57 protein-coding genes (1 of these 57 cut by a window edge) are annotated in these 56,467 nt (G+C 62.9%); 17 read left to right on the top strand and 40 right to left on the bottom strand.

Annotation, left to right across the window (positions count from 1 at the left end; translation table 11 throughout):
- Positions 1-932, bottom strand: the start of a protein-coding gene (locus HOC_RS08110; protein WP_035537370.1) for an alpha/beta hydrolase family protein. Its footprint begins 1,093 nt before the window's first position; only the first 932 of its 2,025 coding nucleotides appear in the window; the start codon lies at positions 930-932; the stop codon falls past the left edge of the window.
- A 519-nt stretch (positions 933-1,451) separates the two neighbouring features.
- On the opposite strand from HOC_RS08110, the gene HOC_RS08105 reads away from it, so the two are divergent.
- Together HOC_RS08105 and HOC_RS08100 are read left to right on the top strand one after the other, a co-directional pair.
- Positions 1,452-4,403 (top strand): TonB-dependent receptor domain-containing protein, encoded by a 2,952-nt coding sequence (locus HOC_RS08105; protein ID WP_051624648.1) that lies wholly within the window; start codon positions 1,452-1,454, stop codon positions 4,401-4,403.
- Between the two features lie 106 nt (positions 4,404-4,509).
- Positions 4,510-5,280 carry a hypothetical protein gene (locus tag HOC_RS08100; protein ID WP_206741550.1) on the top strand — a complete coding sequence of 257 codons (771 nt, stop codon included), beginning with the start codon at positions 4,510-4,512 and terminating at the stop codon, positions 5,278-5,280.
- A gap of 9 nt (positions 5,281-5,289) precedes the next feature.
- Here HOC_RS08100 and glpK read toward each other — a convergent pair whose 3' ends face one another.
- The 6 genes from glpK to HOC_RS08070 all read right to left on the bottom strand — a co-directional run bounded on the left by glpK (position 5,290) and on the right by HOC_RS08070 (position 10,928).
- Positions 5,290-6,777 (bottom strand): glycerol kinase GlpK, encoded by a 1,488-nt coding sequence (gene glpK / locus HOC_RS08095; RefSeq protein WP_035537365.1) that lies wholly within the window; start codon positions 6,775-6,777, stop codon positions 5,290-5,292.
- 61 nt (positions 6,778-6,838) lie between these two features.
- The gene (locus HOC_RS08090; RefSeq protein WP_035537363.1) at positions 6,839-8,197 is read right to left on the bottom strand and encodes an amidase family protein; all 1,359 of its coding nucleotides are present in this window, start codon (positions 8,195-8,197) and stop codon (positions 6,839-6,841) included.
- A 54-nt stretch (positions 8,198-8,251) separates the two neighbouring features.
- On the bottom strand, positions 8,252-8,719 hold the full coding sequence (locus tag HOC_RS08085) for a hypothetical protein (RefSeq protein WP_035537362.1): 468 nt from the start codon (positions 8,717-8,719) through the stop codon (positions 8,252-8,254).
- Complete coding sequence (locus HOC_RS08080) at positions 8,707-9,126, bottom strand: D-Ala-D-Ala carboxypeptidase family metallohydrolase (RefSeq protein ID WP_035537497.1); 420 nt, start codon at positions 9,124-9,126, stop codon at positions 8,707-8,709. Before HOC_RS08080 ends, HOC_RS08085 begins: the two co-directional genes overlap by 13 nt.
- Before the next feature lie 102 nt (positions 9,127-9,228).
- Positions 9,229-10,227 carry an NAD(P)H-dependent flavin oxidoreductase gene (locus HOC_RS08075; protein ID WP_035537360.1) on the bottom strand — a complete coding sequence of 333 codons (999 nt, stop codon included), beginning with the start codon at positions 10,225-10,227 and terminating at the stop codon, positions 9,229-9,231.
- Positions 10,228-10,319: 92 nt separating this feature from the next.
- Positions 10,320-10,928 (bottom strand): TetR/AcrR family transcriptional regulator, encoded by a 609-nt coding sequence (locus HOC_RS08070; protein ID WP_035537358.1) that lies wholly within the window; start codon positions 10,926-10,928, stop codon positions 10,320-10,322.
- Between the two features lie 50 nt (positions 10,929-10,978).
- Here HOC_RS08070 and HOC_RS08065 point away from each other — a divergent pair, with 50 nt between their 5' ends.
- Positions 10,979-12,421 (top strand): 8'-apo-carotenoid 13,14-cleaving dioxygenase, encoded by a 1,443-nt coding sequence (locus HOC_RS08065; protein WP_035537356.1) that lies wholly within the window; start codon positions 10,979-10,981, stop codon positions 12,419-12,421.
- Here HOC_RS08065 and HOC_RS08060 read toward each other — a convergent pair.
- The gene (locus tag HOC_RS08060) at positions 12,418-13,710 is read right to left on the bottom strand and encodes an APC family permease (RefSeq protein ID WP_035537353.1); all 1,293 of its coding nucleotides are present in this window, start codon (positions 13,708-13,710) and stop codon (positions 12,418-12,420) included. The two genes, HOC_RS08065 and HOC_RS08060, sit on opposite strands and share 4 nt — an antisense overlap.
- 263 nt (positions 13,711-13,973) lie before the next feature.
- Between HOC_RS08060 and HOC_RS08055 the strand changes: the two genes are divergently transcribed.
- Positions 13,974-15,197, top strand: coding sequence for a GGDEF domain-containing protein (locus HOC_RS08055; protein ID WP_035537350.1), 1,224 nt, complete (start codon positions 13,974-13,976; stop codon positions 15,195-15,197).
- 26 nt (positions 15,198-15,223) lie between these two features.
- Here HOC_RS08055 and HOC_RS08050 read toward each other — a convergent pair whose 3' ends face one another.
- From HOC_RS08050 to HOC_RS08040, 3 genes are all read right to left on the bottom strand, one after another.
- On the bottom strand, positions 15,224-16,039 hold the full coding sequence (locus HOC_RS08050; protein ID WP_035537348.1) for an SDR family NAD(P)-dependent oxidoreductase: 816 nt from the start codon (positions 16,037-16,039) through the stop codon (positions 15,224-15,226).
- Positions 16,036-16,599 carry a carboxymuconolactone decarboxylase family protein gene (locus HOC_RS08045; RefSeq protein ID WP_035537347.1) on the bottom strand — a complete coding sequence of 188 codons (564 nt, stop codon included), beginning with the start codon at positions 16,597-16,599 and terminating at the stop codon, positions 16,036-16,038. Before HOC_RS08045 ends, HOC_RS08050 begins: the two co-directional genes overlap by 4 nt.
- A gap of 70 nt (positions 16,600-16,669) precedes the next feature.
- Positions 16,670-17,863 carry a low temperature requirement protein A gene (locus tag HOC_RS08040; protein ID WP_035537344.1) on the bottom strand — a complete coding sequence of 398 codons (1,194 nt, stop codon included), beginning with the start codon at positions 17,861-17,863 and terminating at the stop codon, positions 16,670-16,672.
- A 193-nt stretch (positions 17,864-18,056) separates the two neighbouring features.
- On the opposite strand from HOC_RS08040, the gene HOC_RS08035 reads away from it, so the two are divergent.
- The 8 genes from HOC_RS08035 (at position 18,057) to HOC_RS08000 (ending at position 26,425) form a co-directional block, all read left to right on the top strand.
- A complete protein-coding gene (locus HOC_RS08035) occupies positions 18,057-19,928 on the top strand; it encodes a methylmalonyl-CoA mutase family protein (RefSeq protein WP_035537342.1) in 1,872 nt (623 codons plus the stop codon).
- Entirely contained in the window at positions 19,925-20,356 is a 432-nt protein-coding gene (locus HOC_RS08030) for a hypothetical protein (RefSeq protein ID WP_156950420.1), read from the top strand. Before HOC_RS08035 ends, HOC_RS08030 begins: the two co-directional genes overlap by 4 nt.
- On the top strand, positions 20,353-22,509 hold the full coding sequence (gene scpA, locus HOC_RS08025; RefSeq protein ID WP_035537338.1) for a methylmalonyl-CoA mutase: 2,157 nt from the start codon (positions 20,353-20,355) through the stop codon (positions 22,507-22,509). Before HOC_RS08030 ends, scpA begins: the two co-directional genes overlap by 4 nt.
- A gap of 5 nt (positions 22,510-22,514) precedes the next feature.
- Complete coding sequence (locus tag HOC_RS08020; protein WP_035537336.1) at positions 22,515-22,835, top strand: YbjQ family protein; 321 nt, start codon at positions 22,515-22,517, stop codon at positions 22,833-22,835.
- Between the two features lie 80 nt (positions 22,836-22,915).
- Positions 22,916-23,962 (top strand): sensor histidine kinase, encoded by a 1,047-nt coding sequence (locus tag HOC_RS08015; RefSeq protein WP_035537333.1) that lies wholly within the window; start codon positions 22,916-22,918, stop codon positions 23,960-23,962.
- Between the two features lie 60 nt (positions 23,963-24,022).
- Positions 24,023-25,471, top strand: coding sequence for an amidase (locus HOC_RS08010; protein ID WP_035537331.1), 1,449 nt, complete (start codon positions 24,023-24,025; stop codon positions 25,469-25,471).
- Between the two features lie 82 nt (positions 25,472-25,553).
- A complete protein-coding gene (locus tag HOC_RS08005) occupies positions 25,554-26,033 on the top strand; it encodes a YbjN domain-containing protein (protein WP_035537328.1) in 480 nt (159 codons plus the stop codon).
- On the top strand, positions 26,033-26,425 hold the full coding sequence (locus tag HOC_RS08000; RefSeq protein WP_035537326.1) for a GFA family protein: 393 nt from the start codon (positions 26,033-26,035) through the stop codon (positions 26,423-26,425). The genes HOC_RS08005 and HOC_RS08000 overlap by 1 nt, the downstream gene beginning before the upstream one ends.
- Before the next feature lie 10 nt (positions 26,426-26,435).
- On the opposite strand, the gene HOC_RS07995 is transcribed toward HOC_RS08000, so the two are convergent.
- From HOC_RS07995 to HOC_RS07955, 9 genes are all read right to left on the bottom strand, one after another.
- The gene (locus HOC_RS07995; RefSeq protein WP_035537323.1) at positions 26,436-26,960 is read right to left on the bottom strand and encodes a periplasmic heavy metal sensor; all 525 of its coding nucleotides are present in this window, start codon (positions 26,958-26,960) and stop codon (positions 26,436-26,438) included.
- Entirely contained in the window at positions 26,957-27,397 is a 441-nt protein-coding gene (locus HOC_RS21135; RefSeq protein WP_051624646.1) for a hypothetical protein, read from the bottom strand. Before HOC_RS21135 ends, HOC_RS07995 begins: the two co-directional genes overlap by 4 nt.
- The gene (locus HOC_RS07985) at positions 27,394-27,936 is read right to left on the bottom strand and encodes an RNA polymerase sigma factor (RefSeq protein ID WP_051624645.1); all 543 of its coding nucleotides are present in this window, start codon (positions 27,934-27,936) and stop codon (positions 27,394-27,396) included. Before HOC_RS07985 ends, HOC_RS21135 begins: the two co-directional genes overlap by 4 nt.
- 164 nt (positions 27,937-28,100) lie before the next feature.
- Positions 28,101-28,610 carry an EF-hand domain-containing protein gene (locus HOC_RS07980; RefSeq protein WP_051624644.1) on the bottom strand — a complete coding sequence of 170 codons (510 nt, stop codon included), beginning with the start codon at positions 28,608-28,610 and terminating at the stop codon, positions 28,101-28,103.
- Between the two features lie 56 nt (positions 28,611-28,666).
- Positions 28,667-31,354, bottom strand: a complete 2,688-nt coding sequence (locus HOC_RS07975) for a bifunctional [glutamine synthetase] adenylyltransferase/[glutamine synthetase]-adenylyl-L-tyrosine phosphorylase (protein ID WP_035537321.1) — start codon at positions 31,352-31,354, stop codon at positions 28,667-28,669.
- Positions 31,355-31,357: 3 nt separating this feature from the next.
- The gene (locus HOC_RS07970; protein ID WP_035537319.1) at positions 31,358-32,758 is read right to left on the bottom strand and encodes a HAMP domain-containing sensor histidine kinase; all 1,401 of its coding nucleotides are present in this window, start codon (positions 32,756-32,758) and stop codon (positions 31,358-31,360) included.
- 33 nt (positions 32,759-32,791) lie between these two features.
- Positions 32,792-33,463, bottom strand: coding sequence for a response regulator transcription factor (locus HOC_RS07965; protein WP_035537317.1), 672 nt, complete (start codon positions 33,461-33,463; stop codon positions 32,792-32,794).
- A 50-nt stretch (positions 33,464-33,513) separates the two neighbouring features.
- Entirely contained in the window at positions 33,514-35,049 is a 1,536-nt protein-coding gene (locus tag HOC_RS07960) for a Do family serine endopeptidase (protein WP_035537316.1), read from the bottom strand.
- Between the two features lie 88 nt (positions 35,050-35,137).
- A complete protein-coding gene (locus tag HOC_RS07955) occupies positions 35,138-36,373 on the bottom strand; it encodes a bifunctional alpha/beta hydrolase/OsmC family protein (RefSeq protein WP_035537315.1) in 1,236 nt (411 codons plus the stop codon).
- A 129-nt stretch (positions 36,374-36,502) separates the two neighbouring features.
- On the opposite strand from HOC_RS07955, the gene HOC_RS07950 reads away from it, so the two are divergent.
- A complete protein-coding gene (locus HOC_RS07950) occupies positions 36,503-37,096 on the top strand; it encodes a prepilin peptidase (RefSeq protein WP_162174819.1) in 594 nt (197 codons plus the stop codon).
- Here the strand turns inward: HOC_RS07950 and HOC_RS07945 are convergent.
- A complete protein-coding gene (locus tag HOC_RS07945; RefSeq protein WP_035537314.1) occupies positions 37,093-37,500 on the bottom strand; it encodes a cytochrome c-type biogenesis protein in 408 nt (135 codons plus the stop codon). The genes HOC_RS07950 and HOC_RS07945 overlap by 4 nt on opposite strands.
- Before the next feature lie 67 nt (positions 37,501-37,567).
- Here HOC_RS07945 and HOC_RS07940 point away from each other — a divergent pair, with 67 nt between their 5' ends.
- Positions 37,568-37,915, top strand: coding sequence for a GIY-YIG nuclease family protein (locus tag HOC_RS07940; protein ID WP_084146212.1), 348 nt, complete (start codon positions 37,568-37,570; stop codon positions 37,913-37,915).
- A gap of 37 nt (positions 37,916-37,952) precedes the next feature.
- On the opposite strand, the gene HOC_RS07935 is transcribed toward HOC_RS07940, so the two are convergent.
- The 7 genes from HOC_RS07935 to HOC_RS07905 all read right to left on the bottom strand — a co-directional run bounded on the left by HOC_RS07935 (position 37,953) and on the right by HOC_RS07905 (position 44,270).
- Positions 37,953-39,848: a heme lyase CcmF/NrfE family subunit gene (locus HOC_RS07935; protein ID WP_035537313.1), complete on the bottom strand. Its 1,896-nt coding sequence runs from the start codon at positions 39,846-39,848 to the stop codon at positions 37,953-37,955.
- Positions 39,849-40,289, bottom strand: coding sequence for a cytochrome c maturation protein CcmE (locus tag HOC_RS07930; RefSeq protein ID WP_035537486.1), 441 nt, complete (start codon positions 40,287-40,289; stop codon positions 39,849-39,851).
- A 173-nt stretch (positions 40,290-40,462) separates the two neighbouring features.
- The gene (locus HOC_RS07925) at positions 40,463-41,056 is read right to left on the bottom strand and encodes a tetratricopeptide repeat protein (RefSeq protein ID WP_035537312.1); all 594 of its coding nucleotides are present in this window, start codon (positions 41,054-41,056) and stop codon (positions 40,463-40,465) included.
- Complete coding sequence (locus tag HOC_RS07920) at positions 41,053-42,480, bottom strand: ATP-binding protein (RefSeq protein ID WP_035537311.1); 1,428 nt, start codon at positions 42,478-42,480, stop codon at positions 41,053-41,055. The genes HOC_RS07925 and HOC_RS07920 overlap by 4 nt, the downstream gene beginning before the upstream one ends.
- A 25-nt stretch (positions 42,481-42,505) precedes the next feature.
- The gene (locus HOC_RS07915; protein WP_034738975.1) at positions 42,506-43,189 is read right to left on the bottom strand and encodes a response regulator transcription factor; all 684 of its coding nucleotides are present in this window, start codon (positions 43,187-43,189) and stop codon (positions 42,506-42,508) included.
- A gap of 34 nt (positions 43,190-43,223) precedes the next feature.
- Positions 43,224-43,538: a PepSY domain-containing protein gene (locus HOC_RS07910; protein WP_035537309.1), complete on the bottom strand. Its 315-nt coding sequence runs from the start codon at positions 43,536-43,538 to the stop codon at positions 43,224-43,226.
- A 135-nt stretch (positions 43,539-43,673) separates the two neighbouring features.
- Positions 43,674-44,270 (bottom strand): hypothetical protein, encoded by a 597-nt coding sequence (locus HOC_RS07905; protein ID WP_156950419.1) that lies wholly within the window; start codon positions 44,268-44,270, stop codon positions 43,674-43,676.
- A gap of 252 nt (positions 44,271-44,522) precedes the next feature.
- Between HOC_RS07905 and HOC_RS07900 the strand changes: the two genes are divergently transcribed.
- Positions 44,523-46,871 (top strand): bifunctional diguanylate cyclase/phosphodiesterase, encoded by a 2,349-nt coding sequence (locus tag HOC_RS07900; RefSeq protein WP_162174818.1) that lies wholly within the window; start codon positions 44,523-44,525, stop codon positions 46,869-46,871.
- A gap of 11 nt (positions 46,872-46,882) precedes the next feature.
- Here HOC_RS07900 and HOC_RS07895 read toward each other — a convergent pair whose 3' ends face one another.
- From HOC_RS07895 to HOC_RS07845, 11 genes are read right to left on the bottom strand one after another with little or no spacing between them, the layout of a single operon-like run.
- Entirely contained in the window at positions 46,883-47,779 is an 897-nt protein-coding gene (locus HOC_RS07895) for a DnaJ C-terminal domain-containing protein (RefSeq protein ID WP_035537306.1), read from the bottom strand.
- A gap of 46 nt (positions 47,780-47,825) precedes the next feature.
- Positions 47,826-51,452 (bottom strand): baseplate multidomain protein megatron, encoded by a 3,627-nt coding sequence (locus HOC_RS07890; RefSeq protein ID WP_051624642.1) that lies wholly within the window; start codon positions 51,450-51,452, stop codon positions 47,826-47,828.
- Between the two features lie 4 nt (positions 51,453-51,456).
- A complete protein-coding gene (locus HOC_RS07885) occupies positions 51,457-51,885 on the bottom strand; it encodes an NlpC/P60 family protein (protein WP_035537305.1) in 429 nt (142 codons plus the stop codon).
- Entirely contained in the window at positions 51,882-52,529 is a 648-nt protein-coding gene (locus tag HOC_RS07880; protein ID WP_035537304.1) for a DUF2163 domain-containing protein, read from the bottom strand. Before HOC_RS07880 ends, HOC_RS07885 begins: the two co-directional genes overlap by 4 nt.
- Complete coding sequence (locus HOC_RS07875; protein WP_035537480.1) at positions 52,529-53,140, bottom strand: phage distal tail protein, Rcc01695 family; 612 nt, start codon at positions 53,138-53,140, stop codon at positions 52,529-52,531. The genes HOC_RS07880 and HOC_RS07875 overlap by 1 nt, the downstream gene beginning before the upstream one ends.
- 2 nt (positions 53,141-53,142) lie before the next feature.
- Positions 53,143-53,520, bottom strand: a complete 378-nt coding sequence (locus HOC_RS07870) for a phage tail tape measure C-terminal domain-containing protein (protein ID WP_035537303.1) — start codon at positions 53,518-53,520, stop codon at positions 53,143-53,145.
- The gene (locus HOC_RS22945; protein ID WP_422120042.1) at positions 53,507-53,719 is read right to left on the bottom strand and encodes a phage tail assembly chaperone; all 213 of its coding nucleotides are present in this window, start codon (positions 53,717-53,719) and stop codon (positions 53,507-53,509) included. The genes HOC_RS07870 and HOC_RS22945 overlap by 14 nt, the downstream gene beginning before the upstream one ends.
- A gap of 17 nt (positions 53,720-53,736) precedes the next feature.
- On the bottom strand, positions 53,737-54,024 hold the full coding sequence (locus HOC_RS07860; protein WP_035537301.1) for a GTA-gp10 family protein: 288 nt from the start codon (positions 54,022-54,024) through the stop codon (positions 53,737-53,739).
- Positions 54,021-54,434, bottom strand: coding sequence for a phage major tail protein, TP901-1 family (locus tag HOC_RS07855; RefSeq protein ID WP_035537300.1), 414 nt, complete (start codon positions 54,432-54,434; stop codon positions 54,021-54,023). The genes HOC_RS07860 and HOC_RS07855 overlap by 4 nt, the downstream gene beginning before the upstream one ends.
- Positions 54,434-54,802 (bottom strand): DUF3168 domain-containing protein, encoded by a 369-nt coding sequence (locus tag HOC_RS07850; RefSeq protein ID WP_035537299.1) that lies wholly within the window; start codon positions 54,800-54,802, stop codon positions 54,434-54,436. Before HOC_RS07850 ends, HOC_RS07855 begins: the two co-directional genes overlap by 1 nt.
- Positions 54,803-54,837: 35 nt before the next feature.
- Complete coding sequence (locus HOC_RS07845; protein WP_035537298.1) at positions 54,838-55,386, bottom strand: head-tail connector protein; 549 nt, start codon at positions 55,384-55,386, stop codon at positions 54,838-54,840.
- 101 nt (positions 55,387-55,487) lie between these two features.
- On the opposite strand from HOC_RS07845, the gene HOC_RS07840 reads away from it, so the two are divergent.
- Both HOC_RS07840 and HOC_RS07835 read left to right on the top strand, forming a co-directional pair.
- On the top strand, positions 55,488-55,931 hold the full coding sequence (locus HOC_RS07840) for a hypothetical protein (protein WP_035537297.1): 444 nt from the start codon (positions 55,488-55,490) through the stop codon (positions 55,929-55,931).
- Positions 55,932-55,993: 62 nt separating this feature from the next.
- Complete coding sequence (locus tag HOC_RS07835) at positions 55,994-56,191, top strand: hypothetical protein (RefSeq protein ID WP_035537295.1); 198 nt, start codon at positions 55,994-55,996, stop codon at positions 56,189-56,191.
- Between the two features lie 6 nt (positions 56,192-56,197).
- Here HOC_RS07835 and HOC_RS07830 read toward each other — a convergent pair.
- The coding region (locus HOC_RS07830; protein ID WP_206741549.1) for a hypothetical protein at positions 56,198-56,467 on the bottom strand (270 nt) is incomplete at its 5' end.

Below are 56,467 nucleotides of genomic sequence, written 5' to 3'. Positions count from 1 at the left end.
TCGTCGCTCAGCGTCTTTGTCTTCGGATCATAGGTGTAGATCTGCGCCTTGTCTGACATCTTGTTCGTCAGGATGTAGTAAAGGCCAGTCTGCCCATCCCAATGGATGACGTCCAGCTTGCGACGATCAACGAGGTCAATCCGCAGCGCATCCTGTTTCTCCAGGGTGCCGCCTTTTTCGACCTTCAGATACGTGTCCTGGTAGAAAGTATCGGAAGTTTCGTCGAAATCGGCCTCTGACATCACCTCGCCATCCCAAGGATCGGCATAGCCAGCCGCGCGGGTGCCGGAGTTCTGGTAAACGACGTCAACCTTGTTGTCCTTGAGGTTCAGACGGGCAAGTTCTGTTTCGAAGGATTTCGCGCTGAGGCGTGAAATCAGCACTGTGTCCGGGTCCGCGGCCATGCGTGAAACGACCGACCCACGAGCTTCCATGCGCAGGCACGTTTCGGTGTTCTTGCTCATGCCGCGCATGCTGCCCATGTCGATGAATGGCTCTTCGAACTTCTTGAAAGTCTTGTCGGTGATGAGTGTTTTTACCACCCACGTGCGCGTGGAGCCGGTCGACTTGCCCTCGCTGCAGCCGCGCAGGGAGCCGGTGAAAGGTCTGCGCACAGCCGCCAGAACATAACCATTCTTCAGTGCCTGCAGGTACATGAACTCGCTGTCATTGCCGTCGGGTCCGGCGATGACCGGCGCCTTTGACAGGTCTTCGAGATCCCATGCCGCAACCACGGCGCGATCCTGATCATTGCCCGTGCTCGGCCCGAGCAAGGCGAACATTGTCTTGCCGTCCGTCGTAACGGTGACGTTCTCAATGGCCGGAAGGCGGGCAAGGTCATCAATTGGAATGGGGTCCGCGCTGGCTGGGCCCATGACGGGCGCGGCAAGGCCACATGCGAGCAGAAGCGAAGTCAGGATCGGTTTCATCATGGTCTGTTGGTCTCCCTCATTCCGGTGTCACCCGGCAGCCGCGGGCATGTCAACTCACGGTGTTTACCTGAAGCAGACGCTTCTGCCAGAATGCGCCTTCGTGGCATAGTCTTGCCCAAATGGACTCTGCGATGCTCAAACTGTGCATAGCTTGTGCAATCCGCGCACGAATTATGGCAAATATGTCACTAATGTCACTCTTTTGACCAATTATGCATAATCGCCATTGATCTCTAGATTACGAGATCGCAACAATTCATGCAGGGGTAGTCGTCTTATTGCCGGAGTTGAGGCCGGGTCATTGACGGATGCTCTCCATGAAATGAGGGAAACGGAGAAGCCACTCATGAAACCTATGAATTACAGCGGTGCGCTATTGCGCACGGTTGCCATCACGGCGTTGTGCGCCGGACTTGGCAGCAATGTTTTCGCACAGGAAGCAGATGTAACGGAAGACGAGGCAGTTGCCGTCGTCGCGCCGGTTACTGAAGCTGCAGACGAAAAGAAGCTTGATGTCTCGTGCGCGTTACGGGTTCGCGCCTGTCGAGCGAGTACACGAGCGTCGCGCCTATCCAGATTCTAAGAACGGACGAGGCGGCGCTTGAGGGCATTTCAGATGTCGGCTCCCTGCTTCAGACTGCGACGGTTGCAGCTGGCTCTCCGCAAGTGACTGCGGCGTCGTCGTCCGCATTTGTACAAAACGGGGGCGTCGGTACTGAAACGGTTTCGCTGCGCGGACTTGGCGCCAATCGCACACTCGTCTTGATTAACGGTCGTCGTGCAGGACCTGCCGGTACGCGTGGTGCTGTTTCGGCCTTTGACCTGAACGCCATACCGCTTTCCGCTGTGGAAAGCGTTGAAATCCTTAAAGACGGCGCTTCGTCTGTCTATGGTTCAGATGCCGTTGCGGGTGTTGTGAACATTATAACCAAAAAGGATGATGGTCTGGACTTGGACTTTTTTGTATCAGCTCCGGAAAATTCCGGCGGCGAACAGCTCCAAGGCAGCGCAACCTGGGGCAAAACATTTGAGCGCGGCCATGCGATGCTTTCCTTCGACTACTACAAGCAGGAAGAGCTCGCTCGCGGTGACCGGGACTATTACAAGTGCGGCGAAGACTATTACTTCAATAGCGATGGCTCGCGCGCAGACGTCATCGATCCACGCACAGGCAATGCACGCTGTAACGATCTGGCTTGGGGTCATATTTGGGTTTACGACTATAATTCCCCATCCCAAGTGACGTCCCCTTGGCAGGGGCGCCCCCAGCTTATTCAGTATGATTATGACGGGGACCTCGGCAACTATCTGCCAGGATTCCCGGTGAACAATACAGCTGGGCTTGTCGTACCGGGCGGTTTCTACGCTGTTGGTTATGATGAGCTTCTGCTTCCGGGAGCAACGCCAGACCCCGTTTTTGGCCCGTCGGCCCGCGACTCACTCGGCCTTGTAAACGCCGACAGCGTTTTCCAAGACGAAGAGTCGCTGAGCCCGGAAGTTGAGCGCATTACGCTCTACGGTACAGGGGAGTTTGAAGTCAGCTCGCACATGGACGTCTATGGCGAATTCCTAATGAACCGTCGCGAGACATACGTGAATGGCTATCGACAGTTCTGGACGTATGACTACGTCTACGACTATGGCGGCACTCCCATCAGTAACAGTCCGAGTGCGCTCGCCAATGGTTGGGGAAGCGTAGCAGGAAGCGGAGCATTTGTTGGACTCAGCCCGACGGCGATTACCGATCATAACGACACAAAGATTACCGTTGACTACATCAATACAGTCGCCGGCGTGCGCGGCAATTTCGATGCAGCGCTCTCGGACTGGAATTATAATGCCTACCTTCAATTCTCGCGGTCGGACGGAGACTATCAGCAAGACCTGATCTACGATGACGCGATAACACCCTACCAGTGGTTCAATGGCAACACATGTGCGGGCTCGGTAACGCCGGTTCGGGGAGTCAATTGTGTGGATGTGAACTGGTATGACCCGGAAACACTTCGTGGCAACGTGTCGGATCAAGACCGCGAGTTCATGTTTGGCAGTGAAACTGGCAACACCGTTTATGAGCAGACGCAATTTGAAATGTTCTTTGATGGGCCGCTCTTCGAACTGCCTGCCGGCACGGTCGGCGCCGGATTTGGTGCAAACCGCCTGCGCGAACGCATCAATGATATCCCAGGAGAAGTCACCCGAGATGGCAATGCTTGGGGATCATCCAGCGCTGGCATCACAAAGGGCGCCAAGAATACCAGCTCAATCTTTGGCGAACTTGCCATTCCGCTGATCAAGGACGCTCCGCTGATGGAGGCGCTCGACCTTTCACTGTCGGCACGTTGGACAAGCGAAGAGACCAATGTACGCGATCAACAGGCTGGCCAGGACAACACGACCTACAAGGCGGGCTTAGGCTGGCAGGTTGTGCCTTCCGTCAAATTGCGGGCTACATACGGGACGTCGTTCCGCGGTGCGGAACTTTTCGAGGCCGCACTCGCCGGGCAAACCGCATTTGCCGGCCAGAGATCTATTGATCCCTGCGTTAACTACGTCGACGCGTATGACAACGGAACGATATCTCAACGCCGCTTCGACAATTGCGCGGCCGACCTTCCTGCGGGGCTCGTTCCGACAGGCGGCGGCGGCTCTGCAACCGTTTCGTCAACAGGCAACCCATTCCTCGCGCCCGAAACGTCCGAGGCAATGAATATTGGGATCATCTGGGCGCCAACATGGATCAACTTCCGGGCAACGCTCGATTATTTCGAAATCGAGATCAAGGACGAGATTACCCGTCTTGGCGCGGCGAACATCCTGCTTGGTTGCTATGACTCGGAGAGCTTCGCAACCGAACCGCTGTGCGGCCAGTTCACCCGGGATCCCAACAACTACCTCATCGACACGGTCACTAACGACTTCATCAACGTGGCGACACAGACCAACACCGGCTTTGACTTCAACGCTGAGTACAGCCGTGATTTTTCGTTCGGCACACTGACGCTAAATACTCAGCACACATATCAAATAGATGATGAGATCGTTCTTTTTTCAACCAGTGAACCGCTAGACACCACAGGGGAAGCAGGTGAGCCGGAATGGGTTGGTAACCTCAACGTCACGCTGGACCGTGGTCCATGGTCCTACTTCTGGGGCATGGATTTCATTGGTGCGACGTCAAACTTGGATAGCTACATCGAAGACAATGGCGACGCATGGCCCAACTATCTCGGCCAGCCGGTCGGATTGAAACTTAAAACCGAGCAGGTAACGTATCACAGCGTGTCGGTCGGGCGTGAGTTACCCAACGGATTTGAAGTGCGCGTGGGCGTTCGCAACGTATTCGACGAACATCCACCAGCCCTTTCTGCAGTCTCCAGCGAGTATGACAGGGTAGGCACATCTGCCTTCTACTCACAGTACGATGCAATCGGCCGTCGCTTCTTCCTGAATGTAAGCAAGTCGTTCTAGTATCGGGCTGAATGTATACTTAAAAGCGGCTGGCAGCCTGCCAGCCGCTTTTTTACATAGTGGGCCGTCAAATTGTAGAGGGAGGCATCGAATGCCCCGAATATCAATGAATCAGGACAATCTAAACAGCCGAAATACCGAGTTCAGCCAGGCGCCGCTCACCAAGCCGGTATTCCTGAATTCAGTACCCAAGAGTGGCACTCACCTTATGCGCAATATCATACGGATGTTCGTACCGGTTGAGCAACAATACCATAATGATTTCATCCAGATACCCAACTTGCGGCAGCATACCAGGGCCCTGCACCCTGACACGCCGGCACTCAGCTGGGGGCACCTTTTATTCTCCGACGAATCATCGCTCGCAACGAGCTTATCCCACCATATCCTACTCGTTCGCGACCCCTACACTTGGGTCCTAGCCCGCGCTCGATTCTTCCTATCAGAGAATTTCGACGGCAATCTTGCCCATTTGCGAGTCCGTCAATACAGCGCCGGCGATCTCATGAATATGATGATCTTTGGAATTCACGGCAAAGCGCCCACAATGCATGACATCTACACCCACAACGCAGCGGCCTGGCTTGGAACTCACGTTAAGCTCTATCGCTACGAAGACATTGTGTCCCACCTCAAAGACCTCAACTCCCAAGAGTCGGAAGTCTACTTTGCAAGGCTTTTGCAAGATTGCGGTATTGCCGTGCCAGATGACTGGCGCGAACGCGTCATCATTGGCAGCGACAAGGCCCAGAGCAGCACATCGCGCGACAATCTTGATGTCGACGATTCCCGCCTGCCGGACGTTCTGCCTGACGCGCAGAAAAAACTGGTCGACTATGCCGTGCCCGGCCTGCGGGCGCTGCTTGGCTACGCCTGACCAGCGCTCCTAGGCCAGCGTTCTGCGCATCGCGTCGTTCCAGCCCTTGATCAGGGTGTTTCGCTCGGCGTCGGCCATTTTCGGCTCGAACCGGATGCCCTGTACGGGGCGCTCCTGCCATTCCTTGGGCGCCAGCCAGCCAAGCTGCATGGCCGCCAGTGCCGCTGCACCTAACGCCGTCATCTCGCGATAGTCGGGCCTCAGCACGGGCCGGTTGCAGATATCGGCCAGGAACTGCATCAGCCAGTCATTTGCGACCATGCCGCCATCGACGCGCAATTCGCGAATACCCGCGCCATCGGCCTCGAAGGCCTCCAGCAGATCCAGCGTCTGGTAGGCCGCCGACTCCAACCCGGCCCGAACAAGGTGCGCCGCCGTAGTCGCCCGTGTCAGGCCGCTGATGGTGCCGCGCACATCCGCGTTCCAGTGCGGCGCGCCGAGGCCGGTGAAGGCCGGCACGATGAACACGCCGCCATTGGTCTTGAGGCCCGATGCCACGCTCTCGCTCTCCTCCGCCGAATCAATCAGCCCAAGATCATCGCGCAGCCATTTGACCACTGTGCCCGCATTGAAGATCGAGCCCTCCAGCGCCATCGCCCCGCCGCCCGGCAGTTCGTATCCGACTGTGCCCAGCAGGCGGTTTTGTGAATCCGGCCGCTCGGCCCCCGTGTTCGCCACAAGGAAGGCGCCGGTGCCATAAGTGATCTTCGCCATGCCCGGCGCGAGGCACCCCTGCCCCACCAGCGCCGACTGCTGGTCGCCTGCCGCCGACAGGATCGGCAGCGCCGCGCCAAAGAGGCTTTCATTGCTCATCCCGAAATCGGCAGCATTGGGCTTCACCTCAGGCAAAATGCCCATCGGGACCTTGAAGAGCGCCGCCATCGCCTCGCTCCAGCCCCCGTCCCCGCCAAGCCCCAGGCTGTAAAGCAGCGTGCGCGAGGCATTCGTGACATCGCTGGCGTGCACCTGCCCGCCCGTCAGCTTCCAGATCAGGAAGCTCTCGACCGTCCCAAACGCCAGCTCGCCCGCCTCGGCTCGTTCCCGGGCGCCGTCCACACTATCGAGGATCCAGCCAATCTTGGTCGCGGAGAAATAAGGGTCCAGCAGCAGGCCCGTTTCGGCCTGCACGGCTGCCTCATGCCCCTCTGCCTTCATCGTTTCGCACACCCGAGCCGTGCGGCGGTCTTGCCAGACAATAGCCGGCGCAATCGGCTTGCCGGTCGCCCGGTCCCACACGAGCGTCGTCTCGCGCTGGTTGGTGATCCCGATGCCCGCAATCTGTCCGATGCCGCCGGCCGCCTCAATCGCCTCGCGACATACCGCCAGCGTGCGCTCCCATATCTCTTCGCCATCCTGCTGCACCCAGCCATCTTCCGGATAGGCCAACGTCAGGTCCTGTTGCGCGAGGGCGACCTGTGCAAAGCCGCGATCAAACACAATGGCCCGCGTGGAGGTTGTGCCCTCGTCGATAACGAGCAGCCTGTCCTGTGTCGCCATGTGTCAGATCTCCCGCCGTAATTGCTGTGACGGCGATAAGCGCGCCGCGATTCCCAATGGATTACACGGTGAGCCCGGCTTCTTCCAGCAGGCTTGCGAGGCCAAGAGTCGTGCGGTCCTCAAATGGCCCTCCAATCAGCTGCAAGCCGATTGGCAAACCTTGGACGCTCTTGGCTACTGGAACAGCCGTTGCTGGTAGTCCGGGGAAGGTCGCGAGGCCCGCCCAGGCGAGCTGCGCGCCATAGGGCTGCACCTGGCCATCCACCGATAGCGTGCGATTGCCCCAGTCCGGATCTATCTTGTAGGTGAAAGCGGGCGTGCTGAAGATCGGTGCGATCACGACATCATATGTCTCGAACAGCTCGCGCCAGGCACGTGTCACGCGCATCTGTTCGTCCACCACTTCCATCCAGGCATGCGCATTGATCGGCCGGGCCCCTGGCGTACCGCGCGAAAGCGTCGTGTTGAGCATCTTCACATAGGTCTGATGCATGGCCGTCACGTCCGGCAGCACGCTCGTATCATCAGACACGGAGGCACCCGCCTCGGCCAGCGCATCAGCCAGATTGGACACCGCCGCCCGCGTATCGCTGTCGGCAGGAACGCCAGGCAGGCCGTCCAGTATAAGCACGCGATACTTGCTCAAGGCCGAATGCCGCGCAGTCGGCAGGTCCAGCCGATAGCCCGCATCCGGCCCCGCCATGACGTCCAGCGCGACACTCAGGTCTTCCGCATGGCGCGCCATCGGCCCAACCACACCGAGGGGAACATCCACACCATCCGTTCCCGGAAACCCATGTCCCTTCAGCGGAATGATGCCATAGCTCGGCTTGTGCCCGAACACGCCGCACATGTGCGCTGGCACGCGGATGGATCCGCCGATGTCGGAGCCTACCTCAAGTGGCACCATCCCGGTCGCCAGCGCCGCCGCTGCGCCGCCAGACGACCCACCCGGAGAGCGCGTCTCGTCATAGGGGTTCACGGTGCGCCCATAGACGGGGTTCTCCGTTTGCCAGTCAGCGAGCGCGACCGGCGCATTGGTCTTGCCGAGGATCACCGCCCCCGCAGTCTTCAGGCGCTTCACAAGCAGCGCGTCGTCAGTCACCGGCAGATCCTTGAAAACCTCCATGCCCCACGTCGTGGGAAGGCCGGCGATATCGATCGATTCCTTGACCGTCATGGCGACGCCCAGCAGGGAGCGTGCATCATTTGGCTGACGCGTCTTGTCGATATGCTGCGCAGCGGCGCGGGCGCGATCAAAGTCGCGCACCACGACCGCATTGATCGACCCATCCGTGCGCTCTATCCGCGCGATGGCCGCCTCGCACACTTCCAGCGCAGATACATCTCCGCGCCGCACGGCAGCCGCCGTTTCGCAGGCGCTGGCCGACCCAAGGTCCAGCCTTTCCTTTGTGGCCATGACGTCTTCCTCCTTATTGCTTTAAGAAGGAAGCTACCACGCAACCGAAATGTATCAACGCGGATCGCGGCGCGGCCCCCGGTCACCAAACCACCAGAGCGTTGCGGCTGTCGCTGCGAACGTCGCCGTCTCGACAATCTCCCCGCGAGCCGCCGCGCCGCTGCCAAGAAAGACAAGCCCGGTGATCAGCCACAGCAGCAGTGTGAGGAAAGGCCGCGTCACACCCCGCACGGCTTGAACCCATTTATAGCTCGCCCCAATCGCAGCCTCCGCCGCTAGCGACGCCTCCAGTCCGCGCCAGCCGCCCGCCACATCAGCCAGCCGCAGGTCCGCCTCGCTCGCCTGCTGCTTTGCCCGCATCTGCGCGTCCAGCATGCGCGCCTCATGCTCCCACCGGGCCCGCTCCTGCGCCTGTTCCTGCCGCCGTTCGACCAGCCCGGCTGCGCGCCCGATGACGCTGCCGATAAGGCCGAAAAGGCCGCCGCCCGCCGCGCTGGCGGCAAGGCCTGCTATATCTGCCATGACCGTGCACTCCCCTTGTAATACCAGCGCGCAGGCACAGCCCGCCGGTCGAGATGGATGAAGGTTTTCGCGAGGCCGACGCCGGTAAAGCCCAGCCGCTCTGCCGCTATCAGCAGCGCAAACCGGTCGTGGCCCGCCAGCGCCAGATCGACCGCAATGGTCCGATGCATCGACTGCGCTGCCCCGCCAACCGCCGCATTCCAGCCCTCGCACCGATGCCCGGAGTTGACCACAAGCGGTCGCCCCGCCGCCGCGCGCAGCGCCTCCAGCGCATCAAGAAAATCCGGGGCATCCCAATAGGCCCCCGCGCAGAAGCGTCCGCCGCAACGGCAGGCCAGTTCACGCGGTGTGAAGTGCGGCCAGCGCCAGCCAGCTAAATCAAGATCGGGAAAATGGGCAATCAGCATGGACGCAATCATGCGCCCGGCGCCGTTGCGGTCGGAAAAGAAAAGCCCGCCTGCCGGTATTAGCGGACAAGCGGGCCATTCATTTGAGGGAAAGGGCGTGCCCTATTCGGCAGCGACCTTAGCCTTCGCCGTAAAGGCTTGGCGTTTCTGCAGTGCGTCGCGCGCGCCATTATACTCGCGCTCCAGCTGGCCGACATATTCCGCTGTCGACATCCGCGTCTTTACCGAGCCGATGCCTTGGCCACAGCCCCAGATATCTTTCCAGGCCTTGGCTTCCTGATTGCCACCGGAGCCGAAATTCATCGCCGACGGATCGGATTCCGGCAGGTTGTTGGCGTCGAGCCCCGCCTTCGCAATGGACGGCGCGAGATAGTTGCCGTGCACGCCGGTGAACAGGTTCGAGTAGACAATATCGCCCGCCTTGGAGTCGACGATCATGTCCTTGTAGCCTTCGACCGCATTGGCCTCGTGGCAGGCAATGAAGGCCGATCCGATATAGCCGAAATCAGCGCCCATGGCCTGCGCCGCCGCAACCGCATTGCCGGTCGCAATCGACCCGGAAAGCGCCAGTGGCCCGTCAAAGAACTCACGGATTTCCTGGATCAGCGCAAAGGCTGACAGCGTACCGGCATGACCGCCTGCGCCGCTGGCCACGGCGATCAGGCCGTCAGCGCCCTTCTCAAGCGCCTTGTGGGCGAACACGATATTGATGATGTCGTGCAGCACGATGCCGCCATAGGAATGGATCGCGTCATTCACTTCCTGCCGCGCACCCAGCGATGTGATCACCACAGGCACTTTCCATTTCACGCACATTTCCACGTCATGATCGAGGCGGTTGTTCGTCTTGTGCACGATCTGGTTCACGGCGTAGGGCGCCGATTTCCGGTCCGGGTTCTTCTCGTCCCATTCGGCCAGCTCGGTCGTGATCTTGTCGAGCCATTCATCCAGCACAGGGCCGGGGCGCGCATTGAGCGCCGGGAAGCTGCCGATCACGCCGGCCTTGCACTGGGCGATCACCAGGTCGGGATTGGAAATGATGAACAGGGGCGAGCCGATCACAGGTACGCGCAGATTTTGCAGAACAGGTGGCAGGGCCATTGGTTTTCCTCACAGGGTAAAAGGCTTTGGTTTTTAACTAGATGCCCCCCGCTGGGCGGCAAGCGGTAACGTCGGGACAGGCAACTTGCCCCCTATCTCAGCTTGAGGCTGTCGACACTGACAACCTCGTTGATCAAACTGTCGGCGTCCGGTCCTGCAATCTGTCCGCTGAGGATCAGCATGGCCAAGCCGTGCACCAGCGACCAGGCACGCAACAGCGCCGCACGCTTCTGTGCAGCCGTCGCCTTTGCCCCCGCCAGTCCCGCTATCGACTGGCGCAGCAGCCAGCCGGGCGACTCTTCCGGATTCACACAATCCGGGTCCGTCGCCGCTGGCAGCGATGTATAGATAAGGCGGAACAGCGCCGGGTTGCGCACGGCAAAGCGTACATAGGCGCGCCCCATTTCGGCAAAGGCTTCCTTGCCGTCCTTGCCCTTGGCGGCCGCCTTCTGCTCGCGCGCCAGCTTGGCCATGCCTTCGGCCGCCAGCGCCGCCAGAAGCGCATCCTTGTCCGGGAAGTGGCGATAGATCGACGTCGCGCTAACGCCGATCTCTCGCGCGATCTCGCGCAGGCTCAGCGTTTCCGCGCTGCCCTGCTCCAGCAGTTTCAGGCCGGTTTCGATCAGCGCCGAGCGCAGGTCACCATGATGGTAGCCACTTTTGTTCGAACGGATGTTGACAGTGTTATCATTTGCACTCATGTTGTCGCTGTAAACATTATTTGCATGTGTTTCAACCCCGGAGATTCCCAATGGCCAGTTCAGTCGAGACGATTATCCGCGATAACGTCACCAAAGGCATCATGAAAGTCGTGGCGTTCAATCGCACGCGCCCGCGTCTTGGCAATAAAGAGAACACGTTCCTGACAGGCATCCATGAGCCAGTTGATGCCGAGCTGACGCTGGAAGACCTGAAAGTGACAGGCGAAATACCGCCCGCGCTGGATGGCCGCTACATCCGCATCGGCCCCAATCCGGTTACCCCGCAAAACCCGGCCACATATCACTGGTTCTCCGGCGACGGCATGATCCACGGCGTGCGCCTGAAAGGCGGCAAGGCTCTGTGGTATCGCAATCGCTGGGTCCGCTCGAAAGCTGTCTCGGCTGCCCTCGGCGAACAGGATGCCCCTGGTCCGCGCCACGGGACGCAGGACAATGCCAACACGAATGTCATCGCCCATAATGGCAATACGTGGGCCCTGGTAGAAGCCGGCGCCTTCCCTGTGCGCCTTAATGACGAACTCGACACGCTCGCCCACGATCCGTTCGGCGGCACGCTCAAGAACGCCTTCTCGGCCCATCCGCATCTAGACCCAGCCACAGGCGAAATGCACGCCATCACCTATTACGCGATGGAACCCACCCAAATTCACCACACGGTCGTCGATCCCTCCGGCAAGGTCATCCGCGAAGAACCCATTGCCGTAGAACATGGCCCGTCCATTCACGACTGCGCCGTGACCAAGCAATACGTTGTCATCATGGACCTGCCGGTCACCTTCTCGATGAAGACGCTGCTCGACGGCCAGTCCTTCCCCTATCGCTGGAACCCGGCACACAAGGCACGCATCGGCCTGATGCCCCGCCTCGGAACAAATGACGACGTCATCTGGTGCGATATCGAGCCGTGCTACGTCTTCCACCCCTGCAATGCCTACGAAGCTGACGACGGCACCGTCATCATGGATGTCTCTGTCCACGACACGATGTTCGCCGACAGCAAGCAGGGCCCGGACTCCCAGAAGATCACATTCGAACGCTGGGTCATCGACCCGATCGCGCGCAATGTCACCCGCACGGTTCTGGACGAGTCCCCTCAGGAATTCCCCCGTCCCGACGAGCGCTTCACCGGCCAGAAATACCGCTATGCCTACACCATGGCCCTACCCGAGGATCGCGGATTCGAAGCCTTTGACCAGACCAAACTCTTCAAGCATGACCTCGACGCCGGCACCCGCGAGACCCATGATTTCGGCTCTGGTCGCGTGCCCGGCGAATTCGTCTTCGTGCCTCGATCAGATGATGCGCCCGAAGGCGACGGCTGGCTAATGGGCTACGTCATCGACACAAACACGGACACGACCGACCTCGCGATCCTAGACGCAATGAGCTTCACCGCACCGCCCGTCGCCCTCGTCCATGTTCCCCACCGTATCCCGCCCGGCTTCCACGGCAACTGGGCCCCGGCGACCTAGCTGTCTGCGCCGGACTTGAAGTGCTTGTAGAGATACTCGCAGGCAAAACACGTCGCCACCGTAACAGCCGCGATCAGCAGGTTCAGCTTGCTCGTCTGGAAATTGTGGACGAGCAGGGCTGCCAGCACCGCAAGGCACAGGAAAGCGCTTGTCGCCGCAACAATCCGCGAGCATCCGATCTCCGCCGCCTTGCGGAAGCCCACCATGTTCACCACCGCAAAGATCAGCAGGAAACCGATACTGCCTGTCGATGAAATGCTCTCCAGCTTCAACGTGTTGACCATTATGAGGGTCAGCACGGCCGTCACCAGAAGACCAATCGGCTGGTTCCAGAATTGCGCCGTGAACTCATGCGGCAGCTCGTCATCCTCGGCGATTTCATAGCTCACCCGGCTACCGCCATAAAGCGACGCATTGATCGCCGAGAAGGTCGAGATAAGCGCCGCAATCGTGATGATCGTGAAGCCCGCCTGCCCCAGCATCGGCTTCGCCGCCTCTGCCAACACATAATCCTGCGCGTCCGAAATCTGCTTGAACGGTAGAGAGCCCACGGTGATCACCGCAATCGCCAGATAAAGCGCGATCACGAAAATGACGGCGATATAATAAGCGCGCGGCACGTTCTTCTCGGGTGACTTGATGTCCGGCGCCGCATTGGCGATCAGCTCAAACCCCTCATAGGCCACAAAGATGATCATGCCGGCTGTCACCAGTGTCAGTGGCGATGGCCAATTGCCAAGGCTCAGCTGTGACAGGCTGGGATTGCCCACCAGCCCCACCGCACCGATGCCGACAAAGCCAAGCAGGATCACCAGCTTGATGATGACAGCATAGGACTCAATCGCGCTCACCACCTTGATGCTGTAATAGTTTATCCCCGTAGCCAGCAGGATAATCGCGCTGGCAAACAGGTGCTGGTCCAGGCTTTTGTCGCCCGTGATCTGGATCAGGTTGGGCGCGTAGGATCCGAAGGCGGAGGCATAAAGCGACAGCATGATCACATAGCTGACCCATAACAGGTTATTCACACCGCCGCTGAACACGCCACGCCCGAACCCCTCATTGATGAAACGCACTGTGCCGCCACGGTCGGGATAGGCCTTGGAGAGGTGCGCATAACTGTAGGACGTCATCAGCGCGATAAGGCCCGCAAACAGGAAGGCCACCGGCGTGCCCCCCTGCGCCAGGTCCGCCGCCAGCCCCAGCACGGCAAAGATGCCGCCTCCCACCATGCCGCCGACGCCGATCGACACGGCCTCACGAAGTCCGACCGTCTTCTCGTCAGCCATCGCCTGCTCCCCTACACTCTCGAAATGCGTCAGCGCGCTTCGTCGAGTATGAAACGCGCTGCCTCATGCGCCAAGCCCGCCGGGGCACACGCATTATCCTAAAGCAAGCACAAGACAAAATAGCGCGTAATCTGTTGTGGATATTAGGAAAATGACGCCGCGAATTGATCGTTTCGAAACCTTCATGGCGTATGCGCAGGCAAATGGTTTCATCGTGGGAGCGATGTGCACGGCCAAAAATGCGCATGGGGGGAAGACGATAAATGTCGACCGGAGTCTATTTTCAGCTGATGAACCCGCTCGTTTTCGGGCTGTTCTCGCTTGGCTTCCTCGGCATCCATCACATGCGCCCCAGCAAGAGCACGCTTGTCATCTCGATCTCCTATGTGGTGGGCGCGATCGCTTTCATCTCGGATCTCATCTTCCAGGACAGCACACTCTTGATAACGCGGGTTCCGATCGCGGGCCTGTATGCGATTACCACCTGCATGCTCGTCGCCGCGCTGTTTCTCCACTATCGCGGCAAGGCGCCGTGGACCGTTCTGGGCGGCCTCCTCGTCGTTCATCTTGCCATCTACAGCTACCTCATGGCGATTGAGGCCGACTGGATAAGGTCGTTCAGCGCGAACGCCGGATGCGGCATCCTGGCCTCGATTGGCCTGTTTGCTTTTCGCGGAAAGCTGGACCGGACTCTGGATCGCGTCACGTTCTCAATTCTCGCCCTGTGCTGCGCGCAATCCTTCATACGTCCCGCCATCATTGCGGTTCTGGCCAGCGGCCCCCTGACAAACGCCAATCATAGCGAAACCACATTCATCTTCGCGATGCACTTTGTCGTAGGCGCCTGCGCTGTGACGATGGGGATGTGCCTCATACTTGTTTTCAGCCAGGCGATCTTCAATGACCTCCGCAACAACTCGGTTACGGATGTCCTGACGGGCATCAACAATCGCCGCGGGTTTGACGAGGCAGGCAACCTCGTCCTGCAAAACAGCGCGGCGCAGCCCGTCAGCCTCATCCTGGCCGATCTCGATCACTTCAAATCAGTCAACGACAATTACGGCCACGCATTCGGCGACGGCGTGATCGCCTCCTTCGGCGCACTGATGGGCGACTATGCCCGCTTCGGCCGCGTGGCCGGGCGCTTGGGCGGCGAGGAATTCGGGCTTCTCCTGCCCGGTGTCCCCCTCTCCATGGCCGCCGAACTTGCCGAGTCGATCAGACGTCGCTTCGCCGCTGCCAACATACAACCGGGCGAGCCGCATGATGTGTTGACCGCCAGCTTCGGCGTTGCGCAATACAAAAAAGAGGAATCGCTATCGCAATTGATGACCCGGGCAGACCAGGCGCTCTACCGGTCAAAAGACTGCGGTCGCGACCGCGTGACCTGCGATACCGAGATCCCTGACACGGCCGCTGAGCCCACCCAAAACATGTACCCGGCGACAAGCGCAACCGTGCAGAAACTGCCCGTCAAATACGGCTGAGATAAACGCCGCACATCCGACCTGGCTTAGCCGACACGCACACTGCCACCCCCATCCACTGGCAATATCGCGCCCGTGATGAAGCGCGCTTCATCACTCACCAGGAATAACGCGGCATGCGCCGTATCCCATCCCGTGCCCATAAACTTCATCGGGACGCTCTTTGAGCGTTCTTCGCGCAATTCCTGCTCCGAAATGCCCCGCGCCGTCGCAATGCCACCAACCGCCATCGGCGTATCCATCAGGCCCGGCGTAATCGCATTGCAGCGCACACCGCGCGAAGCCCCACTCATGGCCACGCTCTGGGTCATCCGGTTCATCGCCGCCTTCGACACTTCATAAGCCATCTGGAAACCGCCTGCGATCGAGGCCAGCGAAGAAATGTTCACGATGGCGCCGCTCTGCTGCTCACGCAGGCTCGGCAACACCGCCTTGGTCACCAGCCACGCGCCTTTAAGGTTCACCCGCATGATCCGGTCAAACGCGTCCTCGGTCAGCTTGTGCGCCGGCCCGTCGCCATTGCCGCCAATGCCGACATTGTTGACGAGGATGTCCACGCGCCCGAACGCGTCGAGACACTCCTGCACGATACGGCTCGCGTCACCCATCTTGGTGATGTCGGCATGACACGCCTGCGCGACGCCGCCCTCTCCCTCAATCTCAGCCACGGTCTCGCCGGCCCGCGCCTCATCCCTGTCCACGCACAGCACGCTCGCCCCGGCACGCGCAAACAGCAGGGCGATAGCCCGGCCATTGCCGATATTCTCGCCCGGCGTCTGACCGGCGCCTGAGACAATCGCGACCTTGCCAGCCAGCCGGCCCGAGACGTCACCGAGGCTCATTTGGCCAAGTCCATGTCCAGCTCCAGGTCATCGTCCAGCTGCACCCCAAAGGAATTCAGCATCATCGACACCTGCGTGTATTGGCCAACGGTCATGACGAGGTCCATGCGTTGCTTCTCGGTCAACTCGGCCAGCTCGCCCCATGTCTGCTCGGAAATGAACGCATCGGTCGTCAGCTCGTCCACCGCGCGGATCATCGCGCTTTCCAGCGGCGTCCAGCTTGGCGCCAGCGGGCCGTCCTTGATGTGCTGGATTTCCAGATCGGTCAGGCCGCATTCCTTGCCGATGCGCACATGCTGCGCCCATTCATAGCCCGACTTCCAGTTAAAGCCCGTGCGCAGAATAATTATCTCACGTTCACGCGGGGCGATGCTGTTATGGTCCGATAGGATATAGCCGCCCCAGCGCATGAACGACTTGTAGGCCTTCGGCGCACGCGCCAGAGTCCGGAAGATATTGTAGACGGGCCGGCCATTGAAGTTCTTGGCCAGCGTGTCCTTCATGTCCGGGTCGAGTTCGGAATCCGCCAGCGGGGCTATCCGCGATTTGTTCAGTCTCATACGCTCTGTCTTTCCTCATTATGCCTGCTTTTTAAGGCACTAGAGACCAGCCGGCTGTAGGCGGCAAGAGCTACCCGGCGACAGACTTGCGAGAGTTGACCGCCATATGCTCCCACGCGCCGACGATCACCATCACCAAGGTGCCCACTATGCCCAGCGCGAGTGGCCCGGCCACCGGCATTGCAAAGGCAGCAGCGGCCAGCATGATGAGGCCCGCAATATGAGACCGCGCAAACTTGCCGAACACCGCCTTCTTGAAGAACAGGTTCCCGGCCAGGAAAAGCGCAGGGCCGCCCAGCAGTGCCAGCCCTTCCAGCGGTGCAGTCGCGCCATGGTGCCCCATCGGATGCAGCAGCAGAATCTCATCGGATACCGCCGTCAGAAGGATGCCCGCAATGATCGGGATATGGAGGTAAGTGTAGGCCAGCCTTCCCAGCTGGCCGGGGTCCTCCGCCTGCGCAATGCGATGAGCCGCCCGTTCCGCGCCGATATTGAAATAGACCCACCACATGGCCACCGTCCCCACAAAGGCCGTCACCAGACCTGCGATAGGGATCAGCGTGGGGGCCTGTTCGGCAAAGGTCGCCCCGGTCACCAGCAGCGACTCGCCCAGCGCAATGATCATCAACAGGCCGCAACGCTCGGCCATGTGCTCGCCACGAATGTCCCAGTCCCGCATGTTCGATGCGCCAAGGCCGGGTGTCCAGTAAAGGGCGTAAGGCCCGGCGATTTCAATTAGCAGCGCGATGCCCCACACGATCCAGCGCGCTTCGTGTTCGAGAAACGCCCCGGCGAACCAGAAGACGCCTGAAAACATCAACCAGATCGAAATACGCATGAAATTCCTGAAGTGCCCTTCATGCGTCCGCAGAGCCCAGGCCGTAAACAGCGACCGGCTGACCTGCATGAACACATAGGCCCCGGCAAACGCGAGCCCGCCTGCGCCGAATGCATGCGGAATGGCCAGCGCCAGCACCAGCCCGCCAAACATCTGGCTGAACAGCATCAGCCGCACGGAGGTCGCCGCCGGATTAAGCCAGTTCATCGCCCATGTCGTATAGACCCAGACCCACCAGACGGCGACCAGAAGGAAGGCCGTTTCCGCCAGCCCGATTCCCGTAAAGTGGTGCAGCAGGGAATGCGACAGCATCGTGATAGCGAAAACATAAACCAGGTCGAAGAATAGCTCGACGAAGCCGACCTTCCCGCTCTCATGCCCCTGCCCGGTCCGCAACATGGAAGGCTTCTCGTATGTCGTGCTCATGCGAATCCTCCGTTAGCCCGTCTCGCCCGCCTATCCTGACCGGATCAGGCGCCGCTTGGCAATAAGCGGCCGGGCGTGCCATGCCCCGACGGCAGCAGCCGTTTCAATGTCGCATATCGTATCCGGGGCCTTGCCTTACGTCCGCGTCAACTCCATTACCTAGCCAGAGAAGTGAATACAGGCATTGTACGACATGGCAGATGACATCCTCCCCCTCAGCAGCGCGTTCGCGGACGCAACCGAAGCCGAATGGCTGGCCGCCGTCGACAAGGCGCTCAAGGGCAAGGGGATCGATTCGATCACCCGCACCACCGCCGACGGCCTGAAAGTCCATCCGCTCTATCGCGAAAGCGATTTCCCCTCCGCGACCGACCCGCTCGGCACGCCCGGTGCGGCGCCCTACCTGCGCGGCGCCACCGCCGCGCCAGACGCATGGCTACCTTGGGACATCCGCCAGGCCTTTACCCATCCAGACCCCGCCACCACGAACGCTGAAATCCTGCGCGACCTTGAGCGCGGCGTCTCATCAATCGAACTGACGCTCGACCCAGCAGGCGAAAACGGCGTTCAGGTCCTCGGCCTCGCCGACCTGCAAACCGTGCTCGACGGCGTCGATGCCACGATTGCCACCATCGCGCTGGATCCAGTCGACGAACCCGGCTTCATCGCCGCGGGTCTCCTCTCCACATGGGCAGAAGGCGCCGCAGACCTCGCCGCGCTGAAATTCGCCTTCAATCTCGACCCCCTCGGCGCCCTCGCCCGCACCGGAACGCTGGCCGCGTCGCTGGATGACACGTTCGCCAGCCTCGCCGACACGCTCTCCCGCCTCAGCCCTTTCACAAGTGCCAGCCTGATCCGCATCGACGCCCGCATGGTGCACGAAGCGGGCGGCTCCGACGCGCAGGAACTCGGCGCCCTGATCGCCAGCGCCGTCGACACGCTGCGCCGCCTGCCAGAGGCTGACCTCGCAGCCCTCGCGCCACGCATCACCTTCTCGCTGGCCCTTGATGCCAATTACGGTCTCGGCGTTGCCAAGCTCCGCGCAGCCCGCCGCCTCTGGGCCCGCTGCCTCGAATTGCTGGACGTGACACCGGCGCCAATGCGCATCCAGGCCACCACATCCGCCCGCATGCTCGCGCGCTACGATGCCTGGACCAACATGCTCCGTTGCACCACCGCCGCCTTCGCGGGCGCAGTCGGCGGCGCAGACGTGGTCACCGTCCGCCCGTTCAACTCATCCCTCGGTACGCCGGAAGAACTCGGCCGCCGTATCGCCCGCAACACCCAGATCATCGCCATGGAAGAAAGCCAGCTCGGCCGCGTGGCGGATCCGACCGGCGGTGCCTGGTTCACCGAAACCTTCGCCGACGATCTCGCCAAGGCTGCTTGGGAAGAGTTCCAGAATATCGAACGCGAAGGCGGCTATGCCGATAGCCTCCTCTCCGGCGCCTTCCAATCCCGCGTCGCCGCCACACGCGATGCCCGCGCCAAGGACATCGCCAAGCGCAAGGTGCCGATAACGGGCGTCAGCGAGTTCCCGCTGCTCGACGAGATCGCAGCGCCCACAGCCGACGCCGCCACACCAAAGCCTGCGCCCAAGGCGCCCGCCGCCGTGCTCACATGCACGCCGCTCGCCCCCATCCAGCTCGCCGCACCCTTCGAGGCCCTGCGCGATGCTGCAGCCGCCGCGAAGAAGGCGCCCGCCATCTTTCTCGCCACGCTCGGCCCCGTCGCTGAACATTCAGGCCGGGCAGACTTCGCCCGCAACCTCTTCGCCGCTGGCGGCCTCGAATCCAAAGAGCCGCCTGTCGTGCCGAAATCGGTTCCCGAACTCGTCGCCGCCTTCAAGGCCTCAGGCTGCCAGATCGCGGTCCTCTGCGGCAGCGACACGCGCTACCCGGACGAGGCCGAAGCCGCCGCTGCCGCACTCAAGGCCGCTGGCGTCCGCCACCTCTGGCTCGCCGGCAAGTTCGAAGCACCCGGCATCGACTCCAACATCTTCATGGGCTGCGATGTGCTCCACACATTAACGCTCGCGCACGCAACTTTGGGAGTTCGTGGGTGAGCATTCTTACGTACATGGACTTCCCAAACCTGCCTCCCGCTCAAAAGAAAAAAATGGAGGAAATAGAGGATAGATTGAGAGAACCTGGAGGCCGATTGCCCTCTGTAGCTCGTCTCAGAGAACGGTTGCAATTACTGAAGGATTGCACTCCAGCGATTGAACGCAGGCAACGAGTCGATTTTCTGATCGCCCGTGCAACAGTGTTGATCGCAATTCCGGTTCTTCTAATCGTATATGGAAAGCCGTTTGGCTTCACCATGAATGAATCAACCAAAAACTTGCTCCTGATTTCTACAATGGTCCCAGTACTAACGTTCGGCACATGGAATTTTCTGAAGTATCGAAAACTTCCCCTGTCGACCGAATACGCACAACTTGAAATTCAGCTCATAGAGAGCATCCTTAATAGAAGGGATCATGCCGCATGAACCAGTTCCCCGACTTCACTAAAGCCGAACTCGGCGACCCACACGCCAAGAGCGCCGCGCCATCCCTCGGCGCGCCCTGGCACACGCCTGAAGGCATCGACGTCAAAACGGCCTTCACCGCCGACGACACAAAGGGCCTCGACTTCCTCGACGATTATCCCGGCCTCGCCCCGTTCGGCCGTGGTCCCTACCCGACCATGTACACGAACCAGCCCTGGACCGTGCGCCAGTATGCCGGTTTCTCCACCGCCGAAGACTCCAACGCCTTCTACCGCCGCAACCTCGCGGCGGGCCAGAAAGGCCTCTCGGTCGCCTTCGACCTCGCGACCCACCGCGGCTATGATTCCGATCACGTCCGCGTCTCCGGCGATGTCGGCATGGCGGGCGTCGCGATCGACTCCATTTACGACATGCGCACCCTCTTCTCGGGCATCCCGCTCGACAAGATGTCCGTCTCAATGACCATGAACGGCGCCGTGCTGCCGATCCTCGCGCTCTACATCGCTGCGGCCGAGGAACAGGGAGTCACGCCCGACAAGCTGGCCGGCACGATCCAGAACGACATCCTCAAGGAGTTCATGGTCCGCAACACCTACATTTATCCGCCCAAGCCCAGCATGCGGATCATTTCGGATATCTTCGCCTACACGTCGCAGAACATGCCGAAATACAATTCCATTTCGATCTCCGGCTACCACATGCAGGAAGCTGGCGCGACGGCCGACCTTGAGCTCGCCTATACGCTCGCCGACGGCATCGAATACATCCGCGCAGGCGTTGCCGCCGGGCTCGATGTCGACAAGTTCGCGCCGCGCCTCTCCTTCTTCTGGGCCATCGGCATGAACACGTTCATGGAAGTCGCCAAGATGCGCGCCGCGCGCCTCATCTGGGCCAAGCTCGTCGAGAAAGAATTCAAGCCGAAGAACGTCAAATCCCTCAGCCTGCGGACGCACAGCCAAACCTCCGGCTGGTCGCTCACGGCGCAGGATGTTTACAACAACGTCATCCGCACCTGTCTTGAGGCCATCGCGGCAACCGGCGGACAGACACAATCCCTGCACACGAACAGCTTCGACGAAGCCCTCGCCCTGCCGACAGACTTCTCGGCCCGCATCAGCCGCAACACGCAGCTCTTCCTGCAACAGGAAGCTGGCGCCTGCCAGACGATCGACATGTGGGGCGGCTCCTATTACGTCGAGCGCCTGACGCACGATCTCGCCGCCACGGCCCTCGCCCATATCGAGGAAGTCGAGAAAATGGGCGGCATGCGCAAGGCTATCGAGGAAGGCCTGCCCAAGCTCCGCATCGAGGAAGCCGCCGCCAATACGCAGGCCCGCATCGACAGCGGCACGCAGACCGTCGTCGGCGTCAACAAGTTCCATCTTGATGAAGACGAAGACGTGCCCGTGCTGAAGGTCGATAATGCCGCCGTGCGCCGCATGCAGCTCGACAAGCTTGCGCGCCTGAAGGCAGACCGTAACCAGGCCGAGGTCGACGCCAAGCTCGACGCCATCGCCAAGGCCGCCGCTGGCACCGAAGGCAACCTGCTCGCCCTCGCCGTGGACGCCGCCCGCGCCAAGGCCACTGTCGGAGAAATCTCCGAAGCCGTCGAGCGCAGCCAGGGCCGCCACAGCGCCGTCATCCGCTCGATCAAGGGCGTCTATGGCGGCGGCGTCAAAGGCAACCCGCGCGCCGAGGATGCCAAGTCGCTCGCAGCTGTCTTCGAGAAGAAACACGGCCGTCGCCCGAAAATCTACATCGCCAAGATGGGTCAGGACGGTCACGACCGTGGCCAGAAGGTCGTCGCATCGGCCCTCATGGACCTCGGCTGGGATGTCGAGATCGGCCCACTCTTCCAGACGCCGGAAGAAGCCGCCGCCGATGCCCGGAAAGCTGGTGTTGACATCGTCGCCGCCTCCTCGCTCGCCGCTGGCCACCTCTCGCTCGTGCCGGAACTGAAGCGCGCCCTCGGCAATGAAGGCGCGGCCACGGCGCGCATCATCGTCGGCGGCGTGATCCCGCCACAGGATTTCGACGCCCTCTACGCCGCCGGCGCCACCGCCATCTTCCCCCCCGGCTCCGTCATCGCCGACAGCGCAATCAAGATGCTGGAAGTTCTGGAAGATGATGGCGCAGACGTGGCGGCGGAGTAGCAGCCATGATCGTCTCCACCACTCCCACCATCCAGAACCGCACGATCACTGCCTATAAAGGCATAGTCTGCGGCGAAGTGATTATTGGTGCGCACATCGGAAAAGATATTCTGGCCAGCTTCACCAACATTGTTGGTGGTCGGTCAGATTCTTATGAGCGCACGATCCGGGAGACCCGCGACGGGGCGCTGGATGAAATGATGCGCGACGCTGAACGCCTCGGCGCCAATGCCATTGTAGGCGTCAAATTCGACTATCAGGTCATCGGGCAGTCCGGCTCCATGATGATGGTCGCCGTGTCCGGTACGGCAGTTACTCTGGATTAAGCAGCCCTCATAACAAATGTTATGTACAGCTCGCGCCAGTCTCGAATACAAGAAACGAGGCGGGTGAGGAGCAAGTGTCCATGCCGACACGCAGATCGAGACTGGGCGAACTCGATCTTGTTGATCGTCTTCCCGACGTAATACCTCCCATCCTCATACAAATCGGTTTTGGCCTTATCTGTGTGCTGGCAGCTATCGGTGCCCGCATGGTGGTCAACCTGTTTGCCACGTCAGCGGGGCCGTACTCGCTCATCTATCCGGCTATCCTGATCTCCACGCTATTTGGCCGTTGGCAATCCGGCCTCATCACCTTCGTCGGGGCCTTTGCCTATGCCTGGTATGCTGTCCTGCCCTATCATTATTCCTTTGAGTTTGCTGATCCCGCTGACGGCGCCCGTACCATCGTAAATGGCTCAGCTGCCCTGGTCATCGTTATCTTCGCCGAACTCTTCCGCGCCGCCGTCCGGCGCGCCGTGCTCGAGCGTAATGCCCAGATCCGGACACATGAACTGCTGCTGCGCGAACTGGACCACCGCACCAAGAACAACTTCGCCATGGTGGCCAGCCTGCTGGAAATGCAGCGCCGCCATCACCCCTCGGAAGATGTCCAGGAGGCACTGGCCATTGCCGGATCGCGTGTCCACAGCTTTGCGGCCATTCACAATGCCATTTATAGCGGCGGCGACTATGTCGAGGAAATCAACATGCGCGACTATCTGTCGGCATTGATCCGCCAGCTGTCCGGCGCTCTCTTTCTCAGCGATACGGTCTCCATCACACTTGACTGCGATCCGGCAGACCTTCCGCGAGATACCGCTGTCGCCATTGGTCTCGTCACCAATGAAGTCGTCACCAATGCGGCCAAGCATGCCTTCGCTGAAGGCGACACGGGAACGATCCACGTTACCTTCCGGGCCAGCGAACACCAGCCATGGTGCCTCACCATTACGGATGATGGGCGCGGCACGCCCGGGAACGCCAAGCCCGCCAGCCCCCGCAGCGGCCTCGGCTCACGCCTCATTGATGCCTTTGCCCGCAAGGCTGGCGGCGAACTGCGCACCGATTGGCCGGGCAAGGGCACCCGCGTCACCCTCACACTGTCTGACGAGGACTTCGGCGACACCTAGTCTCTTCCCTTTCGCGTCCTGACGCCCCAGACTGGCAAAAAAGCCGGAGGACGCAAGGCAATGGACGACTACGCAGATTATGACGCGCTGGGCCTTGCCCAACTGGTTCGCACAAAACAGGTCAAGCCATCGGAATTGCTGGACGCCGCCCTTTCCCGTGCAGAGGGCGCGCAAGAACAGCTCAACTGCTTCTCGGCCCTCTTCCCCGACATTGCCCGGCAACAGCTTGAACAGCCCCTCGGCGACGGCCCATTCGCCGGTGTACCCTTCGTTACCAAGGATCTCGCTGTGGACATCAAAGGCGCCCCCATCACGCAGGGCTCCGTCGCCTGGAAAGGGCATGTGGCCGCCGATGACAGCACGCTGGCCGCGCGCTACCGCAAGGCCGGCCTCGTCTTCTTCGGCGCCACAACCTCCCCCGAGTTCGGCCTGACAACGACCACGGAATCCACCCTCTACGGCCAGACACGCAACCCATGGGATACCACCCGCACGTCCGGCGGCTCCTCAGGCGGCGCCGCTGTGGCGGTCGCTTCGGGCGTGCTTCCCCTCGCACAGGCCAGCGATGGCGGCGGCTCAATCCGCATTCCGGCGGCCTGCTGCGGCCTCTTTGGCATGAAACCCTCGCGCGGTCGCATCCCCATGGGCCCCGGCCGTACGGAAGGCTGGAACGGTCTCTCAACGGTCCACGCCCTAAGCCGCAGCGTGCGCGACAACGCCGCCCTGATGGATGCTACGCACGGCCCTGAAGCGGGCAGCCGCTACTACGCGCCAACCCCCGCCCGCCCTTTCCTTTCGGAACTGGACCACGACCCCAAGCCGCTAAAGATCGCCCTATGGCGCACCGCGCCGAATGGCACCAAGCCCGATGCAGATGCAGAAGCCGGCCTCAAATACACCGCCGACCTGCTGGAAAGCCTTGGCCACACCGTCGTCGAAGCGGCCCCGCAAATGGACGGCGAAGCCCTCGGCAAGGCGGCCCTCTTCACGATTTCCGCCTATATCGCCGCCATGATAGACGACCGTGCCAAGGCGCTCGGCCGCCCCGTGCGCGAAGACGAGTTGGAGCCGATCACGTTCTCCATGGCGCAACTCGGCCGCACCGTGCCCATGATCGAACTCGCACACGCCAACAATGCTTTCCAGACCGCCGCGATTGCCTATGAGCGCTTCCTGGATGAGGGCGACTTCGACATGACGCTATCCGCAACGCTCTCCCGTGCCCCCGAAAAGCTCGGCGTCATGGCGCTCACGGCTGATCAGGACAAAATGGGCGCCGCTGTGGCCAGCTTCACGCCGCATTGCCCCGTCTTCAACCAGATGGGCGCGCCCGCCATGACCGTGCCCCTGCACTGGACCGCCCCAACGCCAAACGCGCCATCGGGCCTTCCTATCGGCATGATGTTCGGCGGGCGGTATGGCACGGAAGCACTGCTCTTCGCTCTGGCCGGGCAACTTGAGCGGGCAGCGCCCTGGGCACAGCGCAGACCGCCCGTCTGGGTTGGTTAGGCCACGGCGTATATTGCTCTGCGACCTGAAAATGTGAGACATTTAGCCAAGACCGGACTTTGATTCCTGAAAGGATACCCGCATGCTGAAGTCTCTCGCCCTTGCACTTGCCGCCGCCAGCATGGCTTTCACCGCGTCCGCCGACGCAGGCAATCCTGACGCCGTTGCAGTCATGCTGCGCAATACGGACAGTACTAATGTCGCAATCGAGTGGGTGGATGATACGATTGCCCGCATTGATGCCAGTCGCGATGGCTACAATTATTCCATCCGTATGATGGATTGTAACGCAGAAAAATACTGCGTTTCCAACATGATCTTTGCGACGTTCGACATGGCTGGCTCACCTGCACTTGCTGACTACATGAAGGTCAATGAGTACAATGACAGCTACCCGTTCGGCAGGGCTTTTCTGATCGGCCAGCCGGATGAAGACGGTTATGTCATCGGTGTCGACTATACGTTCATGACGTCCGATGAGAACATGCTCGGCAAGGAGGAAGTGGACCTGTTCTTCGTCATCCTGGATTCATTCGTGACGCATATGCAGGAAGAAGGCTGATGCCTTTGCGCAGGCATGCAGGTGGCTGCCATTGCGGCGCTGTCCGCTTCGAGGTCGACCTGCCTGATGCCTTCGAGGTCGAGGATTGCAATTGCTCGATCTGTGCCATGAGCGGCAACATACATGTCATTGTTCCCGCCACGCGTTTCCGTCTGCTAAGCGGTCAGGACATGCTGACGAAGTACACATTCAACACGGGCGGCGCCAAGCACCTTTTCTGCAGCAAGTGTGGCATCAAGAGCTTCTACATACCGCGTTCAAACCCGGACGGTTTTGCCGTGACATGGCGCTGCCTGGATGACTGGCAGTCACTGGACGTAACCATCAACAGGTTCGACGGGCAGAACTGGGAAGCCAATGCGGGCGCACTTGCGCACAAATCACAAGGCTGAAGCGTCCCTATCAATCCTCATCCGGCGGCGGGCCATGCGGGCCACCATCATCATCGCGCATACGCATCCTGCGACGGCCGCGATCATCACCCGGTTCGCGTGACAGCATTTCAGCCAGCGACTTGCGCTGCGCGAGAGTAAGGTCGCCCATCCTGTGAGCCAGCGACTCCTGGATTGTGGCGTGCACGGTCTCATCAGCAATGCGCAGGCTCGCAAACGCCTTGCGCACAGCTTCGGCATCATAGGGGTCAATCTGCAGCGCCTCGCCAAGTTGCTTGCGTACGACGCGCCGGTCTTCCACTTCCTTTTCGGCAGAGCGGAAAGACTCCATCATCATCTTGCGAACGACCATGCGGTCTTCCTGGCTCGCGCCTTCCAGCATGGGCGGACGCGGGCCGTCGCCGCCATCTGGGCCGCGCCCGTGCATAGGCGAGCGCAGCGCCATGCCGATCAGCAGGCCAACCAGCAACAGGTTGGTCATAACAGAAAGCGTCAGCCAGAAAGGGATCCGGCGGGTTGGACGGGTCTCGCTCATTGAGCGGCCTCCTGCGTGTAAGTCGTATCAAAGCCCAGCGCGGCATAGACGAGCGTATCGACGGGGTCTTCAGTGGTGCCTGTCGGGGCAGTTTGGGCCGTTCCGAGTCCAATCGCGAGCCCAATGGCGAGCGAAGCCAGCGCACCAATAGCGGGCCAGCGGGGCATGGCGGCAAACCAGCTCCGGCGCTCGGCCCGTGCACGCGGCGCACTGTCGATCAGGGCAGCCGTCAGCGCAGCCGAAGGCATCACCTCCGGCATGCCGCCCAGAAGCACATCCATGTCGCGCGCCGCTTTCAGCTCCGCTGCAAAGCGTTCAGGCGCCTCGGCAAGAAGGGCCTTGGCAGCGTCGCGCTCGCTTTCCGGATAGGCATTGGCATCCGCGCCCCAGGCTTCGATCAGTTCGATCAGCCGTGCATCGGTCATTGTCTGCGTCATGCCTCACTCCTCTCCATCAATACGGCCCGCAGCGCTCTTCGCGCGCGTGCCAGTAAGCTCTCCAGCGCTTCCACGCTGATTTCCATTATGTCCGCCGCTTCGGCCTGAGAATGGTCCTGCAGCGCACACAGCGTCAAGGCAGCGGCCTGGCGCTCCGGCAATGCGGCGATAGCGGCTTCCACCGCTTTCACACGCTCTGCCTGGTCGAGCGCATCGTCAGGCCGCAAGGCCATGTCCACCTGCTCCGGCGGTTCAGCCATGGTCGCTTCGCGGCGCTTGCGCAGCCGGTCATAGCAAAGGTTCAGTGCCACCCGGTGCAGCCAGGTCGAAAACTTCGCCCGTGGTTCCCAGTCCGGCAGGGCCTTCCAGGCCCGGATGAATGTTTCCTGCGTCACGTCTTCAGCCTCCCCCCGGTCGCCCAGCATGCGCGTGGCAAGCGCCAGCACAGCGGGGCTGTAGCGATTGACCAGCGCCGAAACCGCCTGCCGTTCGCCGGCAGCCGCACGCGTGATCTGGTCAAGGTCTGATGAGAACGCCACGAAACCGTGTCTATCCTGCGATGCGGCAAAGTGGAAACGCCTTCACCACAGGTAGGCAATGAAAAGCGGGTGGCCAGGCGAGCCGGACGCAAGTGAGTCTGCGATGCAAGGAAAGGAATTCGCATATCATGCCTCCGGCCCGCCTGGCTGTCCGTTAGCCCGGCCTATTCAGCGTCTGGCGTTTCAGGCGGTGCACCGTCTCCGCGATGACCCCATTTGCCGCGATGGTCTTTCATCTTGGCGCGGGCCGCTTCACGTTCTTCCTCCGTCACAGTGCCATCACCATCGGTGTCCATGCGTTCCATGCCGCGCATGGGCCGGGTCTCGAATTCAGCCTTGCTGATCTTGCCATTGCTGTCAGTATCGAGCTTGGCAAACATGGCTTGCTGGCGTTCGGCCTTGCGCTTGGCTTCCATGGCTTCATGGTGCGCATTCATTTCGGCCAGTGTCAGCGAGCCGTCCTTGTTAGCGTCGGCCTCGGCAAAGATCTTGGCCTGAAAGGCTTCAACTTCTGCTTTTGAGATGTCGCCATCGCCGTTGGCATCCACGGCTTTCATATGTTCGCCGCGCATGCCGCCATGACGGTCACCACCGCGTTCGGCCTGTGCGGCCAGCGGCATGGCAACAACCAGTGCGACTGATCCAAGAAGTGCTGCGAGTGTTATACGTTTCATGAGGTATTCCTCCGTTATCGTGATTAACCCATCACACGTTCAACGGAGGTCGGTCGCTAATCCGTCGCGACCAGGTGCAGTTTCCTTACAGCAATCTCATGAACCTTGGCTTTCAGGTCCGCGAGCCGCGCCTCCAGCGATGCGAAATCCTCGGCGCCAACAGCGCGGCACAGCCTGTCTTTCAGCCCGTCCGGAATCTCGTCCGCTTCCATGTCGCTGCCTATCGCAAGGCGCTGAACCTGTTGCAGTGCCTGCAGGTAAGCCAGGGCCTCCTCCAGCACGCCATAGTCCGCATCGGGCTTGGCGGCACTGTCAGGAATACCCTTCAGGGCGTCCTCAACGTTTGGCCAGATGCACTCCGGCCGGCCTGCCATCAGCATGGCTTCCTGTACGATGAACTCGATATCGATCAGGCCGCCCTGTTCGGTTTTCAGGTCCCAGAGGCCCTTGCCCGGCTTTTCCTTGTAGAGCCGTATCCGCATGTCGGACACATCCTGCGCAATCTGCCCGGAATCCTTCTCTGCCCGCGCCGCAATCGCCGCCTTGGCCATCGTCAGCACACTTGCGCCCAGCCCGGCATCGCCAGCCACGAAGCGTAGCCGCGTCAGCGCCATATGTTCCCAGGTCCAGGCCTCGTCATTCTGGTAGCGCTCGAAGGCCGACAGGCTCACGGCCACTGGCCCGCCCCGCCCTGATGGCCTGAGGCGCATGTCGACTTCATACAGCGCGCCTTCCGCCGTCGGTGCCGTCAGCGCCGTTATCAGGCGCTGCGTCACACGCGTGAACCAGCTTTGCGCCTCCAGCGAGGGAGCGTCATAGATCACGATGATGTCGAGGTCAGAACCCGCCGTCAGTTCGGAACCTCCCAGCTTGCCCATGGCAAACACGCCCCATGTGCCCGGCGCATCGCCGTAGCGGCGCACGGTCTCGACTTCAGCGGCAGAGGCCATCTGCCGGATCGTCTCATCGGCCAGACGCGACCAGTGAACCGCCGCATCGGAGGCATTGATAAGTCCGTGCAGCAGGCGGTGCCCGATCAGGAAACTCTGCTCGCGATGATACCGGCGCCAGTCATCCAAGGCGGCATCGAAATTCGTTGCCGCATCCGCGCGCGGGGGCACAGGCGCATCGCCGCTCACCAGTGCCTCCAGCAGATCCGGCCGGCGCGACAGGATTTCCGCAAGGCGCGGCGCCAGCGCCAGCGTCGCCACCAGATCGTCCAGCAGGTCCGGCTTGGCGAGCAGCATGGACAGTGTCTGCACCCCGGAGGAAAGCCCGCTGAAGAAGCGCGAGAACCAGCGGAACGCCTCGTCCGGTTCGCCTGTCTCGCCCATCGCAGTCAGCATGCGTGGCAGGATCGCCGTCAGCAATTCGCGCCCGCGTACCGTACGTGTCGCCGGCACATTGCCCCGGTGCCAGTTGCGGATCGTGCCGATCGCGCGGCTCGGGTCGGTAAAGCCCAGCCCATCCAGCGTCCGCACGGTTTCCGGGTCGTCATCCACACCCGTGAACACGAGGTTGCCGATGTCGCTGGCGTCGTCCTGCTGGCCTTCATGCGCGAAGAGGCCGTCATAGGCTTCCTGCACCAGCTGCCGCGACTCCAGGAGGTCCCGGTCGAAATCGGCAAGCGAGTCATAGCCGCACAGCGCCGCGACGCCTTCGCGTTCAGTTACATCAGCAGGGATTGTATGGGTCTGCTCGTCATGGCGCATCTGGATGCGGTGTTCGACATTGCGCAGCGCTTTGTAGGCGACTGACAGCGCCTCAGCCGTGCCGCCGGTCACAATGCCCGCATCCCGCAGCGCCGCCATGGCGCCCAGCGTGGAATTGTCCCGCAGGGCGGGATGACGCCCGCCGAGGATCAGCTGCTGCGTTTGAACGAAGAACTCGATCTCGCGAATGCCGCCCGGGCCCAGCTTGATATCCGGCGCCGGGTTCTCCAGCCCTTTGGCGCCGATCTTGGTATTGATCATGCGCTTGATCGCCTGGATGTCGTCAATCGCCCAATAGTCGAGATTGCGCCGCCAGACATAGTGGCTCATCCGCTGGATAAAGCGCGCCGCCGCCGCACTATCGCCCGCCGCCGCACGAGCCTTGATCCAGACCATCCGTTCCCAGTTCTGGCCGACGCTCTCGTAATAGACGTCCGCCATATGGGTCGATACGGCAAGCGGCGTCGAAGAGGGGTCTGGCCTCAGGCGCAGGTCCGTCCGGAAGACATATCCATCGGCCGTAATCTCATCGAGCAGCCTGACCACATCCCGCATCACGCGCTGGGCTGTCTCGCCCGGCGTGCGGTCCCCGCCGTCAAAGCTGTCCGGCTCGTAGAAGGCCGCGATGTCGATATCGCTGGAATAATTGAGTTCAAATGCGCCCATCTTGCCGAGCGCAAAAATGAAGATGCCCGTGTCGGTCAGGCCCCGGCTTCCCAGCGCCACACGCAAGGCGGCCCGAACCGACGCTGTCGCCAGCTCTGTCAGCGCCGCCGTCACCTGCATCACGTCGCGCTGGCCCGACAGGTCGTCGGCCGCCAGCGACAGGTGCACCGCCGCCTTGGCCTTGCGCAGCACGCGCATGGCGTCCTCAATGGGCGTATCCGCCGGCAGGCCGGTCACATCCGCCAGTGCATCCTCGAAACTGCGCGCCTCGGTCCGTTCCGACAGGCGCCGCAGATAGGGCGCATTCGCCAGCGCTGCGGCCAGCGCAGCCTCAGGCGTGGCGGCAAGAGGGCGTATCTTCAGCATGGATCAGGCCCTCGGCAGACGCAGGACCGCCTTCAGGCCGGGACGTTCCGGCGGGCCGCCCGCATCCTGCAGCATCAAGCGGCCGCCATGCATGTCAGCCACAGAATCGACCAGCGACAGGCCAAGGCCCGAGCCCGGCTGCGTGCGCGCGGAATCGAGCCGCTGGAACCGCTGGACCACGAGCGCCCGCGCCGCCTCTGGCACGCCCGGCCCCGAATCCACGACGGTCAGGTCTATTGTCCCGTCCGGCCCGCGCTGCACGGTGAATGAGATCGCCCCGCCGGCCGGCGTATATTTCACGGCATTATCGAGCATATTGGCCAGCGCCTGCCCGATCAGGTCGCGGTCGCCAAGGATCATCATGTGCCGCGCGATCTGGCTCTTGAAGGAAAGCTCGGCCTCTTCACAGGCTGGATCGAAAAGTTCCGCCAGCTCTTCGGCCAGTTCGCTGACATCCATGCGCACCCGTTCGCCCTCGGCGCCCGCTTCAAGGCGCGCCAGACGAAGGATGGCGTTGAACGTGGCCAGCACGCGGTCAACTTCCTCAACCGTCTCGCTGAGCGTCGCATTCGCAGCGTCCTGCGACAGCGGCTGCGACAGCGCGATCTCCAGCCGGTTGCGCAGGCGCGACAGCGGCGAGCGCAGGTCGTGTGCGATGGCATTGCCCGTGTTGCGGGTGGCATCCACCAGCTTCTCGATCTGGTCGAGCATGGCATTGATGCGCTGGCCCAGCCGGTCGAACTCATCGCCCGAGCCGCGCACCGGCACGCGTCGCCCCAGCTCGCCGCCCATCACCGCTTCCGCCGTCCGGGCCAGGTCATCCGCCCGGCTCGCCGCGCCGCGCGAACTCAGCACGCCGCCCAGCAGCGACAGGAACAGGCCAATCGGCGCCGCAATGAAGATGGCCCGCTGGATACGCCCCACGATGGCCGTCTGCTGCGCCGTGTCGAAGGCCACCAACAGCGCCCCGCCATTGTCGCGCAGGCGAACGAACTTGCCCGCCGCCGAGCGCACGATGACAGAGCCATCCGGCTCAGGCTGGTCAAAATCGAAATAGACGGTCTTGGAATCGGCTTCCGGTGGCGCGACGGGCATGCGCCCGAAATGCCCGGCAATCTTCCGGCCGGACGAGTCCTCCAGATAATAAAAATAGGTCGAGCCCGTGCGCGTCATGCGCTCCAGCACGGACTGGCTCAGCCGTTCCATGCCGCCCGTAAAATACGCGTTGCCCAGCTGCTCGAACTCAAGGTCGAGCCGCCGGTCGGATTCGTTGCGGATATAGTACACCGTCGAATAATAGAGATAGACCAGCAATGCGGCCGAGAACGCCGCAAACATGGCGCTGTAAAGCAGCGCCAGTTTGAACGTCGTCGTACGCAGGAAGGTCGGCAAGCCGAGTTTCATGACTCGCCTCGTGCCAGTCTGTGGGCGGGCCGTCTAGCCCTGCAAACGATAGCCAGCGCCGCGAACAGTGTGCAGCAGGGGCTCATCGAACTCCTTGTCGATCTTCGCGCGCAGGCGCGAGATGTGCACGTCGATCACGTTGGTCTGGGGGTCGAAATTATAGTCCCAGACCTTTTCGAGCAGCATCGTGCGGGTCACGACCTGTCCGGCATGGCGCATAAGGTATTCGAGCAGGCGGAATTCGCGCGGCTGAAGATCGATCTTTTTGCCGGCACGGGTCACCTTGCGGCTGAGCAGGTTCATCTCCAGGTCGCCGGCCTTCAGCGCGGTAACCTGTGGCTCACCCGCTTGACGACGGCCGAGGGCCTCGACACGCGCCGCCAGTTCGGACGGGGCAAAGGGCTTGGACAGATAGTCGTCCGCCCCGGCCTTCAGGCCTTGGACGCGGTTCTGCACATCACCCAGCGCCGAGAGGAAGAGGGCCGGCGTTGTGCCGCCGGCCTCCCGGTATTCCTTGAGCAGGGTCAGACCATCCTTGGCGGGCAGCATGCGATCCACAACCAGCGCATCGAAATCGGTCGACCGGGCCAATTCGAGACCGCGCTCACCATCAATCGCCTTGTCGACGCTATGGCCTGCTTCCAGCAGCACCTTTTCGATGAAGTTCGCCATCTCGGCATCATCTTCAATGACCAGTACGCGCATAGTGTCTCCCACGGCTGTATTCTCCACCAAGGTGTCCTGCATCATCTATCCTATCCTTTTGTCGTCAGGTCGAGGGTGCGATAGTTGGTAATCTGACCGATACGCACGGCGACAAGCACCTTGGTCCGACCGGATTTCTTCGCATCCGCGATCGCTTTCTGGAATGCGTCCACCGAAGTGGCCGGCGCATTATTGGCCTCAAGGATCACCATGCCGACCTGAAGGCCCGCTTCCTCGAACACGCCCTTGCGGCTCACATCCGTAATGACAAGGCCGTGCTCACCGCTCTTGAGGCCGAGCTTTTCACGGGTTTCCTCGTCCATCGGCTTGAAGGTGACACCGAGATCGCCGAGCTCCGTGCTATTGTCTTCAGCGGCCGGGGCTTTCGATCCCGAAGCAGGCACAACACGCGCAGTCAGGTCATCCGGGCGTTCGCCAACCGTCACGCTGACGGTCTTTTTCTTGCCACCGCGCAGGATCTCGAACTTGTTCGAGGTATTGGCGATCAGCTTGCCAACAAGACGCGTCGTGGTCGTGGCATCCTTCACCTTCTGGGTATTGACCGAGAGGATGATGTCGCCGCGCTCAAGACCGCCTTTTTCTGCCGGGCTGCCGATGGTGACGTCGGCAATGATTGCACCGGCATCATCCTTCAGCCCCTGGGCCTCGGCCATGTCTTCGGTCAGGTCCTGGATCGCAACACCGAGCCAGCCACGTGACACGCGTCCATCCTTGATGATCGCCTGGGTCACTTCATCGGCCAGCTCTGCCGGAATGGCAAAGCCGATACCGACCGAGCCACCGGTTGGCGAGAAGATTGCCGTGTTGACGCCGATCACGTTGCCATTGAGGTCAAAGGTCGGGCCGCCGGAGTTACCCCGGTTGATCGAGGCATCAATCTGCAGAAAGTCTGTGTAAGGACCGGCGCCAATATCACGACCGTCAGCCGACAGAATACCCGCCGTTGCCGTGCCGCCGAGGCCGAACGGGTTGCCGAGCGCCACAACCCAGTCGCCCTTGCGCATCGTGTGCGAGTTGCCGAAGCGAACGTAGGGGTAAACGCCCTTTTCCTTGATGCGCAGCACGGCCAGGTCGGTCTGCGGGTCGGTGCCGACAAGTTCGGCTTCCATCTCGCGCCCGTCCTTGAGCGTCACTTCGATCTCTTTGGCATTCTCAACCACATGGTTATTGGTCACCACATAGCCATCCTTGGAAATCAGGAAGCCCGACCCGAGCGAACGCGCTTCCTGGGTCTCGGGCTCCGGGTTTTCCTTTTCTTCCTTTTCGCGGTTCTCGAGGAACTCGTCAAAGCCGGGCATGCCGCGGAATTGTTCGAAGAACTGCTCCATATCGGCCAGCTTGCCCACTTCGCGCTCGCTCACCACGTTCACACTCACAACCGACGGCTCAACCCGTTCGATCAGGTCAGCGAAGCTGAGGGGCGCGCCCTGCGGCGCTTCGATGGCGATGGGCTGTGCGTCCGCGTGCGGGCTGAAGATCTTCGGCGACAGCGTGAACGTGCCAACGGCCGCCGCGCCGAAGACAGCCGCCACCAGGGCTTGTCTCGAAATGCCAAAATTCTTCATTAGTCTCTCCAAGTCACTGAAATTGTGTCGGTTAGCCGAACACTGCCTAGATAAACATGTCCGGGGCAATGTGGTCATTAAAAGACAGTTAGGTAGATTTCATTGGGTTTTCTACCGTTTGCACCCGGGCACCCGCCTCAAGTGTCTGGTGGACCGGGCATTTGTCAGCAATGTCCATCATCCGGGCACGCTGGTCCGCGTCCAGAGCTCCCTCAATTGTGATCGCGCGGTGGAACACATCGATCTTTCGTCCCTCCTCGCAATGCTCGCAATCGTCCGGATAGTCCCTCGTACGGGTGATCGACACGCTCACACGGTCCAGCGGCCAGCCCTTCCTCTCGGCATACATGCGCAGCGTCATGGATGTGCAAGCGCCCAGTCCGGCTGCCAGATATTCATAGGGGTCTGCCCCCTTGCCGCCGCCGCCGACGTCAACCGGCTCATCCGCAATCCCCACAAAATCGCCGATGACAATCGCGTTTTCGTATTTTCCGCGCCCCGTTTCCCGCACGAATACGTCGCGCGTGCCACCCGTTTCCTGCGCCGGCATCGCCACGCCAGCCTCGTAGATATAGGGCTCGGCCCACGCCGCGATCATTGTCCCGGCGCGTCTGGCGTCGGCCTGCGAAGTCAGCAAATGATCCGCCTTGTCGAGGCTGATGAAGGATTTCGGATGCCGCGCGGCCACGAACAGGCCCGTCGCATTCTCGATACCCACCGTTTCATCCAGCGGCGCATGCAGCACCAGAAGCGGCCGCTTCAGGGCGGCTGCCGCCCCGGTCACCTTCGCCCCGCGCACATCTTCCAGGAACTGGCGTTTCAGCCGAAACGGGCGTCCGTCCAGCTCAACCTCCGCCTCGCCTTCTGTCTCGATTTCCTCGACATAGGTGCGGATCGAATGGATCACATGCGCTGCATCCGATGGCGCGCCAATCGTCGCCACAGCCTTCACTTGCGGAATCTCATGCGTCGCCACCACCACTGCAGCCCCGCCCAGCGAATGCCCGATCAGCAATTGCGGCCCGCCATGCCGCTTCTCCAGCCAACCGGCTGCCGCGACCAGATCCTGCACATTGCTCGAGAAGTTCGTGTTCGAAAAATCGCCTTCCGAATGGCCGAGCCCGGTAAAATCGAATCGCAGCACGCCGATGCCCTGTTCCACCAGCGCAGCCGTAATCTCGCGCGCGGCATAAATGTCCTTCGAACAGGTGAAACAGTGCGCAAACAGCGCCCAGGCACGCGGCTCGAACACCGGCTCGTCCAGCCGCGCGGCCAGCATGCTTCCGTCATAACCCGGAAATTCGACGCGATATGATTGGCCCATGTCAGCTCCCTGAATGCTTACAGACACAAGAACTGGGGGAACCCGCCCCCCGGCGCAAGGCCACGGCGCCCGCGCCTGCCTAACGAAACACGCCGCTCAGGCTTGACTTGCACGGCCCGCATGCCGTTCGTGGCACTCAGACTCAATCGCGCGGAACTCTTCGAACTCAGCATGAAGCCCGTCCACGTTCTCGTCGCGATTACACTGCCGCTGATGGTCCTCAGCGCGTGGCTGTTTGCGCCGCCCGGCACCATTCTCCTGTCGCTCAGTTTCGGCGCCCTGCTGATCGCGCTCGCAGCCGTGGACATAGTCACGCTGCGCCTGCCCGACGCGCTGAATTTCACCGTCCTCATCTTTGGCGTCATCATGGTCGCCCTGACGCGGCCGGACCTGTGGCCCCATCACCTCATCGGCGCCGCCGTCGGCTATGGCGCGCTCGTTGCGCTCGAATTGGCCTACAAGCGCCTGCGCGGGCGCGACGGCCTCGGGCGCGGCGATGCGAAACTGCTCGGCGCCATCGGCATGTGGGTTGCCTGGCCGGGCCTTGCGCCTGTCCTGCTCGTTGCTTCCCTGACGGGACTGGTCGCGGCCCTCATTGCCGGCCTCGCAGGCAAGCGCCCCATGGCCTCCGACACGGCCATCGCCTTCGGGCCCTTCATTGCGCTGGCAGGATGGATCGTGTGGCTCGCCAGCCCGCATCTGGGGCTGCTGCAGCTCTATTAAACGTCTTCAGGCGCCACCGGCTCGACTTCGCTTACGCCCGCCTGCCGTCGCCGCGCGACGCCGACCGCAATCAGCCCGCCGACAATCAACAAGCCAAACGGCGCGCCCCACAGAAGCAGCCCGCTAAGACCCTTGCCCGTCGGACGGAACAGCACGAACTCGCCATAGCGGCTCTCAAACCAGTCGCGAACCTCGTCGTCGCTCGCGCCCTCGCCGACCATCGTGCGCACGCGGGCGCGCATGTCCTCGGCAATCGACGCGGACGATTGCGAAATCGGCTCATTCTCGCACGCCACACAGCGCAGCTCCCGCATCAGCGACTGCGCCCGCGCCTCCTCGGCCGGGTCGTCGAGGGCCGCATTGGCCGAGAAAAATATGAGCAGGCTGGCGAGAAGAAATTTCATGGGCCCTGCTTAGCAAAAATATCCATAAGTCCTAGACAGGGAATGTATGTTCACGTATTGTTCTTTTATGGCATTCTACGTTTACATGCTCGCCAGCCAGAGGAATGGTACGCTCTACATCGGCCAGACCGATGACCTGATACGGCGCGTTTGGCAGCATCGTAACAAAGTGCTGCGCGGCTTCACGTCAAAGTATGATTGCCACATGCTGGTCTGGTTTGCAGACTTTCCTGACAGGGATTCTGCCCGTTCGCGCGAGCGGCAGATGAAAGCCTGGAAGCGAAAATGGAAACTCGACCTGATCGAGGCCAACAACCCTCGCTGGGCGGACCTTTATGAGGACCTTGTATCCTACGTTCCCGTATCCCCAGCGAACGCTGGGGCCCAGTCCTGCAAGAGCGAACTCCGTTCCTGACGCACTGGGTGCCAGCGGGCGCTGGCAACACGGAAAGTTAAACTGCGGTCTTGATCCGTCCACGCGGCAGCAGGCTGAAAAACGCGCCCAGCCCCATCAACAGAACACCAAGATAAACGAGATCAATCAGCGGATTGAAATACACCCGGAACACCCAGCGCGTCTCGCCGTCCACGTCGCGCCGGTCACCCAGTGCCACATAAAGGTCGCCCGTCCCGGTCTTGTGGATCGCCGTCTCGGTCGTTGGCATGCGCGCGGCAGGATAGTAGCGCTTGGTCGGCGCCATCTCGGCCTTGGCGCTGCCACGCCGCGCCGTGATGTCCGCCTTGTCGGCATACCAGTTCGGCCCCTCGATCGCGCGCACATCCTCCAGCGTGATGTTCCACCCGGCAACCGTGCCCGAGCCACCCGCTGGCAGCGCCAGCGTCGCTTCATAGCGCTGCGTGGTTTCCACCACTGCGCCGATCACGAAAACGCCGAGCCCGATATGCGCCAGCGTCATGCCCCAAACCCGCAACGGCATCTTGAAGACGCGGCCCCAGGTCACCGCCCGGCGTCGCAACTCCCACACAGACCCGAACAGCAGCCACACGCCCAGCGCCAGCCCGAAAGCCGCGCCCAGCGGAATGTCCCAAAGGCCCACGCCCAGCGCCATGAACACAGCCACCAGCGCCACACCGCCCGCCGCCCATTTCCACAGCATGGACAGGTCCGCCTTGCCCCAGCTCCACACCTGAACCACCGGCAGGATCGCCAGCAACGCGGCCAGCATCGGCACGAAGGTCAGCCGGAAATAGGGTTCGCCAACTGAAATCGTACGGCCCGCCGCCTCGGCCATCAACGGGAAAAGTGTGCCCAGCAGAACGGTCAAAGCCGCCACCACGAGCACCACATTGTTCACCGCCAGCGCGCCCTCGCGGCTCAGCATCTGCCACGGCTTGCCACCCTCCAGCTTCGGCGCCCGCAACGCAAACAGGCCGAGCGCAAACGTGCCGTAAACCACCAGCCCGGTCAGCAGCACCATGCCCCGCTTCGGGTCCACCGCGAACGCATGCACGGACGTCAGCACACCAGAGCGCACAAGGAACGCCCCCATCACCGAGAACAGGAAGGCCAGCACAGCCAGCAGCGCGGTCCAGGCCGCAAAATTCCCGCGCTTCTCTGTCACGGCCACAGAATGCAGCAGCGCCGCACCGATCAGCCATGGCATCAGCGAGGCATTTTCGACCGGGTCCCAGAACCACCAGCCACCCCAGCCAAGCTCGTAATAGGCCCAGTAACTGCCAAGTGCGATGCCAAGCGTGAGGGGTATGAAGGCCGCCAACGCCCAGCGCCGCGCCTCCCTGGCCCACACGCGGTCAATCCGCGCCTCCATCAGGCCCGCCGCCGCCAGTGCGAACACGAACGAAAAGCCGACATAGCCGAGATAAAGCATGGGTGGATGGAAGGCGAGCGCCGGGTCCTGCAGGATCGGGTTCAGCCCCGCCCCCTGCAGCGGCGCCGGGTCCAGCCGTAAATAGGGTGAGGAGGCAAAAAGGAGGTAAGACAGCGCGCCCGTCGCAAGCCAGCCCTGCACGCCCAGCGTCCGCGCCTCGAACACGTCGCGCCCCGTGCGCATCCACAGCGCGCCCGCGCCGCCAAAGCCCAGCGTCACGAGGCACCAGAGCGCCATCGAGCCCTCATGGTTTCCCCACGCGCCCGCGACCTTGTAGAGCATCGGCTTCAGCGTGTGGGAATTGTTCGCCACCAGCGCCAGCGAGAAGTCCGACCGCGCAAAGGCCACCACAAGCGTCAGGAAAGACAGCGTCATCACGCCAAGCGCCACCAGCGCCGCGCGTCCGGCCAGCGCGCGTACGCCCATCAGGCCCAGCACGCCCTGCGCCAGCGAGGCGGCCAGCGCCAGGAACGCGGCAAGGTGGCCAAGCTCGATCATCTAGCTGGCGTTCTGGTCCGGGCCGGCACCCAGCGGGCGCAGCTCGCGCGGCTGGTAGTTCTCGTCATGCTTGGCCAGCACTTGCCGCGCGGTGAACTTGCCGCTCGCATCAAACGACCCGATCGCCACCACGCCCTGTCCCTCGCGGAACAGGTCCGGCGCAATGCCGGTAAAGCTCACGGTGATCGTGTCAGGGCTATTGTCGATAATGGTGAACACCATTTCGCTGCCATCGCCGGGATAGGTCAGCGAGCCGGGCTCGACCCAGCCGCCCACTTTCACGTCCTTGCCGGGCGTTGGCAGACCTTTTTCGGCCAGCACTTCGGGCGTGTAAAACAGGTTCGCATTCTGCCGCAGGGCAAAGAATGCGAGCGCCGCCGCCGCCAGCAACAGGGCAGCCGCCACGCCAAATGTCCACAATCTGCGGGTCCGGGCTCTCATGACGGCCATCTATACTGGGAACCGCCCGATTTGACAGTGCGGCAGATACAGCAAGCTTCGGCCACCCTCACCTCCCAGAGGGAGAGGTGTTAGTAGTGTAGAGCTGTAAACCCCTCTCCCTCTGGGAGAGGAGGTGCCCATTGCGCAGCAATGGGAGGTGAGGGCCCTACCCCCTACTGCTCCGCAGGCGCATCCCGGCCAATCGCATCCAGCATCGGCGCAAAGCGTTCCCGGCGCGGGTCGTCTTCCGGCAGGTTGGCAAACACGGCCCGCATCATCTCTGCCGCCTTGTCCTGATCGCCTGCCTGCGCTGCGCCCATGGCCGCCCACATGCCGGCCCGCACTTCGCTCGGGTCCAGCTCATAGGCCCGCGCATAAAGCCGCGCGGCATCTGTGGTCACGCCGCCGCCCTCCAGTTCCACCAGCACATCGGCGAGGCCGATCAGCGCCGGCACATAGGTGCCGTCGCGCCGCAGCGCAGACTGGAAGGCCCGCGCCGCATCATCCGGCCGGTTCTGCTGGCGCATGATCACGCCGATATAATATTGCGGCTCCGGCGCGTCCGGCTGGTCGATGGACGTCTGCTCCAGCCGCGCCAGCGTCTCGGCGGGCGTCAGCGTTTCCGGCGCCGTGCGGATCTTCTCCATGATCTCGGCCTGGCGTTCCTTCATCGGCAGGTCGCCCATGCCCGGCCGCCCGAACACGGCATAGCCCACAAGGCCCAGCACGAGGCAAACCCCAACGATAATCGCCTGCAAACGTGTCATGATTTCGGAAACCTCAACCTTGCCTGCAGGCCGCCCATCTGGCTCTCGCCCAGCTCAAGGCTGCCCTTGTGCAACTCCGCCAGCTCCGCAACGATGGACAGGCCTAGGCCCGTGCCCGGCGTTGTCTCGTCCAGCCGCACGCCGCGCTTCATGGCGCCTTCGCGTGCTTCGGGCGGCAGGCCGGGGCCGTCATCCTCGACATCAATGACCAATGCCTCGGCGCTGTCGGAAATGCGCACGCACACCTCCGCCTTCGCCCACTTGCAGGCATTGTCCATCAGGTTGCCGATCATTTCCTCGAAATCCTGTTTCTCGCCACGGAACACTGCGCCAGCGCCATCCTCGACGCTGACATTCACGCCCTTCGCATCGAAGAGCCGGTTCAGCAAGCGCGCCAGGGCCTCGACCACCTGCGTCACATCGGTGCGTGCGCCCAGCGTCTCGGCCCGCGCCGCCATCCGCGCCCGCTTCAGGTAATGCTCGACATTCGCGTGCATGGACTCGGTCTGGCGCCGCACGACATCATCCAGCTGCGTCTCGCCCTTCGCCTCATTGCGCAGCACGGCGAGCGGCGTTTTCAGCGCATGCGCCAGATTGCCCACATGCGTGCGCGCGCGCTCCACCACGACACGGTTATGCCCGATCAGCTTGTTCAGCTCCTCGGTCAGCGGGCGCACTTCGATGGGGTAGCCGTCGCGCAGCGTCTGGCGATTGCCTTCGCGGATGTCTGCAATGTCGCGCTCGATCCGCTTCAGCGGCTGCAGCGAAAACCGTATGCCCGCCACCATGGCCGCAAACACGCCGCCAAACAGCGCGATCATGGTGCCGAACAGCATGTTGCGAAAGCGCGTCGCGGCGGCATCATTCGGTGTCCGGTCAGCCGCCGCCACCAGGATCAGCGGCGTCTCGCGGTTCTCCACAAGAATCGCCTTGGCCGCAGAGCGCACCTTCTGGTCAGCTGGTCCGGCATAGTCGTCAAACTGCGTCGTCCCGGGGTCAGCCACCGCGCGGCGTATCTGGGTCTCGGTCACCGGCACCGGCTCGTCCCAAAGGCTCTTGGAGCGAAAGTCGCCTGAGATGGTCAGGTCCGGCGTCAGGCCGACAACGGCCCAGTACTGGCCGGAATACTGCGTCTGGAAACGCGCATCGCTGGTCAGGAACTGGCGCTCGGTATCGGTCACCCGGCCATCGGCCAGGAAGGCCTCCTCACGGGTCATCTCGCGCGTCAGTGTCACCAGCGTCTGGTCGAGGTCTTCTTCCAGCAGGGTCAGCGTCTGGGCGCGGTAGAGCGCCGACAGGGCCAGCGCGCCGCCGATCAGCACAACAAAGCCCCAGATCGCCGCCGCAATCATGATCCGCCGGGCGAGCGAAACGCTCGACCAGCGGTCAAGGAAACGGGGCTTGGGTGTGTCGGCTGCGTCCATTCAAACGGTCTGGCACGGCAGGCGCCTAGCCTGCAACGCGCGCCTCGTTTTCCGGCACGATCAGGCGATAGCCAAGGCCGCGCTCGGTCTGGATCCGGTCAACGCCGATCTTGCGGCGCAGGCGCCCGATGAACACTTCGATCGTGTTCGAATCGCGGTCGAAATCCTGATCGTAGATATGCTCGACCAGTTCCGTGCGCGGCACGACCCGGCCCTGATGATGCATCAGGTAGGACAGCACACGGTATTCATGCGCGGTCAGCTTGATCGGTTCGCCATTGACCATGGCTCGCGCGGCGCGCGTATCGACCATCAGCTTGCCGGCTTCCAGCGTCGCCGCCGAATGGCCCGCAGCCCGGCGCAGCAGCGCGCGCAGGCGTGCCAGCAATTCCTCGGTCACGAAGGGTTTCGACAGGTAATCATCGGCGCCGGCATCAAAGCCTGCCACCTTCTCGCTCCACTGGTCGCGAGCGGTCAGGATCAGCACGGGGAAGGATTTCCCGTCCGCGCGCCATTTCTTCAGGATGCTGACACCGTCCATTTTCGGCAGGCCCAGGTCCAGGATTACCGCATCATAGGGCTCTGTATCGCCAAGGAAGTGCCCATCCTCGCCATCCGCAGCCAGATCGACCGCATAGCCCGATTGCGACAGTACGTCTGCCAACTGGCGGCGCAGGTCGTTATCGTCTTCAACTACCAGGATACGCATGAAAAATACCTTCCGTAGAACGGGTTAACACGATTCAGCCGCCGCGACGATCCGTGATCGCGCCAGACTGGGCGTCAACGATAAAGCGCATTTTGCGCCCATCTTCGGTCATCCAGTCAATATGATATTCGGCGCCGCCACCCTGCTTGGACACAAGGTCTGCGCCCAGCTGGTAGCCGCCATATTGCTGCTTCAGCATGCCAAATATCCGGCTCAGCGGCACGGTCTTGCCATTGCGCACGGCATCGCGCGCCTGATTGGGCGAAAAGGAATCGCCCCAGCCCTGCGCGGTGGCAGGACTGGCCGTCAGGAGTGCAATGGCTGCAAGAGAGGCAAGAATCCGCTTCATGGGCCCAGCGTATAGGTCCAAAGCCCTGAATGTGAAGTGAACGTCTGAAATCAGTTTTGTTCAGGATTACGCCGCCTCCGGCCCGGAAATCGCCCCAGGCGCGACTCGCGCCGGCCGGGGCCTGGTGCCTTGAGGTCAATCAGCCTTGGTCTGTTTCTGCGCCTGCAGCGTCACCAGCCAGCCTGGCGTGCTGTTCCGCCCGCCGCCAAACCCGGCATAGTGCATCTCCACATAGAGCGGGTCGGCGATAAAATCTCCCACCTGCTCCTCGGGCTCGACCGGCTTGAAGACCGTTTTGCCATAGACCTCATACTGCGAATCCTCGGTGTCCGCCGCGAAGGTCCAGGCATTCCCCAGGCACGCCTTCACGGTGCCAACGGCACCCTCATAGGCCGCTTCGGCCAGCTTGCCGTCCGCATCCTTGTCCATTGTTCCTGCCTCGAACAGGTCGCAGGTATAGATATGGATATTCGTGTCGCCACCAAAGAAGCCGCGCATGACACTCACCCGGCAGGCACTATCGTCAAAGGTCGCGTTGGATTCCCAGGCATCCGGCAGCGGGCTGTCGCCCAGCATACGTTCTTCGCCCCGCAGGCTGGTAAATGGCTCGGCCTCGGCGCGTGCCGCAATGATGGTTGAAATCGCCGCGCAAGGGTCTTTCTCCCCGGCTGCCTCTCCTTGTCCGCACGCGGCCAGCGCCGCCAGCGGCAGCAACAACATGTATCGTTTCATCTTATCCCCACAGGTCTGCATCTCGGTCACACCCTAGAGCCAGACGGCCCTGCATTCATCCCCCCCGAGGGGGGTGCCGGACCGATCTGCGGCCTCTTATCCGTCAGTTTTCCCGAGAACTGCGATCTCACGCACTTAAAACACGCTGTAGTGGAACGAATACACGTGCCTGCGCATAGGTGATGCACGCGAAGAAAGCACGAAATGTCTATAGTTTTCAATTCATTAACAAAACACCACGATTTTATGCATATGGTGATTGCCGTGCTTGTGCTCGGCTTCAGCCTTGTCTGCGCCCTGTTGGTGTTTCAGCGCGGCATGATCGATCGCAGCGAAACCGGCAGTCGCCGCTGGATCATCGCCGCAGGCATCGTGACCGGTCTGGGTGTCTGGGCCACGCACTTCATCGCCCTGCTTGGTTACAAGCCGGGCTTCCCGGTCACGTTCGATGTCTTCGTGACCCTCATGTCAGCGCTGGTCGCCGTGATCGGACTCACGGTCGCAACGGCGGTTGCCAGCAATAGCGGCACCGCCGCTCGCAAGCTCAGTGCAGCGCTCCTCGGCTCAGGCACGGTCATCGTGATGCACTATTTCGGCATGACGGCGATGAAAGACAGTGTCGAGATCGCCTATGATCCGCGCCTCGTCCTTCTTTCCATCGTATTCTGCGTCGGCTTCTACACCCTCGCCTACAGCTTCCGCCTCAGCACACTTCCAGTCGTGCGCAATGTGGTGAGCTGGGCCTGCGCCATGCTCGCCATTCTTGGCCTTCACTTCATCGGCACCGCCGCCCTGACCATGACGCCGCTCGCCGCAATACCTGACACTGGCTGGCTGATGGGCGCTGGCGCCCTGAGCGTCGTCATCGCCACCAGCATCTGCCTCATCCTGATGTTTGCCGCGCTCGCCGCCGGCCTCGACTCGCTTGTCGTCCAGATGCGCAACATTGAATCGCGCAAGCTGTCGGCCCTGGCGGATTCCTCGCAGGAGGCGCTCTTCATGGTGTCCGCAAACGGCAAGGTCATCCAGGCGAACATGGCCGCCGAAACCATGCTCGGCATCCCGCGCGACGACATGCAGGGCACCAACATTTTCGACATCCTCCAGCTCAACGACCTCGACAATTACGCCGATGGCAAAGACAGGCTCCTCGCCGAGCATGTCATTCACATCTCCGGCGGCCATGACGTGACCGTGGAAATCACCACCCGCGCCATGCAGGACTCTGAAGCCGGCTTCACCGTTTTTGCCGTGCGCGACCTCACACGCCAGCTACGCCAGGAAGCCAAGGTCCGCGCTCTGGCCTATCGCGACACCCTGACCGGCCTTCCAAACCGCGCCGCCTTCAACATCGCACTCGAAGCCGCCATCCGCGATAAACCCTATGCCCGCGCCGACCTCACTGTCTTCATCATCGACGTCGATGAATTCAAGGAAGTGAATGACCAGTTCGGCCATTCCACCGGCGACAGCCTGCTGAAAATTGCCGGCCGCCGGATCTCCGGCTGCCTGTCGCCTGCCGACATGGTCGCTCGCCTCGGCGGCGACGAGTTCGCCATCATCCTTCGCGGCCGCTCCAGCATCCACCAGATAAAATGGACCGCCAACAAGATCCTCAAGGCCTTTGCGACACCCATCACGCTCGGCACGCGCAGCCTGTCGATGGGCGCCAGCATCGGCATCGCGCTTGCCGAACCCGAAGCCACCGGAACGGCGCGTGTGCTCAACGCTGCCGACCGCGCCCTTTATGCCGCCAAGGAAGCGGGCCGAGGCTGCTTCCGTGTCTATGATGCCGCCCTGCATGAAGTGCACGAGCAGAAGCGCGACCTCGAAACCGCCCTGCATGACGCCATCGAGGGCGATCAGTTCGTCCTCCACTTCCAGCCCAAAGTGTGCAGCCATACGCGTGCAATCGTGGGCCGCGAAGCGCTCATCCGCTGGAACCGCCCCGGGCGCGGCATGGTCTACCCCGACAATTTCATTCCGGTTGCGGAGCAAAGCCTCCTGATCAACGATATCGGCCGCTGGACAATCCGTGCCGCCTGCGAAGCTGCCATCAAATGGGACGCAAACGAGACCGTCGCGGTCAACCTGTCCGCCCGCCAGTTCCTCGATCCGGACCTTGTGGAAGACATACGCAACATCTTGCACGAGACGGGCCTTAATCCCTCACGTCTTGAACTCGAGATTACGGAGACGGCGCTCATACTCAACAAGCAGCTCGCCGCAACCATCCTGATGCAGCTGAAGGCGATTGGCATCAAGATCGCCCTTGATGATTTCGGCACGGGCTACTCGTCCATGAGCTATGTCCAGTCCTTCCCGTTCGACCGGCTCAAGATCGACCGCTCCTTCGTGGCGGCCATGAATGGCGACCGCAAGTCGCGCGCGATCGTTGAAGCGATCATCAGCCTTGCCCATTCGCTCGATATTCCGGTCGTTGCCGAGGGCGTCGAGACAGAGGAGCAGGCCAGCCTGCTGCGAAGCCTTCTGTGTGAGGAGATTCAGGGCTTCCTGATCGCCCGCCCGGAACCCTTCATCTTGTCGGAGCAGGCCGACCCGAAATCCGCCAGATCCCTCGCGTCGCTCTCAGCCGCCTGATCTGACAGGTCTCAGGCCTTGCCTTCGGCCCATTTCTTCAGGCCGGGGTCGGCGGGGTCATCCAGCATGATCTTCAGCTTGGCATAGAGGTTGCCCGGCGTGCTCGTCTGCACGCCCTTGCCGCGCAGGCGCAGCGTCGCATCCGTATTCGATCCCGCCGGCACTTTCAGCGTCACCGGGCCGGACGGCGTCTTCACTTCCACGCTGCCCCCCAGAACCGCCGTCTTCAGGCTGATCGGCACGCTCATGCGCAAATCCTTGCCGTCCCGTTGCCAGACAGTGCTCGGGCGCACTTCCACTTCCAGCAGCGCGTCGCCCGGTGCCCCACCATTCGGCGAAGGCTGGCCCTGGCTTTTGAGGCGCAGCGTCTGGCCGGAATCGATGCCAGCCGGGATGTTCACGTCCAGCGCCGTGCCGTCCGCCATGGTCATCCGGCGCCGCGCGCCTGCCACGGAATCCTCGAACGAAATCTCTACGCGGTAGCGGATATCGCGGCCCTTTTGCGGGCCCGGATTCCGCCTGCGTCCGCCGCCCCCGAACATGCCGCCGAGAATGTCCTCGAACGGGTCGCCCTGCGCGCCATCAAACGGATTGCCGCCGCCGCGCGTCTGCCAGCGCGCCCCGCCGCCGCCCGGAAAGCCGCCACCCCCGCCGCCGGGATAGCCCCCGCCAAAGCCTGCAGGGTTGCCATCGCCGTCAATCTCGCCGCGGTCGAACTTCGCCTTCTTCTCCTTGTCGCCCAGGATATCCCACGCCTGCGACACCCGCTTGAACTCCTCCATCTTGGCATTGTCATCGGGATGAAGGTCAGGGTGCAGGGCTTTCGCCTTGTTGCGATAGGCTTTTTTGATCTCGGCCTCGCTCGCTGTGCGGGGAACGCCGAGCACGCTATAGGGATCTAGGGCCAAGGGCGGTTATTCCTCTAAATAGGGTGAAATCACTGTCGCCCCAGAGTTAGGATGTTCCGGCGCCGATTGAAACCCATGGACCCACACGGCCATCAGCGCCAGCCTCCGCCACCCGTGCCGAAGCCACGCCCGGTGCCAGTGTTGCCGAGGGCACGGCCACCTCAAACCGTCCCCCAAAGCCGCTCCCTGTGTCCACCTCCACGGCAAACCGCCCCGCATTGGCCGCCTCTGGAAACGCCCAACTCGTCGCCACGTCCGCCCCGCGCCGCACCCAGTCCAGCGCGTCGCCGCGCCGCCGCAGGTGCGCCACGCGCCATGGCAGGCCGCCTTTGTCCTCGAACGCAAACGCCTGCGCCGCCTCATCCCCCGCTGCCCGCCAGTCCAGCGCCAGCCCGACTTCACCAGGGCTGACACGCGCTCGCAGCAGCGCACCGTCCACCAGCACAACCCGCGCGCCCTCATCGGCCGCCGCGCTTTCGCTCCCCTCCTGCCCCCGCAACAGGCGGCTCAGCACCCATGTGTCCACGCCCACCAGCTCAGCACCGGTAAACTGCACCAGTTCCCATCCCGCCGCCGTCTCCAGCAGCAGCGCATTGCCACCGCCCAGCACCTGCGCCTCCGGCAGGCTCGCAAAATCCCCGCCCGGCGCATACACGCGCAGCTTATTGGCGCGGTCCCACCGCCCGACCGGCCTCGCATCCACTGCCGCCACCAGCCGCCCGATCACCGCCGGCCGGCTCAGCACCACCCGCTCGCTCATCGCATCCGCCGTCAGCCCCGCCAGCACGCGCACCGTGCCCGGCCACGGGTCCGCCCACGCCGCCATCAGTGGCCCGGTCACATCCGTCTCCCCCGGCAGGCGCGGACCGTCGATCACCACAAGGTCCACCGCCCCAAAGTCTGGCGCAGGCGGCGCCACCGGCCCCGGCTCCAGCCCGCGCACAATGCCCGGCCCTTCCACATCTGCCACAAGGGCCAGCCCGCGCACGATCCCCGCATCGGTCACATCAATCACGCGCCAAACAACACCGCCATCCACACGCAATCCATCGCCCGGCTCCAGCGCCAGCCCGTTCAGCACCAGCCCCGCCTCCGCCGTCTCTGCACTCGCCGCCGCGTCCAGCAGGAAGCGCGCCACCGCCTCGGCCCGTCCCGCGCCCATGGCCAGCGGCAGGCTCACATCAACGCTGAGACGCGGATCGCCGCCCTCCACCCGCGCCTCCGTCACGCCCGGCTGGTAGTCATTTTCCAAATCCACATAGGTCAGCCTCAACCGCTCCGGGGCCTTGTCCACCAGCCTGCGCGTCCGCTGCAGGCCGCCCTCGATCAGGTCCGCCGTCGCCACATCCAGCACCGCGCCTTCGCCCTGCATGCGGAACACGAGCGCCCCGTCCCGCTCCACGCACTCAAACCCGAACGCCGCTTTCAGCGGCTCCAGCGCCGCGCGCACCGAATGCACGCCGTCGAGGCCATAGCCCTCCACCACGCCGTCCAGCTCGCGCACGTCCACATCGCTCACGCCGCCCCGCGCGCAGATATCCGCCACCACATCCGCCAGCGGCGCGAGCCCCGCCCGCCCGTTCAGCCAGTGCCCGCGCGCCCAGTTCCCGCCATCGCCCCAAACGCCATCGCGCACAGGCCAGGCCGGAAACGGCCGCCCCTCCCACGCCCACACGAATGTCGCCTCCACCAGCGGGTCGTCTTCGAAATGCGCGAGCGTCACCGCCAGCGCCCGTTTCTGGAACACATCGTCCCGCGCCCCGGTCGAATACGGCGGCAGCGCGCTCTCGCTGCTTTTCGGATCAAAGAACAGGTTCGGCGCATTGCCACCCTTGTCCACCGCCGCAAAGCCGACCTCGCTAAGCCGCACAGGCTTTGTCCCCGGCACCCAGCCCGTCGGCGCCGCCGCACGCACGCCGCCCGGCCGCGGGTAATGCAGCGCCCCGGCCCAGCCGCTCAAATCCTTCGCCCGGAACACCCAATGCTCGCCATGCGCCGTGTCACTGATCGGCGTGCGCACCTGCGCATCCCGGTCGGCCTCGCTGGCATAATACCAGTCATAGGCCTCCCCGCCCGCCAGCTGCGCGCTCAGGTAGTCCGCATCGTCCGCCGCCGCATATCCCGCCACCGCATCAAGGTGCCCTGCGCCACTCCGCCAATCCCCCATCGGCGGATACCAGTCCACCGCCACGTAATCCACATTTTCATCTGCCCACAGCGTATCCAGCGGGAAAAGCACATCCCCGCTCCCGTCCCCCGGCACATAGGCGCCATACTCCGTCCAGTCCGCCGCATAGGAGACCTTGGCTGACGGCAAGATCGCCTTCACATCCGCCGCAATCGAAATCAGCTTCTCCACAAACGGAAACGCCCCAGCCTCGTCGCGCACCCGCGTCAGCCCCCGCATCTCGCTGCCAATCAGGAACGCCTCCACGCCTCCTGCCGCCAGCGCCAGGTCCGCATGATGCAATATGAACCGCCGAAAGCCCCATTCCCCCTCAACGAAAGCCTCAATCTCCTCCCGCGCCGCCGCCGTCCCGTCCGCGCTCACCGTCACTCGCCCCCGCCATGGCAAGCCTTCGCAATCCATGAACAGGAACGGCGACAGCGTCACCGCAATCCCCCGCGCCTTCATCTCCTCTATGGCCTGCACCACGCACGCATCCGCCGGCGTCCCGCCATAATTGGCGTTGCCGCCTTCATCGCGCGAAATCAGGTACGCCCCCTCGCGCCCCACACCATCCACACTCCATGCCATCGGCACAGTCACACGCTCGGCCACCTCAACACCCGGCCGTATCGCGCAATCCCCCGCCGCCAAAGAATCCCCAAACCACCCAACCGTCAGCGCCGCCCGATCCACACGCGGCAAGTCCCGCTCCAGCTGGTCCAGCGACACGAGGAAGTCCGCCCGCGCCTCGCCCGAATTCGCGTTCAGCGCCCGCTCGCGGCCCGGCGCCAGCCGCTCGCGCACAATCTCGGTCGCATACACAAACTCGCCCGAGGCCGGGATCACGTTCACCCCGGTCACAACCTCCCCCAGCCCCGCCTCACTGCCGCCCCCCGGCACCCGCGCCACCTCAAACGAGAGCTGCGGCAGACGATTACCGAAATCGTCCAGCGGCAAATCCTCGAACACAATATACGCCACGCCGCGATAAGCAGGTGCCGCGCCCTCCACCATCTCAATCAGCGGGTCCGGCGCCTGATCCTCCGTTCCCGTATGGATCCGATACACCACGCCCGACAGGTCAAACGCCTCCCCATTCGCCCAGGCCCGCTGCACGCCCAGTATCGGCCCTTCGCCCAGCGCCACGGCAAAGCTCACCGAATAGGAAAAGTCCGAAACCTTCGGGCCTCCCTTGCCACCTGTGCTGCGCGTCGTCTTCGCCTCACGAAACCGCGCCGCCCAGATCACCTGCCCGCCAACCCGCATCTTGCCATAAACGCCGGGAATGCCCGCCCCCTCACGCGCCTCCATCACGTGCAGGCCCTTCACGCGCGGCCCCTCGGTCGCCCCCGCAAAGGCCGCATCAATCGCGCGCCCAGCCACAGAGCCAATCGCCCGGCCAATCGTCGCCCCGGCCACCGTCTGCCCCAGCACCTGCAATCCCTGCGGCAGCGCCCATCGCCCCACCGCCGCGCCCACTTCCGATAAAACAACCTGCGCCATGCAATCAGTCCTCCACGCCCGGAAATTCAAATGCCGCCACGATCCGCCGCTGCCACCAGTTCACCAGCCGCGTCTCCACCACCGCCCGGCCCCAATAGGCGTGCACCACGCCGCCACCCGCCAATATCCCGCAATGCTTCGCCGGCACGCCCGTCCCCATACGGAACAGCACCACGTCGCCTTCCCGCGCCGCACCCACCGGCACTTCGCGCATGTGCCGCCGCGCCGCTTCCAGCAGTGTCTCCCGCCCCAGCGCCTCGGCCCAGTCCGGCGTATAGGCGGGCGCCGCTTCCGGCTCCGTCCCCACAAGCTCCCGCCACACGCCCCGCACCAGCCCGAGGCAATCACACCCCGCGCCCTTCAAACTCGCCTGATGCCGATACGGCGTGCCAATCCAGCCCCGCGCCGCCGCCACGATCTCATCCCGCCTCATCTTTTGCCCCCGTCATTCCCGCTGGCTGCCGGCCTCGCCAGCACAAAGTCCGCCCCCGGCATATGCGGAAAGCCGCGAAAGTTCGCGCTATTGCCAAACGTCTCCCGGCACGTCTCCCAGCGCTGGTAACACGCCACCCCCGGAAAGGCCTCCACGTCCACGCCGCACCGCGCATCCCCCAGCGCCGCATCGCACCGGCGCGCATAGACGCGCCCCACGGGCCGCTCCAGGTCCGCCTTGATTGACACCAGCTCCGCCTGGAACGCCGTCTCCCCGCGTGTCACTTCGCTGAGGCGCCCGCTCCACACGCACACGAAAAACTCAGGCCGCTCCCAGTCCACCCGCAACACGGTCACCGCCGCGCCATCCCACAGGCCCGCCGCCAGATCCGCCTCCGTAATCGCCGTATGCGACAGCGCCCCGCCCGCCGCCGCCTGCCCCGGTTTCAATGCCGCAGACTGCGTAAACTGCCCCGCCACCAGCGCTTCGCCCGGCTGATACGTCGTCCCGTCCACCACCAGCGCCCGGTCATGCTCGGTCACCGCCAGCGCAAACCCGTCCGCCCGCACCAGCCGCCAGCACAGGCACGTCGTCGCCGCTCCGCTCGCAAGGCGCGCGGCAAATTCCGTCTCGAAAATCCGCATCAGCCGACCAGCTCCACCAGCGGCACGCCCACAACGCGCCCCGCGCCAAACGCCTCAAGGCTCACGTCCAGCCGGTCCACATCAAACCGCACCGGGCAGTCAAACCGGAACCCCGCCGTCACCACCGCGCCCTCGCCCGGCGCCGCGTCCAGCATCAGCATGCCCGTCGTCGCATCCAGCTCCGCGCCTACAACAGCGCCATCCACCGCCACGATCACCGTCCCCTCAACCGGCTTCAGGATCGGTCGCCAATAGGCGCCATAGGCCTTGCGCAGCGCAAAGAAGCGCGTCGTCCCATCGCCCGTGCCCAGCACCTGATCCATCCCGCTCACCACGCCGCCCGGCGCACACGACCGGTCATCCAGCGCATCCCGAAACCGGAATCCATGCAGCCGCCCGCCCCGCGCCTCGAAAAACGTCACCAGTGCCTGCAGCGCGTCCAGCCGCGTCACCGCGCTCCCCACATCCCAGCGCCTGCGAGACCCCGCCCACACGGCATTCCTCGCCTCGCCGCCACTCGCCAGCGGCACGACCTCCGTGCGCCGCTCCGGCCCGCCACTCGCGGCCAGCGCCAGCGGCAGCGGAAAGCTCACTTCATGAAAATTCGCCAGACTCACAGGAACCGCCCTCCACTCGAAACCAGCCGCGCCAGCGTCGCCGATATCGCGCCCCGGCTCTGCATCGCGCTGCGTTCATCCGTTCCCGGCGCAAAATTCATGTTCAGGTTCACCGCCTGCCCACCACTCCCGCCCTGCCCCAGCGCCACCACAGCCTCCGCCGCCACCCGCGCCAGGTCCCGCAATATGCTCTCGGCCATCTTCTCGAAATCCAGCTCGCCCGAGCGTGCCGCCTGCCCCAGCACCGTCTCGATCTGCGTCCCCGCTCGCCCAAACGCCGCCGCCAGCGCATCCGCCGCCGCAACACCCGGCCCCTCCGCCAGCGCCGTCAGCGCATCCCCCGCGCTCGCCATCTGATCCTCAAATTCCGCCATCCAAACCTCCAGAAACACTCACTGAATTTTCCGTGTCCCCTGCGAAGGCAGGGGCCCCATCCGGAAACGCCGCCATCAGCTCTCCCAACCGCGTCCCACTCATCCCCTCACCAGCCCCCGCCAGCCACCGCCACTCCCGCACGCTCAGCCGCCAGAAATCCTCCGGCCCCACGCCCGCCCGCAGCGCCGCGCGCCACATCGCGCCCCATGGCAACATCAGCTCGCCAGCCCCAGCCGGAAGGCCTCCGCCACGGCCCCCGCCGCCGCGCCGGGGCTCACCGCGCTGGCATCCAGCACGGCCTTCGTCCCTTCGCCGCCCCGCAACAGCGCGCCAAGCACCACACTCAGGTCCGCCGCACTCAGCGCCCGCATCCGCGCGTCCAGCTCGCTCATCCGCGTGCACCCGAACGCCGCCTCGATCTCGGCCAGCGCGCCCAGCGTCAGGCACAGCCGCCGCTCCCGCCCGCCAATCACCAGCCCCACTTCGCCCCGCGCCGCGTTCATGCGATCCCCGCAAATGTCACGAGGCCAGCGCTCTCCAGCGTCACGGCAAAGCCTGCCTCGCCATCATGCTCGCCGCTCCAGCTCAGCTCGGTGATCTGGAACGCGCCCGTCAGCGTGCCAAAATCCGGCACCACCATCTGCCAGTCCGGCGCCTCGCCTGCGAAAAACACGGCCCGCATCCGCGCATCGCTCGTCGCATCCTTGAACACGCCGCGCCCGGTCACCTTCGCCGCCTTCACGCCCGCCCCGGCCACCAGCTCGCGCCAGGCTTCCGGGCTCTCCGCGCTCGTCCCGTCCACCGCGCCCGCTGACAGCTGTATCCGGCTCGCCCGCACGCCTGCCAGCGTCACAAACCCGCCCGCGCCATCCGAAATCTTCAGCAGCAGGTCCCTGCCCCTTTGCCCCGCCATCAGGCCGCCTCCTCTGAAATAATCCTTATGCGTACCAGGCCGCGATAGCTCTCGGCGTCACTCGCCCGCATCGTGTCGGCATAGATGACATGCGCCATCACCACATGATGCCCCGCCACATCCCAAGCCATGCCCTCTGCCGCCGCACGAATGGCCGACAGCGCATCCTTGGCGTCCAGCAGCCCGCCCTCGCGGCTCGTCACCGCAATCGAAATCTTGTGCTCAATGTCACCGGTTCCCGTCGGCACGCTCTCGTGCCGCTCGATCCGCGCATAGGGAAAGGCCGGCGCCCGCGTCTCGTCATCATAGACGCGCGCCGGGTCGCCAAACGCGGCCATGACGCCCGCATCGCGCTTGAGGCCCGCCATCAGCGCCGCCTGTACCGCCGCCTCCGCCCGCCCGCTCACAGCTTCACCCCGCGCCGCGCCGAAACAATCGCGTCCACCTCATCCGGCAGGTCGCTCCCCGCGCTCCCGCGCCGATACGCCTCCAGCACCAACAGTTTCAGCGCCAGCACCAGGTCTTCCGGCACATCGCCCGCCGCGCCATAACCCGCCTCGAACACGGCCTCGATCCGCCCGCCCTCGGGCACCACAGGCAGCGCCATCCATGGCCGCAGCACCAGCCGCCCCGCCCGCACACGAAACCGCCCGGTGACCAGCTCCGCTGCCTCCGCCGCGTCCACCACGGCAACTGACACCAGGCCCGTCACCGGCCCCGCGCCCAGCCACGCGCCCCGGCGCGTCACATCGCCCGGCCAGCCCTCCCAGCTTTGCTTCAGCACCCGTGTCACCAGCGCCAGCCCGCTCGCCGCCTCCAGCCGCGCACGCGCCGCCGCGATCAGCGCCGTCACCAGCGCGTCCTCACCATCCGTCCCGATGCGCAGATAGTCCTTCGCCGCATCAAGGGACAAAGCTTCCCCGTCCGGCGGTGTGATCACCGTCAGTGTCATTTGAAATTCCTGTTATATATCCGGCCTCTAGCGGCCCGTTTGCTTTTGGTTCAGCACTTGCAGTCTATACTTTCGTCCAGTTCTTCATCCCGGAGCCCCCCTTGTCCCTGCGCGTTATCCTTCTCGCCTCTGTCCTCCTCGCCCTGCCCGCCGCCGCGCAGAGCACGGACTATATGAACGGCTACTACCAGCGCGGTGTGGAATCCGGCGTCACGCCCGAAAACCCGTCCGACATGGTCCGCTGCGCCTCTTACTGGGCCGTCTGGTCGCAAAGCGCTGGCCAGGACTGGGACGCCGCCTTCATGGAGCGTCTCAGCCCGGACCTGCGCCCCGCCGAAAGCGAACTCGCCGCAGGCTACTGGGCCCAGATGGCCTCGGACCTCTTCGAGGATGAGACTGGCGACAGTGCCCGCTTCGAAGAAGAAGTCGACATGGCCACTCCCATCGCCCTCAAAGCCTATTCAGACCTGCGCACCGCCCCGGACGCCCGCGACCGCTACCACATGTTCCGCGTTCTCGGCGCCTGCCACCTCACGTTTGAGTAAGACGACCGGCGCACACTCCGAAGTAAGATTGCGCATCCTGATTTCTCCGTTAGAGTCATCGCATGCTCGACCTCATATGGAAGAATACGATATTCAAACTGATCTATGGCCCATTGCTTATGGGCCTTGCCATTTTGCTGAGCGTTGACGACCGCCCGACCGTACTCTTCATTGGCATTCCCTTGATCGCGATTGGCCTTGTCGGAATCACCCTTCGTCAGATCGCCCGCCGCAGGGCAGCGCCCGACAAGGCCGAATAGCAACCCTTAGACCAGCGCCGTCAGCTTGCTGATGATCATCCCGCCCACCGGCAGGCCGACCTGACGCACCAGCTCGTCATCAATCGCCGTCTCGGTAGACTTGATCAGCGTCGCCAGAGCCTCCGCCGCCTTGGTCGTAAACTCCTCCTGCTGCGGCTTGGTCAGCAGCGCCGCCTGACGGATCAGGGCAATAATTACCGATTCAATCATGTGTTTCTCCTTGGTTTGAAAGCAGTATCTCTTCATCTTCCCCCGCCTGCGGGGGAAGTGGCCCGG

It is taken from the genome of Hyphomonas oceanitis SCH89, from assembly GCF_000685295.1.
Taxonomy (GTDB): Bacteria; Pseudomonadota; Alphaproteobacteria; order Caulobacterales; family Hyphomonadaceae; genus Hyphomonas; species Hyphomonas oceanitis.
This window is presented reverse-complemented; position numbering and strand designations above follow the sequence as displayed.

Bases quoted from the DNA above. Each gene is read 5' to 3' on its own strand.
- HOC_RS08065 (WP_035537356.1), top strand. From the start codon at position 10,979: ATGGCCAGTTCAGTCGAGACGATTATCCGCGATAACGTCACCAAAGGC.
- HOC_RS07890 (WP_051624642.1), bottom strand. From the start codon at position 51,452: ATGGCGCAGGTTGTTTTATCGGAAGTGGGCGCGGCGGTGGGGCGATGG.
- HOC_RS07910 (WP_035537309.1), bottom strand. From the start codon at position 43,538: ATGAAGCGGATTCTTGCCTCTCTTGCAGCCATTGCACTCCTGACGGCC.
- HOC_RS08015 (WP_035537333.1), top strand. From the start codon at position 22,916: ATGCCGACACGCAGATCGAGACTGGGCGAACTCGATCTTGTTGATCGT.
- HOC_RS08020 (WP_035537336.1), top strand. From the start codon at position 22,515: ATGATCGTCTCCACCACTCCCACCATCCAGAACCGCACGATCACTGCC.
- HOC_RS08075 (WP_035537360.1), bottom strand. From the start codon at position 10,227: ATGGCCCTGCCACCTGTTCTGCAAAATCTGCGCGTACCTGTGATCGGC.
- HOC_RS08100 (WP_206741550.1), top strand. From the start codon at position 4,510: ATGAATCAGGACAATCTAAACAGCCGAAATACCGAGTTCAGCCAGGCG.
- HOC_RS08070 (WP_035537358.1), bottom strand. From the start codon at position 10,928: ATGAGTGCAAATGATAACACTGTCAACATCCGTTCGAACAAAAGTGGC.
- HOC_RS08080 (WP_035537497.1), bottom strand. From the start codon at position 9,126: ATGCTGATTGCCCATTTTCCCGATCTTGATTTAGCTGGCTGGCGCTGG.
- HOC_RS07970 (WP_035537319.1), bottom strand. From the start codon at position 32,758: ATGAAACTCGGCTTGCCGACCTTCCTGCGTACGACGACGTTCAAACTG.
- HOC_RS08035 (WP_035537342.1), top strand. From the start codon at position 18,057: ATGGCAGATGACATCCTCCCCCTCAGCAGCGCGTTCGCGGACGCAACC.
- HOC_RS07955 (WP_035537315.1), bottom strand. From the start codon at position 36,373: ATGGGCCAATCATATCGCGTCGAATTTCCGGGTTATGACGGAAGCATG.
- HOC_RS21135 (WP_051624646.1), bottom strand. From the start codon at position 27,397: ATGACGCAGACAATGACCGATGCACGGCTGATCGAACTGATCGAAGCC.
- HOC_RS07935 (WP_035537313.1), bottom strand. From the start codon at position 39,848: ATGATCGAGCTTGGCCACCTTGCCGCGTTCCTGGCGCTGGCCGCCTCG.
- HOC_RS08010 (WP_035537331.1), top strand. From the start codon at position 24,023: ATGGACGACTACGCAGATTATGACGCGCTGGGCCTTGCCCAACTGGTT.
- HOC_RS07920 (WP_035537311.1), bottom strand. From the start codon at position 42,480: ATGGACGCAGCCGACACACCCAAGCCCCGTTTCCTTGACCGCTGGTCG.
- HOC_RS07860 (WP_035537301.1), bottom strand. From the start codon at position 54,024: ATGAACGCGGCGCGGGGCGAAGTGGGGCTGGTGATTGGCGGGCGGGAG.
- HOC_RS08040 (WP_035537344.1), bottom strand. From the start codon at position 17,863: ATGAGCACGACATACGAGAAGCCTTCCATGTTGCGGACCGGGCAGGGG.
- HOC_RS07995 (WP_035537323.1), bottom strand. From the start codon at position 26,960: ATGAGCGAGACCCGTCCAACCCGCCGGATCCCTTTCTGGCTGACGCTT.
- HOC_RS07925 (WP_035537312.1), bottom strand. From the start codon at position 41,056: ATGACACGTTTGCAGGCGATTATCGTTGGGGTTTGCCTCGTGCTGGGC.
- HOC_RS08005 (WP_035537328.1), top strand. From the start codon at position 25,554: ATGCTGAAGTCTCTCGCCCTTGCACTTGCCGCCGCCAGCATGGCTTTC.
- HOC_RS07915 (WP_034738975.1), bottom strand. From the start codon at position 43,189: ATGCGTATCCTGGTAGTTGAAGACGATAACGACCTGCGCCGCCAGTTG.
- HOC_RS07980 (WP_051624644.1), bottom strand. From the start codon at position 28,610: ATGAAACGTATAACACTCGCAGCACTTCTTGGATCAGTCGCACTGGTT.
- HOC_RS08055 (WP_035537350.1), top strand. From the start codon at position 13,974: ATGTCGACCGGAGTCTATTTTCAGCTGATGAACCCGCTCGTTTTCGGG.
- HOC_RS07885 (WP_035537305.1), bottom strand. From the start codon at position 51,885: ATGAGGCGGGATGAGATCGTGGCGGCGGCGCGGGGCTGGATTGGCACG.
- HOC_RS07900 (WP_162174818.1), top strand. From the start codon at position 44,523: ATGGTGATTGCCGTGCTTGTGCTCGGCTTCAGCCTTGTCTGCGCCCTG.
- HOC_RS07975 (WP_035537321.1), bottom strand. From the start codon at position 31,354: ATGCTGAAGATACGCCCTCTTGCCGCCACGCCTGAGGCTGCGCTGGCC.
- scpA (WP_035537338.1), top strand. From the start codon at position 20,353: ATGAACCAGTTCCCCGACTTCACTAAAGCCGAACTCGGCGACCCACAC.
- HOC_RS08060 (WP_035537353.1), bottom strand. From the start codon at position 13,710: ATGGCTGACGAGAAGACGGTCGGACTTCGTGAGGCCGTGTCGATCGGC.
- HOC_RS22945 (WP_422120042.1), bottom strand. From the start codon at position 53,719: ATGTGGCGCGCGGCGCTGCGGGCGGGCGTGGGGCCGGAGGATTTCTGG.
- HOC_RS07940 (WP_084146212.1), top strand. From the start codon at position 37,568: ATGGCATTCTACGTTTACATGCTCGCCAGCCAGAGGAATGGTACGCTC.
- HOC_RS07870 (WP_035537303.1), bottom strand. From the start codon at position 53,520: ATGGCGGAATTTGAGGATCAGATGGCGAGCGCGGGGGATGCGCTGACG.
- HOC_RS07960 (WP_035537316.1), bottom strand. From the start codon at position 35,049: ATGAAGAATTTTGGCATTTCGAGACAAGCCCTGGTGGCGGCTGTCTTC.
- HOC_RS07855 (WP_035537300.1), bottom strand. From the start codon at position 54,434: ATGGCGGGGCAAAGGGGCAGGGACCTGCTGCTGAAGATTTCGGATGGC.
- glpK (WP_035537365.1), bottom strand. From the start codon at position 6,777: ATGGCGACACAGGACAGGCTGCTCGTTATCGACGAGGGCACAACCTCC.
- HOC_RS07945 (WP_035537314.1), bottom strand. From the start codon at position 37,500: ATGAAATTTCTTCTCGCCAGCCTGCTCATATTTTTCTCGGCCAATGCG.
- HOC_RS07930 (WP_035537486.1), bottom strand. From the start codon at position 40,289: ATGAGAGCCCGGACCCGCAGATTGTGGACATTTGGCGTGGCGGCTGCC.
- HOC_RS07850 (WP_035537299.1), bottom strand. From the start codon at position 54,802: ATGGCGGGCCTCAAGCGCGATGCGGGCGTCATGGCCGCGTTTGGCGAC.
- HOC_RS07845 (WP_035537298.1), bottom strand. From the start codon at position 55,386: ATGACACTGACGGTGATCACACCGCCGGACGGGGAAGCTTTGTCCCTT.
- HOC_RS08090 (WP_035537363.1), bottom strand. From the start codon at position 8,197: ATGGCCACAAAGGAAAGGCTGGACCTTGGGTCGGCCAGCGCCTGCGAA.
- HOC_RS07965 (WP_035537317.1), bottom strand. From the start codon at position 33,463: ATGCGCGTACTGGTCATTGAAGATGATGCCGAGATGGCGAACTTCATC.
- HOC_RS08085 (WP_035537362.1), bottom strand. From the start codon at position 8,719: ATGGCAGATATAGCAGGCCTTGCCGCCAGCGCGGCGGGCGGCGGCCTT.
- HOC_RS07835 (WP_035537295.1), top strand. From the start codon at position 55,994: ATGCTCGACCTCATATGGAAGAATACGATATTCAAACTGATCTATGGC.
- HOC_RS07880 (WP_035537304.1), bottom strand. From the start codon at position 52,529: ATGCGGATTTTCGAGACGGAATTTGCCGCGCGCCTTGCGAGCGGAGCG.
- HOC_RS08050 (WP_035537348.1), bottom strand. From the start codon at position 16,039: ATGAGCCTCGGTGACGTCTCGGGCCGGCTGGCTGGCAAGGTCGCGATT.
- HOC_RS08000 (WP_035537326.1), top strand. From the start codon at position 26,033: ATGCCTTTGCGCAGGCATGCAGGTGGCTGCCATTGCGGCGCTGTCCGC.
- HOC_RS07905 (WP_156950419.1), bottom strand. From the start codon at position 44,270: ATGAAACGATACATGTTGTTGCTGCCGCTGGCGGCGCTGGCCGCGTGC.
- HOC_RS08045 (WP_035537347.1), bottom strand. From the start codon at position 16,599: ATGAGACTGAACAAATCGCGGATAGCCCCGCTGGCGGATTCCGAACTC.